Source organism: Symmachiella dynata (assembly GCF_007747995.1).
In the GTDB taxonomy this organism is placed as follows: domain Bacteria; phylum Planctomycetota; class Planctomycetia; order Planctomycetales; family Planctomycetaceae; genus Symmachiella; species Symmachiella dynata.
In genome coordinates, this window is sequence record NZ_CP036276.1 from 6,528,469 (window position 1) to 6,586,139 (window position 57,671).

Annotated in this window: 47 protein-coding genes (2 of these 47 only partly in view); 21 read left to right on the plus strand and 26 right to left on the minus strand. The window is 55.7% G+C overall.

What is annotated here, in order from left to right:
* Together Mal52_RS24850 and Mal52_RS24855 are read right to left on the minus strand one after the other, a co-directional pair.
* A protein-coding gene (locus tag Mal52_RS24850; RefSeq protein ID WP_231962437.1) for an ATP-binding protein crosses the window boundary here: on the minus strand, positions 1–1,647 show its 5' portion. Its footprint begins 801 nt before the window's first position; only the first 1,647 of its 2,448 coding nucleotides appear in the window; its start codon is at positions 1,645–1,647; the stop codon falls past the left edge of the window.
* Between the two features lie 41 nt (positions 1,648–1,688).
* Positions 1,689–2,042 (minus strand): hypothetical protein, encoded by a 354-nt coding sequence (locus tag Mal52_RS24855; RefSeq protein ID WP_145379212.1) that lies wholly within the window; start codon positions 2,040–2,042, stop codon positions 1,689–1,691.
* Positions 2,043–2,200: 158 nt separating this feature from the next.
* On the opposite strand from Mal52_RS24855, the gene Mal52_RS24860 reads away from it, so the two are divergent.
* Positions 2,201–2,512, plus strand: a complete 312-nt coding sequence (locus Mal52_RS24860; protein ID WP_145379213.1) for a DUF1330 domain-containing protein — start codon at positions 2,201–2,203, stop codon at positions 2,510–2,512.
* 22 nt (positions 2,513–2,534) lie between these two features.
* Here the strand turns inward: Mal52_RS24860 and Mal52_RS24865 are convergent, their stop codons facing one another.
* Positions 2,535–2,867 carry a hypothetical protein gene (locus Mal52_RS24865; RefSeq protein WP_145379214.1) on the minus strand — a complete coding sequence of 111 codons (333 nt, stop codon included), beginning with the start codon at positions 2,865–2,867 and terminating at the stop codon, positions 2,535–2,537.
* Positions 2,868–3,068: 201 nt separating this feature from the next.
* Here Mal52_RS24865 and Mal52_RS24870 point away from each other — a divergent pair, with 201 nt between their 5' ends.
* The gene (locus tag Mal52_RS24870; protein ID WP_145379215.1) at positions 3,069–3,779 is read left to right on the plus strand and encodes a hypothetical protein; all 711 of its coding nucleotides are present in this window, start codon (positions 3,069–3,071) and stop codon (positions 3,777–3,779) included.
* A 59-nt stretch (positions 3,780–3,838) separates the two neighbouring features.
* Here the strand turns inward: Mal52_RS24870 and Mal52_RS24875 are convergent, their stop codons facing one another.
* The 6 genes from Mal52_RS24875 to Mal52_RS24900 form a co-directional block, all read right to left on the minus strand.
* On the minus strand, positions 3,839–4,354 hold the full coding sequence (locus tag Mal52_RS24875; RefSeq protein WP_145379216.1) for an NUDIX hydrolase: 516 nt from the start codon (positions 4,352–4,354) through the stop codon (positions 3,839–3,841).
* A 40-nt stretch (positions 4,355–4,394) separates the two neighbouring features.
* A complete protein-coding gene (locus Mal52_RS24880; protein ID WP_145379217.1) occupies positions 4,395–5,069 on the minus strand; it encodes a class I SAM-dependent methyltransferase in 675 nt (224 codons plus the stop codon).
* Positions 5,070–5,187: 118 nt separating this feature from the next.
* Positions 5,188–6,108 carry an aminotransferase class IV gene (locus Mal52_RS24885; protein ID WP_145379218.1) on the minus strand — a complete coding sequence of 307 codons (921 nt, stop codon included), beginning with the start codon at positions 6,106–6,108 and terminating at the stop codon, positions 5,188–5,190.
* 204 nt (positions 6,109–6,312) lie between these two features.
* Positions 6,313–8,034, minus strand: coding sequence for a coiled-coil domain-containing protein (locus Mal52_RS24890; RefSeq protein WP_145379219.1), 1,722 nt, complete (start codon positions 8,032–8,034; stop codon positions 6,313–6,315).
* 155 nt (positions 8,035–8,189) lie between these two features.
* On the minus strand, positions 8,190–8,561 hold the full coding sequence (locus Mal52_RS24895; RefSeq protein WP_145379220.1) for a response regulator: 372 nt from the start codon (positions 8,559–8,561) through the stop codon (positions 8,190–8,192).
* 516 nt (positions 8,562–9,077) lie between these two features.
* On the minus strand, positions 9,078–10,199 hold the full coding sequence (locus tag Mal52_RS24900) for a M24 family metallopeptidase (protein WP_145379221.1): 1,122 nt from the start codon (positions 10,197–10,199) through the stop codon (positions 9,078–9,080).
* Between the two features lie 314 nt (positions 10,200–10,513).
* Here Mal52_RS24900 and Mal52_RS24905 point away from each other — a divergent pair, with 314 nt between their 5' ends.
* The 3 genes from Mal52_RS24905 (at position 10,514) to Mal52_RS24915 (ending at position 16,926) form a co-directional block, all read left to right on the plus strand.
* Positions 10,514–12,778 carry a two-component regulator propeller domain-containing protein gene (locus tag Mal52_RS24905; protein ID WP_145379222.1) on the plus strand — a complete coding sequence of 755 codons (2,265 nt, stop codon included), beginning with the start codon at positions 10,514–10,516 and terminating at the stop codon, positions 12,776–12,778.
* A gap of 126 nt (positions 12,779–12,904) precedes the next feature.
* On the plus strand, positions 12,905–15,301 hold the full coding sequence (locus tag Mal52_RS24910) for a CehA/McbA family metallohydrolase (RefSeq protein ID WP_197534453.1): 2,397 nt from the start codon (positions 12,905–12,907) through the stop codon (positions 15,299–15,301).
* Between the two features lie 167 nt (positions 15,302–15,468).
* A complete protein-coding gene (locus tag Mal52_RS24915) occupies positions 15,469–16,926 on the plus strand; it encodes a type I 3-dehydroquinate dehydratase (RefSeq protein WP_145379223.1) in 1,458 nt (485 codons plus the stop codon).
* Positions 16,927–16,957: 31 nt separating this feature from the next.
* On the opposite strand, the gene Mal52_RS24920 is transcribed toward Mal52_RS24915, so the two are convergent.
* The 3 genes from Mal52_RS24920 to Mal52_RS24930 all read right to left on the minus strand — a co-directional run bounded on the left by Mal52_RS24920 (position 16,958) and on the right by Mal52_RS24930 (position 20,871).
* A complete protein-coding gene (locus tag Mal52_RS24920) occupies positions 16,958–17,932 on the minus strand; it encodes a hypothetical protein (protein ID WP_145379224.1) in 975 nt (324 codons plus the stop codon).
* Positions 17,933–18,144: 212 nt separating this feature from the next.
* Positions 18,145–19,092, minus strand: a complete 948-nt coding sequence (locus Mal52_RS24925) for an alpha/beta hydrolase (RefSeq protein WP_145379225.1) — start codon at positions 19,090–19,092, stop codon at positions 18,145–18,147.
* Between the two features lie 111 nt (positions 19,093–19,203).
* Positions 19,204–20,871 carry a serine/threonine protein kinase gene (locus tag Mal52_RS24930; RefSeq protein WP_197534454.1) on the minus strand — a complete coding sequence of 556 codons (1,668 nt, stop codon included), beginning with the start codon at positions 20,869–20,871 and terminating at the stop codon, positions 19,204–19,206.
* Between the two features lie 644 nt (positions 20,872–21,515).
* Between Mal52_RS24930 and ilvB the strand changes: the two genes are divergently transcribed.
* A complete protein-coding gene (gene ilvB / locus Mal52_RS24935; RefSeq protein ID WP_145379227.1) occupies positions 21,516–23,300 on the plus strand; it encodes a biosynthetic-type acetolactate synthase large subunit in 1,785 nt (594 codons plus the stop codon).
* Between the two features lie 104 nt (positions 23,301–23,404).
* Here ilvB and Mal52_RS29975 read toward each other — a convergent pair whose 3' ends face one another.
* The 4 genes from Mal52_RS29975 to Mal52_RS24955 form a co-directional block, all read right to left on the minus strand.
* The gene (locus Mal52_RS29975; protein ID WP_197534455.1) at positions 23,405–23,884 is read right to left on the minus strand and encodes a hypothetical protein; all 480 of its coding nucleotides are present in this window, start codon (positions 23,882–23,884) and stop codon (positions 23,405–23,407) included.
* A 63-nt stretch (positions 23,885–23,947) separates the two neighbouring features.
* Entirely contained in the window at positions 23,948–24,607 is a 660-nt protein-coding gene (locus Mal52_RS24945) for a hypothetical protein (RefSeq protein ID WP_145379228.1), read from the minus strand.
* A 269-nt stretch (positions 24,608–24,876) separates the two neighbouring features.
* Positions 24,877–26,253 carry a Gfo/Idh/MocA family protein gene (locus Mal52_RS24950; protein WP_145379229.1) on the minus strand — a complete coding sequence of 459 codons (1,377 nt, stop codon included), beginning with the start codon at positions 26,251–26,253 and terminating at the stop codon, positions 24,877–24,879.
* Between the two features lie 388 nt (positions 26,254–26,641).
* Positions 26,642–27,922 (minus strand): PQQ-binding-like beta-propeller repeat protein, encoded by a 1,281-nt coding sequence (locus tag Mal52_RS24955; RefSeq protein WP_145379230.1) that lies wholly within the window; start codon positions 27,920–27,922, stop codon positions 26,642–26,644.
* Positions 27,923–28,153: 231 nt separating this feature from the next.
* On the opposite strand from Mal52_RS24955, the gene Mal52_RS24960 reads away from it, so the two are divergent.
* On the plus strand, positions 28,154–29,968 hold the full coding sequence (locus Mal52_RS24960; RefSeq protein ID WP_145379232.1) for an ATP-binding cassette domain-containing protein: 1,815 nt from the start codon (positions 28,154–28,156) through the stop codon (positions 29,966–29,968).
* Between the two features lie 54 nt (positions 29,969–30,022).
* On the opposite strand, the gene ggt is transcribed toward Mal52_RS24960, so the two are convergent.
* Both ggt and Mal52_RS24970 read right to left on the minus strand, forming a co-directional pair.
* Complete coding sequence (gene ggt / locus Mal52_RS24965; RefSeq protein ID WP_145379233.1) at positions 30,023–31,642, minus strand: gamma-glutamyltransferase; 1,620 nt, start codon at positions 31,640–31,642, stop codon at positions 30,023–30,025.
* A gap of 57 nt (positions 31,643–31,699) precedes the next feature.
* Positions 31,700–32,566, minus strand: coding sequence for a 3-keto-disaccharide hydrolase (locus Mal52_RS24970; protein WP_145379234.1), 867 nt, complete (start codon positions 32,564–32,566; stop codon positions 31,700–31,702).
* Between the two features lie 281 nt (positions 32,567–32,847).
* Here Mal52_RS24970 and Mal52_RS24975 point away from each other — a divergent pair, with 281 nt between their 5' ends.
* Both Mal52_RS24975 and Mal52_RS24980 read left to right on the plus strand, forming a co-directional pair.
* Positions 32,848–33,678 carry a hypothetical protein gene (locus Mal52_RS24975; protein ID WP_145379235.1) on the plus strand — a complete coding sequence of 277 codons (831 nt, stop codon included), beginning with the start codon at positions 32,848–32,850 and terminating at the stop codon, positions 33,676–33,678.
* Between the two features lie 47 nt (positions 33,679–33,725).
* Entirely contained in the window at positions 33,726–34,922 is a 1,197-nt protein-coding gene (locus tag Mal52_RS24980) for a sialidase family protein (protein ID WP_145379236.1), read from the plus strand.
* Between the two features lie 22 nt (positions 34,923–34,944).
* Here the strand turns inward: Mal52_RS24980 and Mal52_RS24985 are convergent, their stop codons facing one another.
* From Mal52_RS24985 to Mal52_RS25005, 5 genes are all read right to left on the minus strand, one after another.
* Positions 34,945–35,310 (minus strand): hypothetical protein, encoded by a 366-nt coding sequence (locus Mal52_RS24985; protein WP_145379238.1) that lies wholly within the window; start codon positions 35,308–35,310, stop codon positions 34,945–34,947.
* A gap of 24 nt (positions 35,311–35,334) precedes the next feature.
* Positions 35,335–36,174: a hypothetical protein gene (locus Mal52_RS24990; protein ID WP_145379240.1), complete on the minus strand. Its 840-nt coding sequence runs from the start codon at positions 36,172–36,174 to the stop codon at positions 35,335–35,337.
* Positions 36,175–36,592: 418 nt separating this feature from the next.
* Positions 36,593–37,399, minus strand: coding sequence for a DUF2314 domain-containing protein (locus tag Mal52_RS24995; RefSeq protein ID WP_145379241.1), 807 nt, complete (start codon positions 37,397–37,399; stop codon positions 36,593–36,595).
* 241 nt (positions 37,400–37,640) lie between these two features.
* Entirely contained in the window at positions 37,641–37,958 is a 318-nt protein-coding gene (locus Mal52_RS25000) for a hypothetical protein (protein ID WP_145379242.1), read from the minus strand.
* Positions 37,959–38,024: 66 nt separating this feature from the next.
* On the minus strand, positions 38,025–39,008 hold the full coding sequence (locus Mal52_RS25005; protein ID WP_145379244.1) for an alpha/beta hydrolase: 984 nt from the start codon (positions 39,006–39,008) through the stop codon (positions 38,025–38,027).
* 400 nt (positions 39,009–39,408) lie between these two features.
* Here Mal52_RS25005 and Mal52_RS25010 point away from each other — a divergent pair, with 400 nt between their 5' ends.
* From Mal52_RS25010 to Mal52_RS25035, 6 genes are all read left to right on the plus strand, one after another.
* A complete protein-coding gene (locus tag Mal52_RS25010) occupies positions 39,409–40,083 on the plus strand; it encodes an ABC transporter ATP-binding protein (RefSeq protein ID WP_145379246.1) in 675 nt (224 codons plus the stop codon).
* Positions 40,080–41,495 carry an ABC transporter permease gene (locus tag Mal52_RS25015; protein WP_145379248.1) on the plus strand — a complete coding sequence of 472 codons (1,416 nt, stop codon included), beginning with the start codon at positions 40,080–40,082 and terminating at the stop codon, positions 41,493–41,495. Before Mal52_RS25010 ends, Mal52_RS25015 begins: the two co-directional genes overlap by 4 nt.
* A 252-nt stretch (positions 41,496–41,747) precedes the next feature.
* Positions 41,748–42,491, plus strand: coding sequence for a DUF3299 domain-containing protein (locus Mal52_RS25020; RefSeq protein WP_145379250.1), 744 nt, complete (start codon positions 41,748–41,750; stop codon positions 42,489–42,491).
* A complete protein-coding gene (locus tag Mal52_RS25025; protein WP_145379252.1) occupies positions 42,488–43,375 on the plus strand; it encodes a hypothetical protein in 888 nt (295 codons plus the stop codon). The genes Mal52_RS25020 and Mal52_RS25025 overlap by 4 nt, the downstream gene beginning before the upstream one ends.
* A gap of 136 nt (positions 43,376–43,511) precedes the next feature.
* The gene (locus Mal52_RS25030; RefSeq protein WP_145379253.1) at positions 43,512–44,741 is read left to right on the plus strand and encodes a hypothetical protein; all 1,230 of its coding nucleotides are present in this window, start codon (positions 43,512–43,514) and stop codon (positions 44,739–44,741) included.
* A 50-nt stretch (positions 44,742–44,791) separates the two neighbouring features.
* Positions 44,792–46,033, plus strand: coding sequence for a hypothetical protein (locus Mal52_RS25035; RefSeq protein ID WP_145379255.1), 1,242 nt, complete (start codon positions 44,792–44,794; stop codon positions 46,031–46,033).
* 13 nt (positions 46,034–46,046) lie between these two features.
* On the opposite strand, the gene Mal52_RS25040 is transcribed toward Mal52_RS25035, so the two are convergent.
* The gene (locus Mal52_RS25040) at positions 46,047–47,357 is read right to left on the minus strand and encodes a neutral/alkaline non-lysosomal ceramidase N-terminal domain-containing protein (protein ID WP_145379257.1); all 1,311 of its coding nucleotides are present in this window, start codon (positions 47,355–47,357) and stop codon (positions 46,047–46,049) included.
* 469 nt (positions 47,358–47,826) lie between these two features.
* Here Mal52_RS25040 and Mal52_RS25045 point away from each other — a divergent pair, with 469 nt between their 5' ends.
* The 3 genes from Mal52_RS25045 (at position 47,827) to Mal52_RS25055 (ending at position 51,473) form a co-directional block, all read left to right on the plus strand.
* Positions 47,827–49,563, plus strand: coding sequence for a class I adenylate-forming enzyme family protein (locus Mal52_RS25045; RefSeq protein WP_145379259.1), 1,737 nt, complete (start codon positions 47,827–47,829; stop codon positions 49,561–49,563).
* Between the two features lie 62 nt (positions 49,564–49,625).
* Complete coding sequence (locus Mal52_RS25050) at positions 49,626–50,105, plus strand: MaoC family dehydratase (RefSeq protein ID WP_145379261.1); 480 nt, start codon at positions 49,626–49,628, stop codon at positions 50,103–50,105.
* Positions 50,106–50,399: 294 nt separating this feature from the next.
* Positions 50,400–51,473 carry a PP2C family protein-serine/threonine phosphatase gene (locus tag Mal52_RS25055; RefSeq protein ID WP_145379263.1) on the plus strand — a complete coding sequence of 358 codons (1,074 nt, stop codon included), beginning with the start codon at positions 50,400–50,402 and terminating at the stop codon, positions 51,471–51,473.
* 324 nt (positions 51,474–51,797) lie between these two features.
* Here Mal52_RS25055 and Mal52_RS25060 read toward each other — a convergent pair whose 3' ends face one another.
* Positions 51,798–52,004, minus strand: a complete 207-nt coding sequence (locus tag Mal52_RS25060) for a hypothetical protein (RefSeq protein ID WP_145379265.1) — start codon at positions 52,002–52,004, stop codon at positions 51,798–51,800.
* Between the two features lie 537 nt (positions 52,005–52,541).
* On the opposite strand from Mal52_RS25060, the gene Mal52_RS29980 reads away from it, so the two are divergent.
* Both Mal52_RS29980 and Mal52_RS25070 read left to right on the plus strand, forming a co-directional pair.
* On the plus strand, positions 52,542–53,024 hold the full coding sequence (locus Mal52_RS29980) for a hypothetical protein (protein WP_197533468.1): 483 nt from the start codon (positions 52,542–52,544) through the stop codon (positions 53,022–53,024).
* A gap of 444 nt (positions 53,025–53,468) precedes the next feature.
* Positions 53,469–54,494 (plus strand): prenyltransferase/squalene oxidase repeat-containing protein, encoded by a 1,026-nt coding sequence (locus Mal52_RS25070; protein WP_145379269.1) that lies wholly within the window; start codon positions 53,469–53,471, stop codon positions 54,492–54,494.
* 125 nt (positions 54,495–54,619) lie between these two features.
* Here the strand turns inward: Mal52_RS25070 and Mal52_RS25075 are convergent, their stop codons facing one another.
* On the minus strand, positions 54,620–56,053 hold the full coding sequence (locus tag Mal52_RS25075) for an oxidoreductase (RefSeq protein ID WP_145379271.1): 1,434 nt from the start codon (positions 56,051–56,053) through the stop codon (positions 54,620–54,622).
* A 226-nt stretch (positions 56,054–56,279) separates the two neighbouring features.
* Between Mal52_RS25075 and Mal52_RS25080 the strand changes: the two genes are divergently transcribed.
* Positions 56,280–57,671, plus strand: partial view of an AMP-binding protein gene (locus Mal52_RS25080; RefSeq protein WP_145379273.1) — the 5' portion only. The gene runs 285 nt beyond the window's last position; 1,392 of the gene's 1,677 nt are visible here — the first part of the coding sequence; the start codon lies at positions 56,280–56,282; its stop codon lies beyond the right edge, outside the window.

Consider the following 57,671-nt stretch of genomic DNA (forward strand, 5'->3'; position numbering starts at 1 on the left):
TGTAAAGTCTTCCCATTGATCAACCTTATAAGTCGATTTGACGAAATGCAGTCTCGCTTTGCAAAGCAGCGCTGGACGATACGTCAGTCGACTGTCGCGCGGTACGGCATGTGTGCGGACTAAAAAGAGTTCGTCGACCTTCGCCGGCAGATGCGGACGTTTCTCAGCAACGTCGCCGGTTTGTCCTGCCGTCGCCACATCCATCGACGCTGCGGCGGCTTCGGCCGCCAGTTGTTTCTTGTCGGCCATCAACCTTTCGATTTGTCCCCGCGTAAGCGGTCCCCGGAGGTAAGACAGTGCCCAACGGGTTTGGAACACCACCGGTTCGTCATCGTGCACGTTGTTCATCAAAAACACGCGGCTTCCCAAACCGGCGAGCGTCGCCTCCATTTTTTGGCGGTCAAACCCCGTGCCTGCTTGTGCCGACGCCCCTTCCAAGCCTTCCAACACGCGTGCCTTGTCCCGCTCGGTCTGCAGCCGCCCCAAAAACCAGGTGCCGGTGTTCGACAGGCCTTTATAGTCCAGGTCGACCGGGTTTTGTGTCGCCAGCACGACTCCCAATCCGTAGGCGCGTGCCTGTTTCAACAGCGTGAGCATGGGTGTTTTCGACGGCGGATTGGCCGTCGGCGGGAAGTATCCAAAGACTTCATCCATGTAGAGCAGCGCCCGCAGACTCGATGTCCCGGGTTGGGTGCGGACCCAGGCGAGTACTTCGTTGAGCAGGATCGTCACAAAGAACATTCGCTCCGCATCGGAGAGATGTGCGATAGAAATAATCGACAACCGCGGCTTTCCTTCGGCCGTGTACAACAGGTTGCGGATGTTGAGCGGTTCGCCTTCCATCCAACTTGCAAACGACGGCGACGCCAACAGGTTATTGAGGTTCATCGCCAATTCGTTGCGGTTCTTCGCAGGAAAAAACGTTTCCAGATCGACCACGCCGACGGTCTTAAAGGGTGGATTTTGCACGCCGCGAATCAGCGAAGCGACATCCAAATGACGTCCGTCGCGCCACGCTTGTTCAAAAATGTTGGACAGCAGAATATGTTCACGACTACGAATCGGATCGGCGTCAATCCCCAACAGTGCCAACAGACCAGACGTCGCCGAACTGATCCGCTCGCGCAGCGCATCACTATCGTCGATGAGTTCTTGCGGCGGCGCGTCAAACGATCGCAGGATCGTCAACGGTAAGCCGGCATTGCTCCCCGGGGTATAAATCCCGATATCGACCGCTTGGCGAAACTTGGCAATCCGCTCGGGCGTTTGCCCCCACTCGGCCAAACCGTCGCGCCATTGATCGGCGGTCTTGGCGGCAAATTCATCCGGCGTGAGACCAGCGCGCGTCGCGGCGCTCTCTTCGATCCAGGGACGAAAATCGTCGGGCGCCAAATCGGGAAACGTGAGCAACAGATTGCCCAGGTCCCCTTTGGGATCAATGGCGATTGCGGGAATGCCATCGATAGCGGCTTCTTCCAACAGCGACAAACACAGGCCGGTTTTCCCGCTGCCGGTCATCCCCACACAAACCGCGTGTGTGGTCAGATCTTTGGAGTCGTAAAGCAACAACTCATCGCGCAGTGCCGCGCGCGTCATGTCGAAGAGTTTGCCGAGATAAAACGCTCCCAGTTTCTCGAAATTCTGCACGACGTATTGCTCCGTGTCGCTGCGACTATGAATTCACGTTTTCAATGGTCCTTTGCGTAGCCGTCCCAGACCAACCCCTGCGAAATTTTTTCCTCTTTGCCCGCTTCCAGAGTCTTGAGCACCTCTTGCACGGTCGTCAATTTGGGCAGTTCGCGAATCATGGCTTTGACCACAGCGGTGTCAACGCTTTTACTTCCCGGACCGGGTGCCCCTTCAACGAACGCCCGTTTTTGGTCAAAGACTGCCCAATAAATCGTCCGCTGATGATTTTTCGCACCGTCCCGAATGACGTCCGCATGTTTCCCTTGCGCCCGATTTCCGTTGATACGAAAAAGATCGGGGCGCTCAAAGATGACTGCGATCACGTTCCAATCTTTTTTACTGAACAATCCCATACTACACTCCCGGCTCGACCGCGAAATCGGTACCCGCCCACTCTCTGCATAATCGTTTTATCAATTCCACCAGCTGTCAGCCAGGGAAACTTGATAGCCCCACAGCGACGCACGGTTTAGAATGCCGATCCTCCATCCCTATTGCAAGGTTCAATACAATGAGCGACACGCCGATCTATATGCTGAACGTCCTGTGGTTCCAACCCGATGGCGGTGCGGCGCGTTATCGTGAGTACCTGAAGGCCTCGTGGCCGGTCGCGAAGAAGTACGGCGGAGAAAAGTTGGAATCGTACATCCCCGAGGCGAACGTCATCGGTGAACTGGATGCTGACTTGATCTTTATGGTCCGCTGGCCCGATCAAAGCAGTTTTGACGGCTTCATCGCTGATCCGGAATTCCAGGCGGTCCAGCCGCTTCGCGAGGCAGCGATCACGAATTCGCTATTGATCCGTTGCCGCCGTGACGATTAAACAAAGACTCAACTGAGGCAAGTTAGGTCTTGTAGCGTTTGCGGAGGGTGTTCGCTTCGCGGATTTCCGTTAAGATATTGCGGCATTCTGCGCCGCGGCGGTAACGCTGCTCGTTCTGTTCGCTGAGCCGCTGGGCCAGTTTGGCGCGATTGGCTGAGTTTTGTGTTCTGGAGAGCTGCGAGGTTACCGGCGATGGGGCGGGGATGGGTTGATAATCGTAACGGGAGATAAAATACCGCAGCACCTTGGCATGTAGTTTGCTTACCCAACCGGTGTGCCGGGGATTGTTTTCCAATTCCTGTAGGTCTCGTAGCCGATAATGCCAATCTTCAAAAAATTGGGAAGTGCCGGACATGAAAACCTCCTAGGTCAAGAAACCAATTGCGAGCAAGAATGGGAGATGTGCCGTTAGCTGCTGATAGTCACCAGGACAGACAACCAAAAATAGTATACACTTAGACGGGTAAACCTTGCAAAACAATAGGCCGTTCCCAGGATCGGATTTTCCGAATTGTGGCGGTCGCAACGGCCTAAATGCGGAGACCACGGCAACACGATGACTGGTTTTAAGGTCGAACCGTTTCAGCGCCCGGAATTCATGGTGCGTCTGGGACTCAGGCCCCCCTATTCGCCGTCTGACATCAAACAGGCGTATCGCCAAAAGGCGAAGACTGCGCACCCCGATGCCGGGGGCAGCGCCGCTGAATATACCGCCCTGCACGATGCCTACGAGCAAGCGCTCGATTTTGCCAAATTCCATGCCGGACGCAGCCGATGGATTGGCGAAGAAATGGAACTCTATATCGCGCGACTGGCAATCGTTACCGCTGTCGAAAGCCGCGGCGGATATGTCACCATGCAACGGATCGAAGGGCTTCGCCCTTGGGTTGGGGAAGATTTCGGGCAGATCAAAGACAAGCTCATCGCCATTCAATGGCGCGGCAAAGAGGTCAATGATGAATCGTTGGCGAGCTTGATCGAAAATCAACAAGTTCTCTCCGACCTGCAACACTTGGATTTGGCACACAGCAGCGTGACCAGCGATGGCCTCTTGCAACTGCACGGAATGACGGGGCTGACCGCACTGGACCTGCATGACACGCCGATCGACAACCGGGGACTCGAAGCCATCAAACAATTCGACCGGTTGGAGTGGTTGCACATCGGGGGAACCAAGATCAATTGGCGAGGCCGAATGAAGCTCAAACTCGCCCGCCCGCAACTGCATGTCGCCACCGGAACATCGAAGCACAAGCATCGCCGCTAATCACGGGGACGCTTTCGTGCGACTGGGCTTGGGCGTGAGTGATGTGATTGATTCGCTATTCAGCGGGCAAAATGCAGCGCGGCGTACACCTTGGGATCCACCAAGGTCGTTGCGGGCGAGAACGATGTGAACCACTCATCAATCGTCGCTAGCGGAACCGTGTGGACAACAATATCCTCTGACTCGTCGCCGCCACCGGCATCAACTTGGCGCACTGGCCCTGCTCGGAAAAACGAAATCACTTCGTTTGTTAATCCGGCTGATGTCGGTCCGCGAAAGAGAAACTCAAACCCCTCAGCCTCATAGCCGGTTTCCTCACGCAATTCTCGCTTTGCGGCTCGTTCCAACGGTTCCAATTCTTCGCCGGCAATATCGCCGGCCAGTCCCGCCGGCAAATCGATCACGCGGCGCTGCACCGGGGGGCGGTATTGTTCCGTCAAAATCAACTGTCGGTCTTCGGTGACAGCGACGACCGCGACCACTCCGCGACAGTTGGTTCGTTCGGTGTATTCCCAACCATCGACCGATACGAGTCGCAGATGATTTCCCGCCGCCAGTATTTTTTGCTGAGGCATAATGCGTTCCGCTTGCTCGAGCATCCCGTTTTGCTTGCCATCACCCCGCGGTGCTATCGGCTGCTGCGACCGATTCCTGTCGCCGCAGATGTTGAACCCAGGCTGGGGGCGCGTTGACGAAAACCCAATCTCGCGCGATGCGGTGATTCTCTAAATGCGTGCCTAAAATTTTGTCCAAGTCGGTCAGACGTTGCTTTTCATCTGACTTGGAAACCAATCGCCGCACCGGCCGGACGTACATATATTCAAAATAGGAGAGCGTTCCCCCCGGAGCCAACAACCGCCAATAACTCTCGAAGATTTCCTCGACCAATGCAGCCGGAAAATTGTTCAGCGGCAAACCAGAAATGATAAAATCAAACGGCTCGGAAGCTTCAAATTCCTGCAGCGGGCAAAGATGCACTTCGGAAAACTCCGCGACGGCACGAAACAGATCCTCTTCGCTGAATAACCGATTCAGAGATTCGACAAAGTTTTCGTTGAGTTCCACAAGGTCGAATCGATCCCCCGGCTTGAGATGCTTAACGATTTGACGCGTCACCGCTCCGGTGCCCGGTCCGACCTCTAAGACCCGTACCGGGCCATCATGCTTCTTCAGCGGACCGCTCAGCGCCCCCGCCAAAAAACGGCCGCTGGGGGCGACGGCTCCTGTGGTTTCGAAGCGACTACGGAATTCGCGAAAGAACTCCCGGTACTCTTTGAACATACGTTTCATGATGTCGCCGACGTTTAATTATTGTGGCTAGTACTAGTTTCAACACACGGTTGCGCTTGTTCGCGAAACATTCAAGTCAGTGTCAGTGGGACGCGTCAGAGGGTTTTGAAACTACTTTTTATTGTGATTCGACTACAGATTGCTCAACGGCCTGAGCGGCAATATCCAGCCCGGCCATCATATTCCATGTTTCCAAAATGTGTTGATACACCGCGCCCGGTTGGCCGTCGCCAATGGGTTGTCCATCGATTTTCGTCACCGGCAGGACACAATACCCGGTGGACGAGGTGAATACCTCATCGGCGGACAGTGCCTCGGTCAGCGTGATATTTTGTTCTTCGTAACTGATACCTAAAAATTGAGCAATATCCCGCACGACCATCCGGCTGATTCCTCCGAGCGTGACCTCAGACCGTGGCGTCAGAATAGTTTTCTCGCGGACGATAAAAACATTACCCGCGCTCGTTTCGGTTAGATGCCCCTGTAAATCCAACAGCAACGCTGACGCATCGGCGTCGATTTCTCGAGCCTGCCGATCCGCGAGATACCAATGCAGACGGTTGCGGGATTTGATTCTCGGATTGAGACATTCGGTGGGGATTTGTCGCATTTCTGGAACGACCAAATGCTGGCCGTTTTGATATTTGGCCGCCCACCGCGAAAATTGTAGCGGAAATGTGCGCACGTAGATTGTTGGTCCACTGTGATTCGGTGCCGCATTCATCGAATTGAGCCCAGCGGAGATCACGTGGTTGACCATCAACTCGCCGGTTTTGCCCACAAGTGCCGCGTGGTGGTTGACGACGGTCTCTGTAATCTTATGCCAGTCGTCACGGAGCAAATCGACGGCGATCCCCAGTTGATCGGCCGAAGCATTCAAACGGTCCAGATGATCGTCCAAGCGAAAACAACGTTGGCCAAACGTCCGCGTCATTTCCGTCACCGCGACGCCATGCAGGCCCCAGTCCGCCAGCGATACACTCGCCTGCGACGCAGCGAGGTACTCTCCGTTGAGGTAGACAATCGGCTCGGCGGACATGAATGGATTTCGTTTTTATCGGGAAAAACAGCGGTCGCTTAGGATAATCCAAACAGTGACGCTGCACCAGTGGCCCGCTAGCAGATTGTTGAGGCAACCTACCGGGCGTACTGACGGTTCTTGAAGCCACCGCACACTCGCACTCGATGCTGAATGACCGCGGGCACATTTGCGTGTCGAGGAAAGCGGCCGGGACCTGGCCCATTAGCGGCGGAAAGTGACATCGATCAGATCTTGGAAACGACTCTGTTCGGTTTGGAAGGCCTGTTGTCGCGATTCCAATTCCGCCTTGAGTTTTTCCAACTCGGATTGCTGCATCGCGAACCGTCCCTGTTCCTCGGTGATGCGGACGAGTGCTTCTTTGAGGGCCGCTTCATTTTCCTGGAACGTTAATGCGCGTTGCTCCAGTTCGGCTTGCGTTTGCTGCAATTTTTGCCGCTCTGCTTCCAAGCGGCTGTCGGTCTCGTCGGCCGCCCGGGTCAATTCGGTGCGTAGTTTCTCGATTTCTGCTTGCAGTTGTGCATTGTCCTGACGCAATGACTCAACCGCCTCCGCCGACATGCCGACAGATCTCTCGCCCTGCGCCACGTCAGCAATGCTTTGTTGCAGGTCTTGCAATTCCGACTTGAGCGTCGCTTGCTCTTCGTCAATTTCCTGCAATTCCTGTTGCACGGGCTGCAGTTGCTGCCACAACGCCGAGCCATCCATGTCAGGCGAGGTGACGTGAGAGCGATGCTCCCTGAACTCTTGAAGTTTCAGCCTCAACCAGTTGCGATGCTTCTCGAGGCGGGCGCGCTCTTTGCGCGTCTCTTCACGCTGGGGCTCGAGTTTCTCCCGCTCGCGTTGTAACCGCCGTTCTTCCTGTTGGAATTTGGCGCGATCAATCTCAAACTGTTCCAACTCCTCGGTGAAGGCCGCTTGATCGTCTTCCAACACCTGACGTTCGGCATGAATCTGCCGGCGTTCTTTGGCCAACTGGCGAAGGTCGGTATCAATCCCTCCCTCGCCTCGATTGCTGGAAGTCTTTTTCAAACGGGACTCGAATGATTCGCGTTCCGTTTGTAGTTGAATGCGTTCTTCATCCAGCGCCGTCTTTGCGGCCAGCACGCGCTCCAATTCTTTTTGAAGCCGCTGTTGTAGTTGTGCAACCTCTTTATGATCCACCGCACCCGTTGCGGCGGCTTTTGAGGATTGACGTGGCTGACCCATCAGTCTTTTCTTGGCAGCAGCCTCGGGATCGTCTTCTTCGATCTCCATCCGCAACGCGTCAATGCGTTCCAGCGCCTGCATAGCGCGGTTCGGAGCCGCTGCCTTGTCCGACTCTGGCTTTGCCTTTGAAGCGGGAGCTTTCTTCTGTTTGAGGCGATGCTTGGGCGGGACCAGCGGGCCGAGTGGACCGTCCTCCATCGGGTCGACGGTTTCTCCCCACTCCGGAAATTCACCGAGCTCCAGTTCCGCCAAGGTCTCCAGGTCGAATGCCAACGCCCGCGACGCAGTTTCCTCATCCGCCATCGCGGCGATCATCGATTCGCCGGCAATCTCCACAGCCACCCAAACCTCTTTGTCCATGCCTTGCGAGGCTTTGACAGCAAAGCAAATATTGGCGGCCCCCACAGCCGCCAACGCAGCCTTGGCGGCGTGTACCGCCTCGGGTGAGGCGAATTCCGGATCTTGGGCGGCTGCGTATGCCTCTTCGGCATCTCGCGTCGCAGTGGCCGCTTTTTTCGCATCGACCGAGCCGCCCATGGCGAACTCTTCGGCGACGCGAATTGCCGCATTGATGGAATTTGTGCTCGTTTGTTTGGTGGGGTGGTCATTCTCCAAGACATACTGAGGCTGAATCCTCCGCGCGCAACGGGACGCAAATGCGACCAGCGCACGCAACGGCAATCGCCTCAGTTGCTCTCCGTTGGAAAAATCACCCATGACACCTGATTGTCCACAATCCGTCTATTGAGGGGAGTTAACGGCAAACTTCGTCCTCGGCAAACCCGCAGAACGGGTATTGGCAGCTCCCAGAAACAGGAGCCGTCGAGGGCGTTTCCCGATAGATTCAATCCGTTTGAGTCGCCACAAATCTTCTACACAGGCGCCGCGACCCATTTCTCCAATTTGGCCCGAAGGTCGTCCGGAGTGAAGGGCTTCACCAAATAATCGGTCACGCCGGCTTGAATGGCCGTGACCACCCGCGCCCGTTCGGCTTCGGTGGTGATCATGATAAACGGGACGTCCTTATTGGTCTCGCGGACCTTTTGCAGGAACGTCAGACCGTCCATGTTGGGCATATTCCAATCGCTCAACACGACATCGAAATTCGCGGATTCAAATTGTGTCAGCGCCTGTTGTCCATCTTCAGCTTCTGTGATATCCGTTTCAGCCAAACCCAATTTGAGCAGGCATCGCTTTTGAATCGTCCGCATTGTTCCCGAGTCGTCGGCCAGTAGTAATTTCATCTTTCAGGTCCCTTGCTCATTTCGCAGATCTGTAAAATTGTTTCAACGAACTGCCCGGCAACAAAGACAACACGACCAAATCGCCTCGCTGTCGAAATGTTTGGTTGCGATCTCCAAGTCGCACAACAGTCGTCTGTTATGGCAACCGTGTGATCGTCCCATTTGTCCAGGTCAGGAGCGCATCGTCTGACGAAATATAGCTCAAGAATTAAGCGGTGTTGGAGAATTATGTTTGCACCGCGCAGAACCTGACCGCCAATAACGATTAGGGCGCTTATGACGATTCGCGCATTGGCACTTGCCCTGAGAGCGCGCAGGGTTTCCGGATTCACGCCCACAGCCAGGCGCGGCACATCCTCTTACACTGCCAGCTAAGCCCCCGCTGAAGAAGTCTGTCACTGGCGGCTCGTTTGCCAGTGACAGACTGTGTGATAGGCAAAACAGTGCTGGATAAGCCAGCAGTAGCACTCGACTCGCGAATGTTTTTGGGTTTCAGGCGAGCGGCTAAGCATGCGCTCACAGCTCCAACGGATACCCCGTCAATCGCTCCACGCCGGTTTCCGTCACCACGTAATTCTCTTCCAGGCGAATCCCCGCGCGCAGTTCCGGTCCGTACAGTCCCGGCTCCGCAGTAAAAACATCACCAACGGCAAACGTGTCTTCCCAATGCGGGTTGAGATGTGGACCTTCATGGGGAAACAAACCGATGCCGTGCCCCAAGTGATGAAAGAACGCCCCCGTGCGGTATTCGTCCAGCATCTCTTGCGCACGATGGAACAACTTCTGCGCGCTCAAACCGGGACGGACCGTTTCCTCGACCATTTGCAGCACATCGACAATGGCTTGCCAGGCATGTTGCTGTTCGTCGTTAATCGTTGCGCCGACGCGCATCGAACGGCAATTGTCGGCATAGTACCCCCGGTACCCCGGTCCCAAGTCGAGCACGAATAACTCCCCCGCCTCGGCCGCGCGATTACGAGGCGGGCCGCCGGGGGAGTTGCATTGAAAATCATTCCCAAATCCGGTCAGCGGTTCCCCCGCCACTTCCACCGCAGCGGCATGCAGTTGGTTATAAACCTCGATTTCTGTCACGCCCGGTTCAATCACCTCACGAGCACGGGCGTACATGGCTTCGGTGCAAGCGACCGCACGTCGAATCATCGCCAATTCGTCCGGATCTTTTGCCCGCCGTAAGTCCCACAACTCTGGTTCGAGGTCGACAATGGCAATGTCCGCAAACAATGGATCTAAATGCCGCCCCGTATTCGCGAACTCCACTCCCACGCGACTCGCAGCCGACCGCCCGCTCCAGGCAGTGCGGAGAATCGCTGCAATCGCCTCGCGCTGATCCTGCCGCAATGTGCAATGCCATTGTGCCTCGAACGTTACCACCTCATCGACCGCCGCATGCTCCGGCGCGTTGTTGGGAGCAACCAACAGACAATGCCCGTCGGCATCCAAACTCACGGCGGCGTTCAACAAGCCACCCGGCCGAAAACCGGTGAAATACTGCACATGTTCCGGCTGAAACAACACCGCCCGCTGGATATCGAGACGTTCCATCACCGCCAACAAACGTTGTTGCCGCTGACGGCAATAGTCCAAATCGAGCGTTAGAGGTTCGTACAAATGACTCATCGACAGTATCCCTTGCATGGTTGGTTGTTTTTGCAGCCTTGTCCCCTAAAAGTCTACAAAAACAACGCCGCAAATGGCATGCGCCCGCTCAGTTCTTTGTGAGGCAGCGCGGCGCAACGAAAGCGTCCTCACTTGCGGGAAGAGTTGCGAACCGTTGAAAATCGGCCCCTCGACCGACAGGAATTCGTCGCCGTCCTTGCCAGTGCCGGTGCGAACGAAGATGATGAGAGTCCATCACGCATATATTTTTATAAACTTCAATCACGCCGCGCCCCTGCCGGCATGATTTCAGCGAATCCTTAAGGAAGTTCACGATGAAACGAATATTTGGGTCCCTCTGGGTCGTCCTGTTGGCAGCAACCTTCACTGCTGTCGCTCCCGCGATTACGAATGCCGCTGACAAAAAAATCGTCGACAAGCCGTTCTTGCAAGATTATCGCGGCCCGTTCATCAAAGCCGCCGTCCCCAAAGGTCAAGATGTTCGAAAGTCAGGGAACAATATCCGCGCCATTGCGGTCGATACCAACGATATAATCTGGGCAGCCACAGCCGACGGATTGATGCAAGTCCAGGAGGATCAATTGGTCTCTCCGGAGGGTGCGACCGTCGATGGCTCCACGTACGCGGTTTTGGCAAATCCCGACGGCTCATTGTGGGTCGGCGCATGGAATGGATTGTTTCGGATCGCAGACGGTCAGGTCACACAGGATACGGGGATCGAAGGGCCAGTCACGTTGCTCAGACGAACAGGCAAACGGCTCTTTGCTGCCACGCCCCGCGGACTGTTTGAAAAAACCGACGATGCCTGGAAGAAAGTGGAAGGGCCCTGGGCCACGAATATTTATGACGTCGTGGTGGCCGGCGACGATCTGTATATTGCTGCCTGGTCCGGATTGTATCGCCAATCGGCCGGCGAAACGCAGTGGTTGCAAGGCAAAGAACAGGCGCTGAGTCGCCGCGTCAATTCTCTGGCAGCGGATCGCAACGGTCATGTCTGGATCGGTTCGGCAGCGGGAATCGACATCTATCGCGACGGCCGCCGCGTTGCTGCCATCACCCCCGAACAAGGACTCCCCTCGACAAGCATCCAGTGTCTGAACTTGGGGCATGACGGACGACTGTGGGTGGGCACGGCCATTGGTGCCGCTCGATTTGACGGCAAAAGTTGGTCGTTCCGGCACAGCCTGCGTTGGCTGCCCAATGACAACGTGCGCGACATTGAATTTTTGAAAGACGGCTCAGCAGTCATCGCCACTGCGGACGGAATCAGCATCATTAGGCAACGGGAGATGACACTCGAATCGAAAGCAGATTTTTTTGAAAAACTCGTCCGCGCACGACACGTCCGTCCCCCCGGCCTGATGGAACGTTGCCGGCTGGCGGTTGCTGGTGATATCTCAACCTTCGAACCGATGGATACCGACAACGACGGCATGTACACCGGCCTGTATATGGCGGCCGAATCCTATCGTTATGCTGTTACCAAAGCAGCTGATGCCAAGGCGAACGCCACCGAAGCGTTTCGCGCCATGGAGTTTCTACAAACCGTGACCGGCACCCCCGGATTCGTGGCCCGCACGGTGATTCCCGTCGAATGGGACCGCATGGCGGACGGCAACCGGACTTATACCGACGAAGACGCCGCCGATCACTTTGCTCGCGAAGCACGTTGGAAGAAAGTGGAGAATCGTTGGCGAAAAAGCGCCGACGGAAAATGGCTGTGGAAAGGGGACACCAGTTCCGACGAAATCACCGGCCATTTCTTCAGCTATCCAATCTACTACGACCTGGTCGCCGACGATGCTGAGAAAAAACGTGTCGCCGCTTTGGTCGGACGGATTATGGATCACATCATCGAAGGCGGTTACGTTCTCCGCGACATCGATGGCCAAGCAACACGTTGGGGCGTTTGGTCGCCCGAAAAATTGAACAACGATCCCAACTGGTGGTTGGAACGGGGCGTCAATTCAGTCGAGGCGCTGACCTATCTGACGATCGCGAAGCATGTCACAGGCGACGAGAAATATGATCGCGAAATTGATCGACTGCTTTACAAAGAGCACTACGCGGAAAACATCCTCAAGCCGCTCAGAACCGGCAACGACTATTTTACCTATATCGGATATCAGTTGTTGGCGTTTTGTTATCCGGCGCTGCTGACCTATGAACAAGACCCCGCGCGTCGCGTGCTCTATCGCGAAAGCATGGAAGCTTGGTTCGCCCCAGTGCGGCGGGATGACAGCCCGTTGTTTGGTTTTGTCTATGCGGCCTTCTCCGGCGGGGACGCAAAGCTCGGCGCGTGTGCTGAACTTCTGCGGGACGTGCCGTTGGATCAGATTCAATACACCATTCACAACTCACAGCGAGAGGATGTTGAGGTCGTGGGAATCCCCGTTGAGGGACGAAGGCAAACCCGCCGTCTGCTTCCTCCCAGTGAACGGGCGGTGTTTCGTTGGGATCGCAATGTCTATTTCGTTGACCATGGGGCCGGCGGACGCTGGGAGGGCAGCACCGCGTTTTGGTTGATGCCCTACTGGATGGGGCGATACTACGACCTCATCACCCCGCCGGAAAAATAGATTCCTGCACGGCGGCGCCGCTATAGTCCATTTCCAGCTTGAAACTCGCGGCCGAGAGGCTGACAATGGCGAGCGGCGTTCTTCGTGCGGCGATCCATCGTGTCTTCCAGGCAAGGAACTTCGATCATGCTTCAAGTCAAACGGTTCTCCCAGGCAGCGGTTTTCGTAGCAGTTTTACTTACTGGAATCGCAACGAACAATGCCGCCACAGCGGCTGAGGGAAATTTTCCCGAATTCATCGCCGTAGAAAAACAACCCTTTGTCGCCGCCACCGACCGCTTGCTAGAGGGCCTCGAATACGTCGGCGACCCGTTGAGCGACGCCGATTTGCAGGCCATCGAAGCGGCAAAGAAACTCCCCAATGATCGCGACTGCGTGGCGGAGATTCAAAAAGTCCTCGACAAACGCGCGCTGGCAGCCGTGCGTATTAACGCCGAAAGCCGCGTCTCGGTGGGCGAAGGGCCGGCGCCTAAGGAATTGATCGAACAAGGTTGGCGGACGTTTCTCATCAAAGTGCACAACGAAGCCGGCATTACCGCCAAACTGGTTGCGGACAGCCCCAATGCCCAACCGGTCTATATGCGCGGCAAGGGTTCGCGACAACGACCGCAGACCGAGCAGAAACTTGTCCCCGCCGGTGCCGGTGAGTCACGATTCCTCGACATCAACATGTTCGACAAACAACCGCTCAAGCCGACCCTCTCAGGACTGGAAGCTGAGTATCGGATCATCCAACTTTACAGCCGTGATGTCGGCAAACGAGAAGCCAAGTTGGCATTCAACGTAGGGCAGGGGACCCAGGACCTCGGGTTTCGTAATGCCGTGCCAATCCTGTTCGATTGCCTACCGGCGGTCGAGGTGACGTTGGGGATCAAGGACTTCGATGGCGAACCGACCACGGCGTCGCTCATCATTCGCGATGAAAAAGGACGCGTCTATCCCAATCCCGCACGCCGCATGGCGCCGGACTTTTTCTTTCACGATCAAATCTATCGCGCTGACGGCGAGTCGGTCCATCTGCCGCCGGGCGAGTATACCGTCGTCATCAACCGCGGCCCGGAATACTATGTCGACACCTTCCCCTTGACCGTCCAATCAGACGTCAAGAGTCAACAGGCTGACTTCACTTTGCGACGTTGGACACATCCGGCCATACAACGCTGGTTCTCCGGCGACCATCATGTCCACGCCGCTGGTTGCGCGCATTACGACAGCCCCACCGAAGGCGTCACGCCGGCCGATATGATGCGGCACATTCTCGGCGAAGACCTCAACGTCGGCTGCGTTCTCAGTTGGGGGCCTTGCTGGTACACACAAAAGCAATATTTCGAAGGCAAAACCTCTGCCTTGTCGCGGCCCAACTACTTGATGCGGTATGACGTGGAGGTCAGTGGATTCCCCTCATCCCACGCCGGGCATCTCTGCTTGTTGCGGCTCAACGAAGACGACTACGAAGGGACTGAACTCATCGAAGAATGGCCGAGTTGGACGTTGCCCGTTTTGGCCTGGGGGAAAAAACAAGGAGGCGTCGTCGGCTACAGCCATAGCGGTTGGGGCTTGGAACTGCCCGATTACGACGATCGTGGCAACCGGGTGCCGAACAAAAAAGGCAAAGCAGCGGATAAGCTTCCCGACTATGCCATGCCTCCCTTTGACGGCATCGGCGCCAACGAATACATCGTGACTGTCACCCACGACGTCTGCGACTTTATCTCCGCTGTCGACACCCCATCGATTTGGGAATTGAACATCTGGTACCACACGCTCAACTGTGGGTACCGCGCCCGCATCAGCGGCGAAACCGATTTCCCCTGCATCTACGGCGACAAAGTTGGACTGGGCCGCATTTACGTCAAACTCCCCGAAGACCAGGAGCTGAATTACGACAACTGGGTCGCCGGTTTGAAGGATGGACGCAGCTATTGTGGCGACGGGTTGAGCCACATTGTTGATTTCAAAGCCAACGACGTCGGCGTCGGCGAGCCGGGCAGCGGCGGCGAAATCAGCCAGTTGGATATTCCCGAAGCGGGCACGGTCAAAGTTGAGTTCGACGTCTCGGCCTTACTAGCTGAAGCACCGACGCCTGAGACCGAACGCATTCGCAATCGACGCCTCGACGAAAAACCGTATTGGCATCTCGAACGCGCACGGGTCGGCGAGACACGGACCGTGCCGGTGGAAGTCATCGTCAACGGCTATCCCGTTGCAACGAAACACATCGTGGCTGACGGAGAAATGCAGCATTTGAGCTTTGGCGTCAAAATCGACAAATCGAGTTGGATCGCCGTGCGGATTTTGCCGTCGGTGCACACCAACCCGGTGTTCGTGCAAGTCGGCGACAAACCGATTCGCGCCAGTCGCCGCAGCGCACAATGGTGCCTAGATGCGGTCGACGTCTGCTGGGACCGCAAAGAAGGCCGCATTGGTGTTCGCCGCCCGGAAGAAAAACAACAAGCCGCCGCCGCCTACCAAAAAGCGAGAGAAAGTTACACAAAAATCCTAGAAGAATCAGTCGCCGACTAATCGCGTTTTCCGTCGTAGGGTGTGTCTCCTGGCGTGGATTGCCGTGTGCGACGGCAAGCCGTCGGTTTGGGATTTACGTTCCGACGCCCGCCAATCTGTGTTTAATCTGTGGCTAAGAATTCGACCAACGGGAAATCAACCGGGCCTTTGTAATTCGAGTACGAATCATGATCTGTATTCCCATTGCGCCGGAATCGCACACGTTGGCTCGGGCCGACTTGTACAATGCCGAGCCACAGTGTGACGTTGTTGAAATCCGGCTGGACTGCCTGCACAAGACGCCCAACGTGGCCAAGCTGATCGAAGGCCGCCGTAAACCGGTGATGATTTCCTGTCGCCGCCAAGAGGATGGTGGTTCCTGGAACCGCGATGAGGCCGAACGCGTGACGGTTCTGCGGCAGGCGATTGCCGATGGACCAGAATTCGTTGATATCGACGTCGACATCGCCGGCAAGATTCCTCGCTACGGACCGACGATGCGGATCGTCAGTTTTACGCATTCACAAGGCTCGTTGCCCGATCTCAAGACAATCTACCAACGCGCGTGTGATGCCGATGCAGATATGGTGCGATTCACCGCGCCCACGCCGACCTTAGAGGCTGCTTGGCCGTTGCTGTTAGCGCTGAACTTCCAAGGCAAAGCACCGGTCATCGTCAGCGGCACGGGGGACGCCGGGTTGACGTTGGCACTGACGAGTTGCAAATTGGGATCGCCATTTATTTATGCAGCGCTCGAACAGGGCATGGAGGTTCAAGAGGGACAAGTCAGCGTCCGCATTCTCGAAGAGACATACCGCTGGCGAGACATTTCGCAGCAAACCCACCTTGTGGCCGTGATGGGATTTGAAGCGCCGCAAACAAAGACCGTACGGGCCTTAAACGCGGCCTTTGCCTATTCACATCTCAACATCCGCTGCCTACCGGTCGAAACACAATTGCTGGAACGGATGATGCAGATGCTGGAAAAGCTGCACATCAAAGCAGCACTGCTTGACCCTAAGAACCGCGAAACCATGTTGCGTCTCGCCGACCACATTGAAAAATCGGCAGAGATCTCACAGCAAGCCGATATGCTGCTGAAGTCCGACAAGGGTTGGACGGCTTACAGCACGCTGTGGCGGTCCGCACTCAAGGCCTTAGAAACGACGCTCGGTCCCGCCCGCGGCGATCAAAAACCACTCGACCACCGCAACGTACTGGTCGTCGGCGCCAATTCCACAGCCCGCGCAGCCATCTACGCCAGCAAGCGCCGCGACACAATCCTCAGCATCACAGCCGGAGACGACAAACGCGCACAGTTATTGTCGCAATTGTTCAACCTCCGCTACGTCCCCACAGCCAACGTGTTCTCCACGCTGTGCGATGTGATCATCTCCACCGAAAGCGAGTTTGAACAAGGGAAAAAAACCAAACTGCCCGCTAGTTTTCTGCGAGACTCGATGGCGGTGATGGACCTCGACGGTATGCCGCAAGACACACCGTTTATCAAAGAAGCACGCTCACGGTTCTGCAAAGTCGTCGAACCGGTCAAAATTTCAGTCGAACAACTCGCCTCACAATTCACCGCCATCTCCGGCCAACCCGCACCGCTAGAAGTTCTCGAAACGGCATTGAAGGCGGAGTGATTTGTGGGGATAAGCCTATCGCGTCCGCCAATTATTTCTTCGTCTTGCGAACCTTCGCAGCGATGCGCGCGAGCACCTGCTGTGCCCGGCGTTCCCCATCGCTGACCGCACTGGCGTGGGCCCCGTTCATGTTGACGAACAAAGTCTGCACCATCTTGCGATAGCCTTCGAACTCGCGCTGTGCGTGTTGTATGCCGTCGAAGACTTGTTTGGGAACAATATATTGCTCGTACGTCTGTTTCATCCAGTCCCGTTTGGGCGCCGACGTTGTGTCTCCCACATCACAATCCTTCAAATATCGTGACACCCGCGAAGCGGTTTCGCGCAACCACCGCCGCGCATCCATCCACGCCGCCTTGTCCGCCGTATCGGCGGACAGTTGCTCTTCATGGTTTAAGTCGCGATTCAGCGAGCCCAAGCGGGTCAGGGTATCGACCAATTTTTTGCGGCAGAGCGCCAAGTCCCGCTCGGCTTTGACGATCGCTTTCCAATCGGTGTCGATATTTTCAAACAGATCGCCGATATCCGTCGGCACTGGGCCACCGGGCAGCGGCGCGAATGGCGGAGCTGAAGACGGTGCGGCGGGTGGCGCGATCGGAGGTGCAACTGGCATGGCCGGAGCGAGTAACGAAATCGCGACTCCTGAATCCACTCCAGGGACCGGATCGGTCAACGGTTGATCGAAATACGCTGACGCCCCCTGCTGAGCATCATAGGTCACCCCATATTGTGTCCATTGCCAAACGCACCCCGGCTCCAGTCCCAACCAACTCAGGACCGTCCGCAACGTCAACTGCTGGCGCTGTCGATAGCTGCGGAAGGTCTCGTCAGGGATATTCACCACCACTCCGCAGGGCAAATGGGACGGCTTGTACCAGACCCAGAGGAACTGCTGCGGCGAATCCCCGCAAGGGACCCGTTCCCAACTCTGCGAAGCAGGCCGGGCCGAAAAATTTGCAATGACGGATGAGAGACGAGCGCTTCCCTCGAAATCAATTTGGCTCATCGGCTTATTCGCCCTTGCTCCTCGACATCTGAAACTTGGTAGCCAGCTCAAATATAGGTGCCACTGGCGGCTTGTCCGCCGGTGCAAACCGTGCGGCTGTCAAAACACGGCTGGGCAAGCCAGCAATGGCATCCAATGACCGGGTGTTTTTCGATACTGCAACGGGCTTCTGGTAACGGAATTCATTCCGCCGCCCAAGTCATAGATCCACCCTACGGCGATATTTGTTTCAAAAAATCGGATAGGGCGCGGCCATATTCTGAAAATTCGGAGCGGTCGATGTTGTTGTGCCCGATATTTGGAAGTTCCACGAATTGCTTAGGCACTCCGCTGTGCGAGGCTCGCGGCGCTCGCGCAAACAGCTGTTGTCCCAACTCAAAAGGAACGACCTCATCGGCCGTTCCGTGCAAATGCAACAGCGGACAATTGACCTCGGGAACCACCGCCTGCGAATCGAAACGATCCAACAGCAACCAGCGCACCGGCAACCAGGGATAGTGGTATCCAGCCGCATCCACCAATGACGAAAACGTCGCCTGCAACACCAGCGCCCGCGGCGTCTCGCCACTGCGACAGGCATGGGCGGCCAATTGCGTCGCAACGCCCCCACCCAACGATTCGCCGAAAATAATCATCCGCTCCGGCGCGACTTGTTGCTCATCGGTTACATGCCGCCAGATCGCACGGGAATCGGCCAAGATCGCCGATTCACTCGGCAAACCCTCGTTGTCACCGTAGCCTCGATAATCGAAGATCAGCGTATCGACGTCCAACGCCGAAAACAGCCGCAGCACATCGTCACGATGCCCGCGATGCCCTGCGTTTCCGCAAAACACAATCACCACCGGCCGATCGCTTTGTAGGTGCTCGGAATATTCGGCGTCGTTGACGCAACTCCGAGCGCCGGCGGGATGGTACCAGCCATGCAGTGCCGTTCCGTCATCGGCCGTGACGGTGACTTCATGCACTTGCGAGTCAGCAAACCCGCCGTCGATGGGTCGAACGGCTTCCACTTGGTGAGGATGGTAGATCAGCGATCGTTGAAATACGGCTAACATGACAAGGAGCACCAGATAGATTCGGACCGGCATCAGCCAGTGGGACCGCCACCAGGGACGCCGCCGCGGCGGCTTAACCGGCGTTGTGTCGTTGTTGGTCATCGCCTCTCCACGCGAGCATTGTTTCGTTGCGATTACTTACAGCGCGGGTTGCTCTGCACTGTTGGCAGAAATCTGTTAGCAGAAATCTGTACGCGAAGTTCATGGCCAAATTTATTGAGTCGAGGCTGCGTCATTCTCGCCCGGTCGACTCGGCACTCCGCCGCCATCGACTTCCAATTGGCGATCTCGGGCCCGTTGTACTAATGGGGCCAGTTCTCGATTGTCTTGATACAGGGCGATGACGGACTTCCAGACCCCCTGGGCCTTGATGGTTTCGCCGTTGAGATAAAGGTTGTCCGCCCGGTCCAATGCGTCGCGGACCAACTCCGCACGGTTGTCGTTCGTGTCGCCGCTTTCAATCTTGGCGATTTGCCGGCGCGACAAATTCACAAAGGGGCGCGCCGTTTTATCGTTCTCATCCAGTACTTTGACGATGCTTTGGTATTTCTCCAAGGCAGAAATTCGGTCGCCGAATTGTTCGAATTCGTAGGCCCTTACATACAGTCGTTCTGCTTCACTCTTCGGTTCGGTGAGTCCAACCTTTGACCGTGTTAGAATACTTTCTTCAGCTTTGCGCATCTCGACTTCATCAATATACACCTGGACTTGGGGCGCAAATTCCGCATCGGGATAATCCTCAGCCAACGGAAGCAAGTAATCTTTGAGCGCCTTGCGCTGGTCAACACTTTCGCCGGTCTTCATTAACGCTTCGGCTTTGGCAAATTTTTGCGCCGGGCTATCGGGCCAAACCGCATAGATCACGACCAACAACAGCAGGGCCAATGCGCCGACTAAGAACCACGTTTTTTCAAAAATCGGTGTGTCTAGTTGCGGTTTGCGTTTTTTCTTCTTCTTTCGCCGCAATAAGTCCTTGGCCACCGCCGTGTCGACATCGCCGCCGGCGACAGTCGCTTTTTCCGTCGCCTGATTTTCTAAAATACTGGTTTGCTTAGCGACCTTTTCTCGGACCATTTCCAGTTGCGTTGCTACGGCCAGTGCGTCAAGCGGACGATTGTCGACCGGCTTGGCCAACAAGTCTTGCACGACCGACTCCAACCAGATTGGACAGTCCATATTTTCCGCCCGCACTCGCGGGGGTTGTTCACTCAGATGCATGTGGAATAGCGTCGCCGGGTTGTCGGACATGAACGGCGGCTTGCCGGTCAGCATCTCAAACATCACGCAGCCCATCGCATACAAGTCGGTCTTGTGCGAGATCGGTGGCTTGCCGCAAATCTGCTCAGGCGACATATAGGCGAATGTCCCCATCGTCTTGCCGGCAGCGGTCAGTTGGGTGGCATCGTTGGTTCGTGCCAAACCAAAATCGCCCAGTTTCAGCGTCCCTTTTTTGGTAAGAAACAAATTCGCCGGTTTCAAATCGCGATGAACCACACCATGGTCATGCGCGTGCTCCAGGGCAGCGCACAGCTGCAGTGAATAGTCGATCGTCTCTTCCCAGGTCAACCGGCCTTTTTTGCGGATCAAGTCTGCCATCGATCCGCCGTCGACGTATTCCATGGCATAGAATTTTTGCGCCCCTTTGCGGCCGCCGCCGTAGCAGAGCACAATGTTCTTGTGCCGCATTTTCTGCAGCACCTTCAATTCCCGCTCGAACCGCTTCACCAAGCGGATATCTTCGTTCAAATCCGCTGGTAATAGCTTCAGCGCGACTTTCTTGCCGTTTTTGGTGTAGATGGCGCTATAGACAACGCCCATTCCGCCGGCGCCAATCTGTTTTTTCAGCTCAAACGGACCAAGCCGTGTCGGGACGCCTGCCATAGAAATCTGTTTCCCTAAAACTCTCATCCACAGCGTGCCGACATGAAATGCCGCCGCTTGTGCTCAGAAGCACACGGGAGCGGAATCGTGAAACGCCTCTGCACTAACATCTTGTGCCAAAAGCGTTTATGGATGTGCCACCAGGAATGTTGTCCGCAAAAACACCCTGGTGTTTCTTCACCAAACATTATGCTAACCGTGCAAACAAACTCTCGCTACTCCAATCAACAGAGATCGAACATTCCCGCTCGCTTTTTTCCACGGAAATTAACCAGCAAACCCGTCTGGGCGAACCTATCTGTTACCGGAAATGTCCCCTAAATCATCAGTCGGCTCGTGACCGCCATTTTCGATTCCCAGCAGTATTCTTGGCCGGAAACGGCCTAACAATCAGTTCTGCATCTCGCCATTGGTGACGAAACCGGTTAGAATGGGACTGCTGAGGATTGGAGGGGCGATGCGCGTCGAACCATGATGTTTCCTATTCCGTCTCGACGTGCGCCAACTTTGCCGGCAACGGAACACCTCCTGTTCCTGCATGGCCAGGGGAATTCGTTCTCCGTTTCGCACGTCCGGTCCAATCTCGCCCATTTGTCGTTTTTTGAATTACACACACGCCTTTTTTAGTGAGTTGAGGAATTCCAGTGTCCCTCGCAGAAGAACGCCCCCAGACCCGTAATACTCCCATCAATGGAGCGGACATTCTTGTCGACGCGTTGATTCGCCAGGGAGTAGAAGTGGTCTTCGCGTATCCCGGCGGGGCCAGCATGCCGATTCACCAAGCACTCACCACACGGGCCGATGAACTGCGGACAATCTTACCCCGACACGAACAAGGGGGAGCATTCGCAGCCGAAGGGTATGCCCGCAGCACCGGACAGGTGGGGGTTTGCGTCGCCACCAGCGGTCCCGGAGCCACGAATCTGGTCACCGGACTGGCCGATGCCAAACTCGATAGCTGTCCGATCATCGCCATCACGGGACAGGTCCCCTGGTCGGTGATCGGTACCGATGCATTTCAAGAAACCCCCATCGTCGAAGTCTGCCGCGCGATTACCAAACACCACTACTTGGTGACCGATATCGCCGATCTGCCGCGGGTCGTCAAAGAGGCGTTTCATGTCGCCACGACTGGTCGGCCGGGGCCGGTGTTGATCGACATTCCCAAGAATGTCCAAAACACCACGCTGGACGAAGAGCCTGATTACGATCCGCCGATGCATCTGCCCGGTTATCGTCCGGAAATCCGCAATATCGCTCCGGAGCAAATCAAGCAGGTTCTCGCCGCCATTCGACGATCTAAAAAACCGATTCTGTATGTCGGCGGCGGCGCCATTCATTCGGGCGCTTCTGAACAACTCAAAATCTTCGCCGATCGGACCGGTATTCCAGTCACGATGACCCTCATGGGACTCAGCGCGTTTCCCGGCACACACGATCAATCGATGCACATGCTGGGGATGCACGGTACCGAATACGCCAACTATGCCGTTGCCGATGCCGACCTGTTGTTGGCATTCGGTGTTCGTTTCGACGACCGCGTGACGGGCAAACTGGAAGAGTTTGCCAAACACGGAAAAATCGTTCATGTCGAAATCGATCCGTCAGAAATCCACAAGAACAAAGAAGCGCACATTCCGATCAATGCGGACCTCAACGCCACGTTGATCGCCCTGAATGATGCGATGACTGATGACGATATTCCCGACATCTCCGTCTGGCAAAAACAGTGCGCGGATTGGAAGAAAAACCACCCGTTGCGTTACAAAGACGCCGGCGACTTCATCTTGCCGCAATACGCCATCGAAGAACTGTGGCGACAGACGCACGAAGAAGACACCTTCATTGCTGTCGGCGTTGGACAGCACCAGATGTGGTCGGCACAATACTACAAGTTCGATCGTCCACGGCGCTGGCTGAGTAGCTCGGGACTGGGGTCGATGGGATTTGGTTTGCCGGCAGCAATGGGCGTGCAAGCAGCACATCCCGGCAAGACCGTCGTCGACATTGATGGCGACGGCTCGTTCCAAATGAATATCCAGGAACTGGCAACGCTGCACTGTGAGAACCTGCCGGTGAAAATCCTATTGCTCAACAACCAGCACCTGGGAATGGTGATGCAGTGGGAGGACCGGTTCCATGCCGGCAACCGCGCCCACACGTATCTCGGCCCGGTGCATCATCCTGAAGCGACCGGCAAAGGCGAAACCGAACGGGTCGACGACTCGTATCCTAACTTCGTCAAAATCGCTGAAGGTTACGGCATCGCCAGCCGCCAAGTCCGCAGCAAAAAAGAATTCCCCGAAGCACTGGCCGAAATGCTGGCTGCCGAAGGCCCCTATTTGCTCGACGTGCTGTGCCCCTACCAGGAACACGTGCTGCCGATGATCCCCACAGGCCATTCTGTGGATGGCATGATCACCGAATGATCATAGCAGATGGCATGATCACCGAATGATCAGCGTCAATAGCATGTTCGTCCCATGTGCGACTTAATGCGCCCGTCACAAGCCCCGGCTCCGCCGGGGCATTTTTATTTAGCCATGCGCTGCTGTTTGCGTTGCACTGCATAATCCAGGTCCCCTGCTAGATGCCGGTTATGATCCGCTAGTCGTTTGCGGATTTGCTGCACGGTTTGCACCAGCGGCGCCGATAGCCGGTCGACGATTTCTTCGGGGCCGAATTTTTCGAGTTCTTTCAGAGACGAGACGCCCAGAAACGTAAAGATTTGCCGGGCGTGGTAGTCCTCCTTGAAGACCTGATCCAGCGCCGCTTCGCCCGTAAACTTCGGCCGGCCGAGCGAGGCAGCGCGTTTGGCCTTCTTCTTAGCTGCTTTGCGTTTGCCAACCTTCTTTTTCTTGACCTTCCGGGCGGCCGTCTTTTTCTTCAAAGGTTTATTCAAAGGTTTTTTAGCGACACTTTTGCGTTTCGCCGCGGGCTTCCGTCCGGCGGCCTTTTTCTTTGTCGCCTTACGTTTGGCCGCCTTTTTCCGCGTCTGCTTCTTTTTGGCCATGACAATCTCTCCGAAGAAGAATGCCCGACGCGCCCGGTGAAACCTTGCTCAACAACGGCAAGATTACTGAATCGATTCGATCATCTTGACGATCTCTTCTTCGTTGTAATCCTCATCCGGCATTTGGATCATCAGAATGACCAAGCCCTCACCGCTAGGAAATGCGCCGCTGATCTGGTGGATCGTCGTTTCGCCATCTTCTCCCATACCCGTGGTGAATTGAAAATCGACCGGCTGGCCGCGAACTGTCAACGACTTCGTTTCAGTTTCAGCGTCTTTAAGCTCTTGTTGATCAAACTCACCACTTTGCCCCTGCTGCTCCATCTGCCTTTTGATCTCTTCCATCTGTTCTTCGGACGACACTGCGCCCGGCTGCGTGGTCTGGATGATCATCAGTTGCGAGTCACTGCTGACACCCTCGTAGACCGCCATCTCCATGGTGAACACGATGAAGTTAAATTTCATACCCATTTTGCCGGTGAACTGTTCGGGTATATCAATCTGAATGATCTCTTTTGTCAGCTCGTCAACTTCCGCCGGCGTTTCCACAACTTTGAATCCGTCGGCCGCCTGTTTCCCCAAGTAGATTAATCCACCGCAACACAGGAGACCCAAGATCCCACCGCCAACCAAAACGCCGATCAACACCTTGACCCCGGTGCTCATTCCCGGTTTCGCTGCGCGGCCGTCGTCAAAATCATCGTTGAAGCTATCGTTGGACATTGGCTATGTCTCTCTGTACTAAAATTGGCGTTAAGTCAAATAAGCGGCTGTGCGGCCGGACAAGACGTATGAGTCTACAAAAAAACCCGGCCTGTGTATTCGCAAACAGAAAAAAATGGCGATTGGATCAAAAAAAATCTCGCCATGCACTGTTCGCTCAAATCTCGCAAATCTTGAATGACACGCACGCAGAGCGGCTCATCAACAAAAAAAGCCACGAGTGAACGAGTCACTCGTGGCTTGGTCGGTACTGATTAGTAGGCTACGTCCTAGTACTCGCGGCGGAGTAGTCCCGGCAACGGGATGGGGTATTTGCCGTTGCTGTCTGCGACCAGCGGGGCATCGCCTCCCAGAGCCAATTGATCGACCACCGGGGCGAATTCGTGATCGCTATTGAGGATTTGGTCGCGGGTAATCACTTTTCCCGTGTGCGCCGCCATACGGCCCATGGAGGTGACCAGCGATGCCTCGACACCCCGCTGCACTTCGTTGTAGGGCTTATCGTTGCGAATCGCATCGATCAAATGATCCCATTCGAGTTGGTAGGGGCTTTTCTCCGGCTGCGGATAGGCCCAGACAAGGTTTTTCTCGTCCAGATTCCAACCCTTGTAGATGCGGCATTTCGCCGGCGAGTGGGAAGCTGTCGAAATCACCGCGGCCCCTTTGGTTCCGTGGGCATAGCTGGCGAATTCGTGATGGCAACCGGGGATCGTCCGGCCATTGAGCATCAACTTCGTCCCGTCTTCGAAGGTATATTCCACCGAATAACTGTCGAAGTTTTGATCGACGTCATTGCCGCGATATTGCCGCCCACCCGAAGCTTTGGCTTCGATCGGGAACGCGTTTTTCATCCAACAACATTCATCAATGTTGTGAATCAAGAAGTCGCTGAAGGCACCGCCGCTGGCCCACAGAAACGCGTGGAAGTTGCGGATCTGGTATTCCAGCTCATTCGTGTCGGCCGGTTTGGGACCGACAGCGGCCGATCCGGTGGGGCCCGCCATCCGGTAGGCTCGCAGTTCCAGGATATCACCGATTTGTCCCTGCTCGATGCGCTCGTGCAATTCGGCGCGAGCATCGCAGTGACGGCACATCAGACCGACACCCACTTTTAGGTTTCGCTTCGCCGATTCTTCGCCCAAGGCGAACATCTTGCGAGAAGTGGGGCCGTCGACCGTGACCGGCTTCTCCATAAAGACGTTCAGGCCCTTTTCGATGGCATAGGTAAATTGCACCCAACGAAATGCGGGAGGCGTAGCGAGAATCACCACGTCACCCGGCTTCAAACAATCCATCGCCTCTTTGTACGCTTCAAACCCGATGAAACGCCGTTCTTCCGGCACGTCGACTTTATCCGGATGATCAGCAAACTTGGCTGCGAGGCCGTTGTAGCTATCCGACTGCCGGTCCTCGAACACATCGGCCATGGCGACCAACTTGATCGGTCCGTTTTGCACGGAAAGGGCATTGGCAGCCGCTCCCGTTCCCCGTCCGCCGCAACCGACCAATGCGACTTGAATCGTGTTGTCTTCCGAGGCGAACGCCCGTGGCGACATTCCGGCGACCAATGTCGACGCAGCTGCAACGCGGCCTGTGTTTTTCAAAAAGTTTCGCCGCGAAGTCTCGGCGGTATTGGCATCGGTCATCGACAGGCCCTTTGCAAAAAGGAATTAGCGGTTATATCAACGGGTTCCGTTACGTTCAGCATACGCGGTTATTACGTATTGTTGCAAGAGTTGTGTTGGAAAATAGGCTGTAGTCAGTCGGCGATAAACCGCCTTAAAACCGGCAATATCGTTACGGTATAAGCTGACAGACGGCGAGATTCCACACAACAGGTTGAGAATCCACTCACCCCGGGGTGGCCGTGATGGCGCAGACATCGGGGCGGGCGCAGCCCGCAAGAAGCCGCAATTCTCTCGCTCTGAAACGAGCAGAGACTCGCTGGCAGGGACAGCTGAAACTGCTGCTTCTTGTGCCTACAGCACACCGATAACGGCCCCTCCCTCAAGCCTGTCCCCTCAAGCCTCACGCCTACTTCGCGTCGATGCGGTAAAGCTGGCTGCGTGAACGCAGGAACAAGGAATCACCTGAAACCGCCGGGGAGGCCATAAAACCGTCCCCCAGTTTATTGACCGCCAATTGGCGAAATTCGCGGGCCGCTTCGATGACCGTGGCTTTGCCGTCTTCATCGAAGAAATAAACTTTTCCATCCGCATAAATCGGCGAAGCGGAGAAGTTTCCGCCCAATCGTTTTCGCCAGATCCCCTCGCCCGTTTTTGCATCGATGCAGGCAGCAATGCCCCCGTCGTCGACGACGAATAACAAATCATCGACCAACAACGGCGAGGCGCGTCGGGGGACCACTTGTTTGTATTCCCAGGCGATATGATCCTGCGAAAGTTCCCCGCTGCCATTGGGATTGACGGCCCACAGTTTTCCGCCAGAGCCCATCGGCATGTACACCAAGCCGTGCCCCAACGCCGGACGGCACGACCCCGAATGCACGCCGGGAGCATTCAGCCGCCAAAGTTCTTCTCCCGTTTCCGGATCGTAGGCATAGAGCGCCTTGGACCCCAAACTGATCAACATCGGCCGGCCATCGACGTCGGCGATCATCGGAGTCGAAAACGCTTTGCGGAAATCCCCGTCACGGATCGGTTTGCCGGTCTTTTCTACGATGTCGTCGAAATCAACAGTCCGCTCGGTTTCCCAAACCGTGTCGCCGGTCTGCTTGTCGAGCGCTACGACATATTGGCGGTCACTGCCATCAAAGTGCAAAATGAGCAGATTTTTATACAGAAACGGTGACGAGCCGGGACCGCGAAAATGATTGCAGACAAAATCATCCCGTTCCCAAATCACTTCACCCGTTTTCGTGTCGAGACACGCGTTGTACGGCGAACCGAAACTGACGTAAACGCGTCCTTCTTCAATGACCGGCGAGGGGGATGCGTATGAATTAAACGGATGGCAATACTGCGGTCCAGCGACTGCATACAGCATCTTATCGTGCACGATTTTGCCGGTATTTTTATCAACACAAATCGCTCGCAGTCGATTTCCCTCCAACGGAGCGGAGGTCAACCAGATCTGATCCCCCCAAATCACCGGTGTCGACCAGGCTTTGCCTTCGATCGGCGTTTGCCAAGTGATGTTTTTATCTTCCCCCCAGGTCAACGGCAGGTTTTTGGCATCGGTCAAACCTTGTTCGGAGGGGCCGCGATAATTGGGCCAATTTTCGCCAGCCCAACTCGTGACACAGCACGCTAACGTCAGGCAGGCACACACAAGGACGCGTTTTAATGAAACCATACTCAAACTCCGCGGGTGGGGGATTCAGGAGAGGGCGCGTTGCGTAGGGTCAACATCACTGCATTCCATGTTGGCGACAGCGGGTGATTTTCGCAAGCGCGGCGGACCGTTGATCGTCTGTATTATAGGGCGCGGGTATTGCACGGCGGTCGTGGGAGTGTTACACAGTGACCGGAACGCCGGACACGATTCGGCACATTTTTCACCTTGGAATGAACTTCACGAAGCCGTATGTCATTATTGAGCTTAAACCGCGTCTCCTTTGCCTTTGGCGGGCCGTTATTGCTGGACGAAGTCAACCTCGAGATCGAGCCGGGGGAGCGGATTGGTCTGTTGGGACGCAACGGCGCTGGCAAATCCACGCTAATGAAACTGCTGGCCGGTGAACTTGCCCCCGAAGATGGCGAACTGAACCGCGCCGGTGGGTTGAAGATCGCGCGGCTCATCCAAGAAGTCCCGCAGGGAGAGCAGGGTACCGTGACCGAAGTGGTCGCTGACGGATTCAATGACGACGTGGAGGAGTCGGGTGCGGCGAATCATCCGCCGGTCGAAGAATGGCAAATCGAACATTCCGTCGAAACCGTGCTCTCGCGGATGAAACTCAACGGCGAAGACCGGTTCGCGTCGCTCTCGTCCGGAATGAAACGCCGTGTGCTGTTGGCACGGGCCTTGGTCCGGGAGCCAAACATTTTGTTGCTCGACGAACCGACAAACCACCTCGACATCGAAGCCATCTCCTGGCTAGAGGGCTTTCTCAAGAACTACAACGGCACGTTGATTGTCGTCACGCATGACCGGGTCTTCTTGCAAGCGATCGCTACGCGGATCATTGAGATCGACCGCGGGCAACTCTTCGACTGGACTTGCGACTACGCCACTTTCCTGGACCGAAAACAAGCAGCACTGGAAGCCGAGGAAAAACAAAACGCCGCCTTTGATCGTAAGTTGGCTCAAGAGGAAGTCTGGATTCGGCAAGGAATCAAAGCCCGTCGGACACGCAACGAAGGGCGCGTGCGAGCGCTGAAGAAACTGCGTGAAGAACGCAGTCAGCGTCGCAATCAAGTCGGCAACGTCCGCATGGAAGTCTCCGAAGCCGAGAAATCGGGACGGATGGTGATCGAGGCTAAAAACATCTCGTTCTCCTATGGCGACACACCGATCGTCGACGATTTCTCAACGCTGATCACGCGCGGCGACCGCATCGGCATCATCGGCCCCAACGGCGCCGGCAAGACCACGCTGCTGAAACTTCTGCTGGGCGATTTGCAGCCCTCGCAAGGCAGCCTGCGGCATGGCACGCGGTTGGAAGTCGCCTATTTCGATCAGTTGCGGGAAACGATCGAAGAAGACAAGACCGTCGCTGAAAATGTGGGCGAAGGTCAGGACAAACTGATGATCAACGGCCGCGAAAAACACATTTACGGATATTTGCAGGACTTCTTATTCACCCCCGAACGCGCCCGCCGCCCGGCCCGATATCTCTCGGGCGGCGAACGCAATCGGCTGATGTTGGCCAAACTCTTCAAGCGAGCCGCCAACGTGCTGGTGTTGGATGAACCGACCAATGACCTCGACACCGAAACATTGGAACTCCTCGAAGAGTTGATCGACAACTTCGGCGGCACACTGTTGATCGTTAGCCATGACCGCGCGTTTCTCAACAACGTCGTCACCGGCACATTTGTCTTCGAAGGGGAAGGGCAAATCAAAGAGTACGCGGGAGGCTACGACGACTACATCCGCCAACGCGACTTGAACCTTGCCGCGGCACAGCCCGAAAAGCCGGCGAAAAAATCGCCCAAGAAAACCGAACGGACGCCGCAAAAGAAACTGACATTCAAAGAACAACGCGAACTGGCCGACTTGCCCGAGGAACTCGGCCGACTGGAAAAACAAATCGCCGACCTGCACGATGCAATGGCCGATCCCGCATTTTTCAAACAAGACGGCGCAGCAATCGCCCAAGCCACATCCGAGTTGGAATCCCTAGAAAAGCAACTCGCCGAGACCTACGAACGCTGGGAATCGCTCGAAGCCCGCGCTTAAATCCCCCCGCTTGGGGTGCCACTGCTGGCTTGCCCAGCAGTGCCATCAATACGGTTAGTACGCCAGCGCATACCCGTCGCGGCGAGGGTCGGCGGCGGCCATTCGCGCGCCGGACTCCGGGTCGATCATGACCCCTTGCCCGCCACCGACCAGTGGGGAGAAATCTCCGACCGGTTCCAATGCGTGGTGCCGTCGCGTGAGTTGATCGCGAACGGCGCGGGGAATCCGCGTTTCAATTTGCATCCGCGTCCGTTCCCACACGCGAAACCGTGGCGCTTCGATCGCTGCTTGCAGATCGGCACCAAATTCGGCGACGTTTAAGAACATTTGCATCGTCGTCTGCAAAATCCCCCAGCTTCCCGGTGTCGCCACCGAAAACCAAAACCGCCCGTCGCGAAACGCATGCAGCGGCGCCATGCAACTTGACCAGCGTTTGCCGGGAGCAATCAAATTCGGGGTGGGACAAGTCGGATCGATTTCGCACCACCAGACAAAATTATTCAGCACAATTCCTGTACCGGGAATCATCACCCCGCTGCCAAAACCGTTCCCCAACGACTGCGTGATACTGGCCACATTGCCCGCTTCGTCGACCGCCGCCATGTGCGTGGTCATGCCGTTGATCCGTCCGGGACTAACCATCGTCTCATCGCGGGGACCAAACCAACGTTCGCCTTCGCTGTGCGAGGCCCACGTACGATTGACCAGGCTCCGACGCTCGGCGATGTAATCATCGCTCAACAACCGCTCAAGCGGAATTTCACACAACTTGGGATCGCCGTTGTATGCAATACGATCCGCGACAGCCAATTTGATTGCTTCGCTGACCAGTTGAATGTAATCGGCTGAGTTGTGCCCCATTTCGCCCAGGTCGAACGACTCCAACATGCGCAGTTGCTGCAGGATCTGAAAGCCTTCATTATTCGGCGGACAGGTCTTCACCTGCGTGCCGCGATAATCGACCCCAATTGGTATTTCCCACTCCGGGCGATAGTTGGCCAGATCCTCACGGCTGAGCAGGCCGTCTTGCGATTGAATATGCTCGGCGATCTTGCCAGCCAATTCGCCTCGATAAAAAGTCTCCGCTCCTTCGTCGACGATCTGCCGATAGCTGTTCGCCAAATCGGGTTGTTTGAGAACCGCGCCAATGCGATGCGGGACCGAAGAAAAAACTCGTTGCCCCGCGTCGTTGAGCCGTGGTGTGCAAATCTTCAAAAAGTGCACGTTTGTCGGATGCAGTGGAAACCCATCCTCAGCATGACGAATCGCCGCGGCAAAGATGTCGCTGCGTTTCAAAGTCCCTTCACGTTCGACCGCTTCCAGCCAACCAGCAAGGTTGCCGGGAATCAAACAGGCGCGAGGACCGCACTCCTGTGTTTCCGCAGTGAATTGATCGGGCGTGCCGGCGGCTGGTGTATTGCCGCTGAAATTCAACACCCGCGTCGTGCCGTCCGCTTTATGTAGCAGCAAAAACCCAACGCCGCCCGGTCCGCTCATATACGGTTCGACGACAGCCAGCGTCGCAGCTGTCGCGGCAATCGCATCGACCGCGTTTCCGCCGCTGCGAAGAACATCCAACCCCGCTTGCGAGGCCAAGGGGTGCGCCGAAGCGACGGCGCCGTGTAATCCGCTGATCGTGGGACGCGTGCGCGCCCATTTGTCGGCATGGGACATCTGGATGCGTATTTCGTCAAGAGCGAATCAAAACAAAACAGCGCTGTGCGGCGCAGCTTATTCTTTTTTCAGCGGATGCAATTCGATTTTGCGAAAGAAGATCTCGGCACCTTCGGATTGGAACATCAGCTTGCCGGATTCCGGCTCCGCCATTTCGCCATAGTTGACGACCGTTCCGTTCACAATATTGGTGATCTTCCCACCGTCGCAAATGCACTCCAGCCGAGTCCATTCATGGCCCGGGCTATCTTTATCTTGCTCAAAACGAATCCCCAGTTCGTCTTTCCAATCGGGGTCGCGACCGTACCAATTGATACGTCCACTGGTGAAAGCCTTCTTCTCGCCACCTTTTTTCCAAACGGCTTCGCCGTCACGGTCCTTGATGAACTCGCAGGTTAGTTTGGGGACACGTTTGGTGCCGTCGTTGTCGGTTCCTCCCAACACTAGAAAATCGCCGACGCCCCCTTCGATGATCTGGCACTCGATACCCGCCATCCAAGGTGAGTTTCCGCCACCCTCGTTGTAATTGCCATCGTCGCCGTTGCAGTGCAACAGGACGCCGCTGTCCTTTGCTGCCATTTTCCGTTGGCCCCAGGTCAGATCACCCCAGCGGTACTCGACCACCAAGTGGTAATTGGTATATTTATCCTTCGTCACAATCCCGCCGAACCCGTCTCCCGACGCGCGAATCACCGGCGTCCCATCCGGTTCCTTCGTGACGGTGAAAACCTTGCGAGGATCTTCACGTTTCGTATCCTGCAACCACGTATAAAAATTCGTCAGATCCTTGCCGTTAAATAGCACGATGGGAGCATCCGTCGGCGTGATGACCTTTTCGGCCTCATCTGCGCCGGCGGCAATTCGCACTGAGAAGCAAAGTGCGAGTAACGTACAAATCCAACAAGCCAATGTGTGTTTTTTCATGGTGATCGTTCTTTAGCGGGCCTTTAGCGGGCGCTGTGTCTTGATATCTTCCACAGAGCGTTTCACAGAAAAACCGTCAACAACTCATTCAGCGTAACAAGTCGCAACTTCCGATGCCAGATACCAAGCACTCCCGGTCATGGTTTCTCGGCTCCGACTGCGGTATATGTAGAGCCTGCGACAAGTCAACATCCTCGCGTACCGTGACCGGGGAGGCAACCGAAATCAGCGGGGAATTTGCGAAACGTTCGTTCCGCTTTCGCAGACAAAGGGTGAAACAAATGGCTCGCCACTTAATCCAATCGCCGGTTTCAACCACCGCACAAATCGTTGTCCTCACCGTTACTTTCCTCGCATGCTCGCAACAGGTCGCCATGACTGAAGAACAAAAAATCCCCGTCGACAAAGCGCTGCTGAACCAAATCGTCACCGCCGTCAAACAAGGCGGCGACACCTATGCCGCCATGGCCGAACTGGAAGCCACCGGTGAACCAGCAGTGGTGGCCGAGCATTACTCGCAACTGCTCCGCCAATTCTATTTTCAGGAGAAGAACGTCCCGCAAATGGTCATGTTCGGCCGCGGTGGGATTGGATATGCGCTCGCGCAAGCGAAGCAACTCGAAACCACCGATCCGAAATCCGCGGAACAACTCCGCAGCACGGCCAAGACGATCGCTTATAACCTTGGCGTGAATTGCTGGCCCGGTTGGCGGGACGAGGGAATTACGATCACCGCATCGGATCGGGCGGCAGGCTACGATGCTGCGTTATTGAACCTTCGCTTGGCCCGTGAATTAAAACGCGACGCCGAAGTCCTGGGCAATGCCCATTGGCTTGTCGGCGCGCATCATCTGGCAGCCCATCGACATGCCGACGCGATTGCAGAATTCAACAAATCTTCCGTAGAATTTACGAAGGCGGACAAGACCGATTATCAATTGATGGCCGCCGGATACTCCGCGCTTGCAGATCAACTATCACCAAACGCAACAGCCAACGCCAAACAAAAATACGAAGCCGCCCTCGCCGCCCTAAAATCCCGCAACACGGAGGACGCGAAATTCTTCGCCGAACAAATCAAAACAGCGGCCGAGGTATTTGCGGAGCCATAGTCTCTCCTCTCAATCAAACTTTCTGCACCCCCTGCCGAAGGGAACTCATGCACTTACGAATCCCACTCGCCACGCTCCTATTCTTGATCGCGTTTTGCACCGCCCCCGAAATGTCGCGCACCACGCTGCGGGCTGCTGATAGCGAAACGGCACAAAACGCCACCACGCTCTTCGAACTGGGCGAGGGGAAAGAGAGCAAATATGGTTTTCGTATCCCCGCGCTGGCGCGGACCAACTCGGGCACTTTGCTGGCGTTTGCCGAACGGCGTCTTGGTCTGCACGACCATGCTGAAAACGATATTGTGCTGCGCCGCAGTCTCGATGGCGGTCGCAGTTGGCAGCCGTTGCAAATCGTCGCCGAAGCGGGAGGTGATTCGCTGAATGATCCCTGCGTTGTTGTGCTGGACAGTGGACGCATTCTCCTGCGGTACACACATTTCCCCAAGGGCGTGCATGCCCGCACGACCAAACACACCGTCATCGCCGAACCGGGTTACGGCGGGCCGAAAAATGTGCGTCTGTTTTTGACACACTCCGATGATGACGGCAAGACTTGGTCGAAACCGCGCGACGTCACGCGAGACATGCGGCGTAAAACGGCGATCTCTGTCGGCAGCCCTGGCGCTGCTTTGCAATTGACCCGCGGTCCGCATCAGGGGCGCATCGTGTTCCCCAATTACGAAGTCTATCACCTGGGCGGCGACAAACGAAAATCGGTGAATAGCGTTTCGTATAGCGACGATGGCGGCGCCACTTGGAAACTCTCAGAGACGATTGCCGAACCGGGGCCAAAGGGTTTCGGAAACGAAGCCCAGTTGGCCGAACTGGCCGGCGGCGGCATCCTCCTGTCGGCCCGTGACCAAGAAGGCGGGACCTTTCGGAAACTTTCGGTCAGCAGCGACGGCGGAGAAACTTGGTCACCGCACCGACTGGCCACTGATCTGCTCACCCCGCAATGCATGTCCAGCGTCATGCGCTATTCCTGGCCCAACGACCAGCAAGCGGGCGTGCTCTTGCACACCTTGCCGCACACCAAGGACAAACGCGCCAACGGCACGATCATGATCAGTCGCGACGAAGGGAAATCCTGGAAACCGGCCCGCGTAATCGTCCCGGCCGGTTTCGAATACAGCTGCCTAATCCGCTTTCCAGACGGCGACATCGGCTGCCTGTACGAGACAGACCACTGCCGCTCAATCGATTTCCAACGCCTGAACGCACAGACAATCCTCGGCGATCAATAACTCAATTGGGGGGGCGGCGAATTCACCAGACCTCAGGGCTGGTTAAATCGATTTCATCCTCGCTCGGGATTCGCCAACCAGAGCGTTCCATGTGCCGAACGAATTCATCCGAGATTTGTAGATGGTGCTCAGCAACGTAGAAAGACAACGCATCCGGCCAAACGTACACCCCATCCGTATATAACCCCGTGACGTTGTGAACGATGCTAGGATCGGATTGCTCGCCCCGCCCACCGGGGGAAAACGCCACCAAATGCCCCTCAGTCAGGTACCGAACAATTTTCTCTTCGTCCTGGACGGCGTGGCTGCGGAACAGACTCTCCATGGGAATGCCATCATTGATTCCCAATCCAAACTCTCGAAAGAAGCCCTCTTTACGTAGTTTCATGAGGCACCCTTTGGCAACGGCCTGCTACACAGTGTCGTTGTCTTGCAAAGCAGATTCAAAGGCGGTCCAGAAACTGTGGTCGCGGGCGTATTGATCGGGTGGCGTTTGATTTTTGAAAGACTCAAGCGATTCGAGCGCCTTGCGGGCTTTATTCAAATAGGAATAGTCAGAACTGGCCATCGGATTGACGAAGTCCGCATCCCCCGGTTCGGAGCGACCGAGAAATCGGCCGTTGTCATCAACTCGTATGTTGGCCAGCAGAATCTCCGATGTCATTTGCAGTTCGCGCGTCATCCGCTCGGAGAAACTCAAACCAGCAGTCGCCTCTTCCCAGGCATCAGCAACCGCGCGCGGAGTGTGGCTGTCGGGAAAACGCAGCGAATACCCGATGCCCGACTGGGTCAGACCGTCGTGGTTCAAGTCGACTTGGGCCGGCGGAGGCAACAGAAGATTCAAAGCTCCTTCGTCCGACAACGCGTCTACGTTGATCGGCTGTGCCAAATGGTGAACGTGTTGAATCGTTTCCAATTGGTCGTCGCTGAGACTACTGAGAAACGCTTGCGGCGCCGCATAAGCGCCGGCATCGTGAGCCTCGACCATTAACTCGCTAAAATCCTCCAAGGTCGACTCGGCCGCATCCAAGGTGGTGTACCGCGTGTGCCCCGAGACATTCAACCACTCGTGCCAACTGTCGGTAATTTCGTCGGCAGTCACTGCGGAACCGTCGCTCGCCTCAGCGGAGGCATAGCCGCTGCGGCCCACGGACGACAAAATATCCGTGAAGACTTGTTGCACGCCCCGCTCGGCGGCAACGCGTTGCGTGTTGGCCGTGACGAGCACCGATTCGTTGGCCTGAACTCTCATGACTCCGGCTTCCTTGCGCATGAAACTGGGCGAGCGGAATGACACTAAGCCCATTTTCGACGCCCCACCACCCCCCACTTGAGGTCCCCCAGCAACTCAAAAGTGCCGATCGTGCACAACCTACGGGTTCGACCTGTCAGGAAGCCTGTTAAACATAGGCAAGATTTGCGGGCCACACTGGGGAATCAACAGCACGGGTGGCCGCGATAGCGCCAGCTATCGGGGCGGGCAAAGCCCGCAAGAAGCCGCAATTATACCGCTGCCAACCGAACAGCTAGCGACTACCAAGTCTCGCGTTTGATTCACCCTGGTTCCCAAACTGGAGCTTGGGAACCAGGGTCATAGCAGCGTGGCAATTGCGACTTCTTGTGCCAAACAGTACACCGATTGCGTTGTAATCGTTGCCACTGACGGGCCGTTACACGTTGGATTGCGTATCGAGATAATCCGCTATTTCAGACCAGCCGATTCCTCGCGCCAGGTTCGAGGCTGTTCGCCCGGAGGGAGTCCTTGCGGCAATATCAGCTCCATATTTGACGAGCAGCTTCACAACTCCAAAGTTTCCTGCCAACGCGTCACAATGCAGCAGCGTAAAGCCCTCGTCGTTAACCGTACGCACAGTCTCTCGATCGGCCTGCAGTTGCTCTTCAATTACTTCCATCATGTTGACGCACATCGGATGGTCGCTAAAGCCGACCGGCTGGCTGTTTTGCTTTGACCGACCCCCAAATAAACTGGAAACAAATCCGCCGAAAGACTTCTTCCCTCGTTCAATTTCTATTTGAGTCTCCGTCGGGTCGCCAAAATCAAGGCCCCAAGCTTTGTCATGTTGCTTGCGTTCATTGCGGCCCATCTTGGCCCGCATCGCATTGACCGTAAATCCGCCATAGGCTCGGCCATCGACTGTCATCATCCAATCGGTAAGTTGAGCGAACGGCACCTGCACCGAATCGCCTTGCCGAACCGAAGTCAGCCAGTTTGGGGAGTTGAGGAGTTCACCGGTTAGCGTCTCCCCGTCAAAACCCACCTCGCCGATCCACATTTGCTCGAAATCTGAGTGGCCATCAGTTCGTGGACCGTCGGTGAACGGCAACTTCACCATAGCCATGTCCAAACCTGGAATGATCCGTCGCCGTTCCCACGACAACTCTCTCCAGAAATACTTGAATGATCCCTGCGCAGCCTCATTCGCCTTCCGCATTGCCGGATCATCATCATCAAACATGAAAATTGGTTCGCTCACGGTTAATGCTCGCTATTGATCAAATTCGGTTATGCGAAAGTCTCACCTTCTTGTGCCGAACGGCACACCGATTACGTTACAATTGCTGCCACCCTTCACCCGATTTCTCGAAGCTCCGCTTCGAGTGATCATCTCGATAGCAAACCTTACAGTCATTCCAATCAGCGAAGCAGAGCTTCGCGAAATGGCGTTCCAAGTCGGAGCTTAAGAACCAAAAGCAACTTCATTTGTTACGCGAACTCAAGTAACTAAGCACTTGATACACAAATCCCCAAAGTATTCCAAAAGACAATCCCAGAGCTATCCAAAAAGCCCCGTCGTTGCTCGAACCATCGATGGATCCTATCGGTGTCATCATCAACAGAAGTTCCATCAGTGCCCCAATTGCCAGCCCAATCATGCCGCAGACCAAACAAAACACCCCGCGCCCGATCCGGTCACTCAATGAATGTTCAGCTCCTTTGGTAGGAAGCATTAAAACCACTGTCAGAGCAAAAAAGACGATTGCTAATGGAATTGAATATTGGAAGACGCTAGACATTGGGTAAGACTCCTCAATTCTAGTCGGGCCCCCCGGTGATTCCGTGGTTCGCTCGACGCGCAAAAATCACTCCATCAACCCGCGCTCCTGCAACCACTCCACAAACGCCGTCGGCCATTGGTTGATCGGATTGCCGCGGTCCTTGATGCCGTAACCGTGGCCCCCCTTTTCGCGAACAAAGGTGGTGCAGGGGACGCCCGCGTCTTTGCAGGCAGCGGCGAATTGGTGGGTGTTTTTGACCGGGACGGCGGTGTCATCTTCTGTATGCACTAAGAACGACGGTGGCGTGTTCTTTGAAACATGCAGTTCGTTGGAGTATTGGCGAATCTGCTGCGGCGTCGGGTTTTCGCCAAAGGCCGTTTTTTGATAACGGCCGCCGGTGAGTTCGTTTCGTAGTGAAACCAATGGATAGCCCAATCCAACAAAATCGGGACGGCAACTTTGCCGCTCGACTGGGTCCAAGGAGCTGCGTTGTCCCGGATCGAAATGCGTGGCCGCATACGAAGCGATTGATCCGCCGGCGGAAAAACCAAACACGCCGATCATCTGCGGATCAATGTTCCACTGCGCCGCTCGCGCCCGCGTGAGCCGAATCGCGCGCTGCACGTCAGCCGTCGCCGCGCTGATCCCATAAAAATGAGCTTTCGATTCCGCTGTCCGGTACTTGAGCACAATGCCGGCGACGCCGTGCTGGTTCAGAAACTTCGCAAAATCAATTCCTTCCTTGTCGATCACCACCCGCGAGAATCCACCGCCGGGGCAAATCACGATCGCCGCGGTCGGTTGCTTGGCTTTCGGCAAATACACTGTGATCGTTGGCCGGTGCACCTGGGAGATGCTGCGATCGCGATACCCCTTGTCTGCGCCTCGATCGACCACAATTTCCGCTTCGTCAATGTTCTCCGACCCGGGTGCATCCCCCGTCCACAACGGTAGCTCGATCGGTTCCGCCGCAAAAGCAGACAGCGGACCGGAAAGCACCACAAGCTGGAGCAAAAACGCTGCATACCGGCGGAATGAAAGAGTCGTTGTGGAATCGATAGGAATCATGATCTTGGATGTCTGTGAGAGCAGGATGGTGGATTATCCACTTCGTGAGGAGCGGTTCTTAGGCCCATCATGGGACGAAAACAGGTACCGGATCAAGGGGGAGTCGGAATTTCGGATTTTTTCTCGTTGTTAAAAAAATCGCTTCCAACATTCCTCAGATCTATCGCGTAGTTATTGCAATTGAGTTGCGGATAGAGTATTTCCGTAGCAACCCGGCAATTGCCTGCTTCGACTGCTTGACTCGAACGGGATATCCGCAAAGATGAAGGCCACAGCCAACAGCGCACAGCTGCGACGGTTGTTGCAAACAACTGAAATGAAATCACTTACGAAATGCGCCCTCCGCTAAAAACTGGCCGAGATCGTGTCCGCAGTCACTCCCGGATGATATGGAGCCGGAATGTCGTTAGAACTTAAAGGGGTCCGCAAAAGCTACACCGAGCCGGACGGCACGAAACTGCCGATTTTGGACGTGGAGCATTTCGCGCTGGAAAAAGGAGAGCAGGTCGTCCTGGTCGGCGAAAGCGGCGGTGGAAAAACGACCTTGCTCAACGTGATCTCGGGCATCACCCAAGCCGATGCGGGAACCATCGCCGTCGATGGCTACGACTTGACCGGCATGATGGAGGTCAAACGCGATCGGTTTCGCGCGGAGCGGATTGGGTTTGTCTTCCAAACGTTCAATCTGTTGGACGCCTTCACCGCTTTAGAAAACGTGATGCTGGGCATGAGCTTCGCCGGCAACACAGGCGGCAAAAAAGTCGCTCAGGAACTGTTGGAACGGGTCGGTTTGGGACATCGCCTCCATCACCGTCCCGGTACGCTTTCGGTCGGTGAACAACAACGCGTGGCCGTCGCCCGCTCGTTGGCCAACCAACCCTCGTTGTTACTGGCTGACGAACCGACCGCCAACGTCGACGTCAAAAACCAGGAGTTGGTCTTAAAGCTGATTCGCGATGCCTGCAGCGAACGAAACGTTTCGTTGTTGTTGGTCACGCACTCGCTGGACGTTGCCGGTCAATTCGAGCGGACGGAACGACTGGGAGATTTCAATAAACCGGGAGGGTCGAAATGAACCTAGTCACGATCGCATGGAAAAGCATTCGGCAACGGGCCTTGGCATCGTCGCTCACGGCGCTGAGCGTTGCACTGGGCGTTACGTTGATGGTCACGGTGTTGGTCATGCACGGTGTCATTTTTAAAACATTCAATCAGCCCGCCACGGGGTACGACCTAATCGTCGGCGCCAAAGGCAGCTCGTTGCAATTGGTACTCAACACGATTTTCCACCTCGGCAAACCGGTCGAGAACATTCCCTACCTGTATTACAAAGACCTCAAAGCCAACCCGCGTATCGAAGCAGCCATTCCCCTCGCGCTGGGCGATACCACCCAACAGGGGGGCTTTCGCATCATGGGCACGATTCCGGAGTTCTTCGGCGTCGAATACATGCCGGGCAAAAAGTACGGCGTCTATAAAGGCGGCCGGTACATCTCCAAGCCGTTCGACGCTGTCATCGGTGCTTCGGTCGCCCGTGAGAACAATTGGGACATCGGCAGCACCTTCAAACCGGTCCACGGGGTCGACGACGGCTTGGGCGATGCACACGTGCATGATGAAGAATTCACCGTCGTCGGGGTCCTAGGTCGCACCGGTACACCAAACGACAAAGGGGTCTTCGTGCACCTCGATGGGTTTTACATGATCGAAGGACATGAAAAACCGGCCGACGAAGCCGCCGCAAAGGCAGCTGCGCTGGCCAAAATGAAAGGCGAAGCCGTACCTGCCGCAACAGGCCACGATGAGTCAGAACATGGCGACGACGGGCACGGTGATGATGCACACGACGATCACGGGCACGGTGCCGACGCGCATAGCGATGAGCCGCACGACGCACATGCCGGCCACCATCACCACAATCATGGCCCAATCCCCGATGAACAAAAAGAAGTCACGGCAGTTTTGATTCGCACCAAATCGCCGATCGTCACGCCGCAGTTGCAGGGCTTCATCAACGACCAACCTGAGGCTCAGGCGGTCAGTCCGATTCAACAGATCAGCATGTTGTTCTCGACATTCATCGACAACGTGCAGTTGATGCTGTTGGTGTTGATCACCATGATCATCTTGGTGTCGGGTGTGGGGATTTTTGTGAGCATTTACAATTCCATGTCGGATCGCAAACGCGAGATCGCCATCATGCGAGCTCTCGGAGCGCGACGGGGAAGCGTGTTTGCCATCATTCTGGCCGAATCAATTTTGCTCTGTGTGGGCGGCGGAATTCTGGGCGTCCTGCTTGGACATGGATTGGTTTTCGCCGCAGCCCCATATGTCGAAGCCAAAAGCGGCATCGTCATGAATCCGTGGGCGTTTGAATGGTTTGAACTGATTTTGATCCCCGCACTGGTTGTACTGGCTTCCCTAGTGGGAATGGTGCCTGGGATGACAGCTTATCGCACCGATGTGGCCAAAGCACTGTCCAACTAACGGTTGACTCTGTCGGCGATACGTATCGCGCAAAATCCAGCGGCACGCAGGAAAAGACCTCGGCGTCAGTCAACGTTTTGACGGACGAGGGGTAGTCCTGCGCTAGTTTGATGATATGATAGTACCTGATGCGTTTCCTTGCGTTTCTTCCCTGATGCGTGAGGCCGCTCACGGTCCAGAACTGTCAAACTGTTTTATCTTGTTATTTCATTGCGTTAATCTAGGACCTGAACTGACGACAGGGTGGCGATTATGTCGACGATCGAAGCTCCGCAACATCATGAGATGGAAGAATCCACGGAAACGGCCGTTGAGACTTCAACAGCGACGCCGATATCTCCTGAAGTAGACAAGGAATTTGACTACCGACCCGTAACGCCCTTGGCGCCGATTGCGCTGTTTTTTGGGCTTTGCTCGGCCGCCGGTTTCTTGGCATGGGAAGCCTTGGCGATCGGGGCGATGGGTTTTCTGATGGGCGCAGCCGCGCTTTGGAAAATCCGCAGCTCCGGGGGTGAGCTGGGCGGCAGCATGCTGGCAAAGATCGGCTTAACGCTTTCGTTGATTGGCGTGGTCGGTGGATCGACCTTGTTGACCTACCAATACATTGCCGAACTCCCCGAAGGTCATGAGCGAATTAGCTTCAAGTGGTTTGCCCGTCAGGCCCCCAAAGTGGCCAACGGTCAGTACCAATTGGATGAAGATATCCTGGCGTTGGACAACAAGGATATCTTCATCAAAGGCTATATGTTTCCAGGACGCAAGACGACGGATATTGACACGTTTGTGCTCGTTAAGGATTCGGGCGATTGCTGTTTTGGGGGGCAACCGAAAATCGAAGATATGATTTTGGTTGAACTGCAAAACGACATGAAAATCGATTTGCGTTCACAAACAACGCCGGTTGGAATCGGCGGAAAACTGAGGCTGGATAATCGCGTCCGTATTTCCGATGGCCTCAGACCCGTTTATACGTTGGAAGGATACCACGTGAGATGAAAAGCAAACGTTGCGCTGCGCTGTCCATTGGGTTATGTATGATGTTGGTCTCTGGTGCCGGCCTGCTCTCCGGCTGCGGCGAAAGTCACCCCGACAAACCGCTGCTCACAATCGATTCCTCGGAAATGCAATCGACGTTGGCTGAAGTCGAAGCAGAAAAACAAGCCGCCGCTGAAGCAACCTCGCCGACGGAAACCACAGCCACCGCCCCAGCCGAAGATCAAGCCGCACCCGTTGAGCGGCCCCCGGCGATCTTTGCCTCCACAAACCCTCCCACTGATCCCTCTCTGCAACTGGCTGCCGCATCCACCGCGCCGGATGCCCCTGTGGCCAACCCGACCAACGTTCGTCCCACAGCAGCGGACACGCTGCCCAACGGCATGCGGCCCGAAGAAATCACCGGTGAGGATCCGTCAACGTTGATTCCCACCGAACCGCGCGAAGTCAAACTGCTTGTCCCGGAAAAGTCCTTCCCAAAAGTGGAACCGGACGGGGCACTGCGGGTCTCTTACGATGATGTTGATCTATTGAAAATCCTTAACATGGATCCGGTCTCGCTGGATGCTCCGGAGTTGATGCCAAAGTGGCTGAAGGACCTCGACGGCAAACGCATCCGCTTGCGGGGGTTTATGTACCCGCCATTTTCAGATACCGAAAATTCGTCGTTTATTTTAGCTCGCGACAACGAAATCTGCTGCTTCGGCCGTAATCCCAAACCTTATGACGTGATACAAATCGTGATGCGCAAAGGCGTCACCACGAAATACATTCAAAACCGTCCCTTTGATGTTGTCGGCACGTTTCATATTGAAATGCTGACATACGATGACAAAAAAGTCGACGGGCTGTATTTGATCGATGACGCGATTGTCATGGATCGTTAATCCCACTTTCAAAACCCAACAGTGACTGACTGCGAGGCTGACAGACCATTGCCCGCGGAATGCGACTGAGGGTTTTGCAACGAAATTTCACAGAATTCACAGCTGGATCGGCCTGTACGGCCAAGGAGTACTTCACATGCGAATCGCCCGTCAGATGGTACTGTTATTGGCTTTGGGCATCGCAACGTTCGTAACGACGGCCCAGGCGACGCTGCTCGCTTGTCCGTTTTGCAGCGCCCCTTCGTTGACCTTCAGCGAACAACTCGCCACCGCCGACGCTGCGGTCCTGGTGCAATGGGTCTCCGCTAAAAAAGGGAACGCGTTCGACGACGATGGCCTGGCGCTTGAGGACACCACCAAGCTCATTCCTGATCGCACCACCTACAAGATCACCCAAGTGCTGCGGAACACCAAAGACAAGACCCTCGAAAAAGGGCAAAAAATCGAACTGGCCCGCTTTCGTTCCGGCAAAAAGGGAGATCTGTTTCTGATCCTGGGCACGCAGGGGAACGAGCTGGAATGGGGCAGCCCGATCGAAGTCACCGAAACCAGCTTCAACTACATTGCGCAAGCGCCGTCGCCGGAATCAGATCAACAAAAACGGTTGGCGTACTTCCTGAAGTTTCTAGAGTTCCCGGACGAGATGATTGCCAACGACGCCTATGCGGAATTCGCCAATGCTCCCTACAAAGACATCGCGCAACTGGCCGATCAACTTCCTCGCGAAAAACTCGCCGGATGGATTACCAACGACGACACCCCAGCCACGCGGCTTGGCCTGTATGGTTTATTGCTCGGCCTGTGTGGCAAAGAGTCCGACGCGGAATTGATGCAGAATAAAATCACCGAAGAGACCGAACAATTCCGGTTGGGGATGGACGGCATCATCGGCGGTTATCTACTGCTCTCCGGCGAAGAGGGTTTGAAAGTGATCGAGCAGACCAAGTTCGTCAAAAACCCCGACAAGAAAGTCCCGTTTAGCGAAACCTACGCCGCCATGCAGGCGTTGCGATTCGTCTGGAAGTATGCGGATGACCGCTTCGAGCCGGAACGTTTGCGGCAGTCGATGCGAATTCTCCTGGAGCGCCCGGAACTGGCCGATTTGGTGATCGCCGACTTGGCGCGGTGGAAAGATTGGTCGGTGCTCGAACAATTGATGGCGCTTTACGACTCCGAGGAATACAACGTCCCCTCAGTGAAACGGGCCATCGTCCGCTACTTACTGACCTGCTCGAAAGACGATCGCCAAGGCGAAGACATCCAACCGCCACCCCGCGCCGCCGATGCCGAAAAGGCCTTAGCCGTATTGCGGCAAAAGGACCCCCGCACCGTGAAGGAAGCGGAACGGTTCTTCATTATCAATTAAGCAAACCGCAGCAACCGAATCAGCTTGCGCTGTCGGAAATGGATCGACCTATGCAATCGCCAGATCCCGTTGTCTCTCGAATTCACCGGGCTGGATTTGTCTTCTGCTTGGCTGTGCTTGGTGTGTTGCTCTGCGCTGCGACCACGGTCGCTTGCCCGTTTTGTGCCCCGACCGACACACTCGCCAATCAGATTTTTCTGGTCGATGCCACTGTGGTGGTGAAACGGGTTGCTGGCGAAGAAGGCCAAGACGGACTGCCGGGGACGACGACCGTCCGTATCGAGCGGGTGCTGCATATCTCGACGGCTTTGGCCAAGTCCTTTGTAGTTGATCAATCAGCCGACGCCAAACCGGGCGCCATGCCGCCGGTCGTTGGTGATGAGATTGTGATCCGCCGCTACTATCCCCCCAAAGAGGGAGCCCAGTACCTGCTCCGCGGCGCCGATCCGGAAAACCTGGTCTGGGGTGACAACATGATCGAGGTGGATGATGAAGTCATCAAGTATGTGATGGACGCCCCTCCCGTCGATGCACCCGCTACGAAACGGGGAGATTACTATTTGGCGCTGCTGGAAAACAAAAACCAGGAAATCGCCCAAGACGCTTACGCCGAATTTGCTTCGATGCCCTACGAAGACGTGGCTTCGTTTCGGGATCGTATGCCGCGGGAAAAACTGCGCAAGTGGATTTTTGACGAACAAATCCCCGGCACGCGACTCGGACTGTACGGTTTGATGCTGGGGCTGTGCGGCGACGATACGGATGCAGCGCTGCTGGAAAAGAAAATCCGCGAACGCTCCTCCGATTTTCGCTTGGGGATCGATGGCGTGATGGGGGGCTATCTGCTGCTCACCGGTGAACGTGGACTTGATTTTCTGGAAACCGAGGTCCTCAAAAACAAAGACATCCCCAACGGCGAATTGCTGGCCGCCATGCAAGCCATGCGGTTCATGTGGACTTACGGCAACGGACGTGTGAGCAAGCAGCGATTGCGTGCGGCGATGCGACTGCTGATTGACCATCCGCAGCATATCGACATGGCGATACGCGACTTGGCCCGCTGGGACGATTGGGACGACATGGACCGCGTCGTCGGCCTGTATGGCACCAAAGACTACGACGATCTCGCCGCCCGCGTGGCGATCGTCAAATACGTCCTCGCCGCCATCAATCGCAAACCCACAGACGACGAGACCGGCCTGCAAGAAAAAGCCCGCCGACATTTAGCTGACTTGCGCAAAAAAGATCCCAAGATCGTGCAACGTGCCGAACGTTTCTTCGACATCCGTTAGTTCTAGGTTGTGGTTACTGCAATCGCCGCACCCCTTGCAGTGCGGCTTCGACGACCTGCCGGCCTAAATCACGTCCATAAAAACTGACGCTCGCCTCATATCCGCCACGGTCGTATTCCTCAGCTGAGAGAATGTAGCTGACCCATTCATCCGCCAACCCGCCGATGACGGGATGTTTGGCCCCGGTGATCAACTCCGTATCCTTCTTGATTTCCAGTCCCAACCCCACCGCCAATTCACCCGGGACACCCACGATCACCAAATCCCCGAGACGCACAGCAACGCTGGCCGACGTGGTAGGAAACATCTTTGGCAACATCTCTTTCAAAACCTCTTCGGTTAAACCGTACTCTTTGCCACCTGTTTCTTTGAAATTAGGATGCCATGATCGTTGCGGCAAGGTAATTGTCTGCCGCACCGTTTGAAAGATGACATTCGGACGCGGGTTGATTGTCCTCCATTGCCGAAAAGCGATGACCGCGAGATCGCGACCATAAGCCTCGGCCCGCTCCCAATGACTCTCGCCGCTGCCCGACCGAGCGATCGGTGATTGGTCCCCTTCGGCGCCGTTGTAGTACATGACCGTCACATCTTGTCGGATCAACGATTCCAACGTCCGTTGCAAGTGCCCCGGCCAACCGGCGGAGAACCACATATCCTCGCCCGACATAAACGTCGGATGCGCCGTGAAATTCACCAACACCGCCAACGCGCGGCCGTCCGTTTGGTCGATGCGCGTTAGCGTCAATTCCGGGTCGATCTTCCCGCGTTGCTCGCGTCGATTTCGATTGAAGCCCTGCGTCCGGGTGCTCGTCGTTCCAATCGTCACGGGGACCAATTTTGCTTCTGCTGCTTGAATTGCTCGCGCAAAGTTGGCCACGGTGAATTCGAACAGTTCCGGATTGTGAATGCCGATCTGCGGAATTTGATACACGTTCAACGGGTTGATGGCGTTCATTTCGATGCTGGTATGCGAATGGCTGGGCAACAGCATCAAGCGTTCGTGCGTCCAACTGGGATCGTTTAGTTGATCCAACACCGCTTGCTTGAACGGTGGCGGGAACCCCAACATGTCGGCCGTCACGATCGCAAATTTTTTGCGACCGTCGGAGACCACCAACGCTTTGGCAAAAATACGATCGTGCACTCCCGTAGCCGGCCGATTGAGCCGCTCTCCATAACCGCCCAGCGGCGCTTTCATCGCCAACGGCGGAGTGAGGTCAACCCGCGCCACGCCTGCATGAAGTTCCGCAGCATGAACCACAGCGGAGGACATCAGCAACATCGCGGACGTGGCGATCAGCAAACAAATATTGCGCATCATGAATGGACCCTATCGGAAGGAGTGAAAGACCGAATCGACATCACACCATAGCATAAAGAGGATTTTTTTATGACGCCAAACACCCGCCCGGTAAAGACGATGCCCCGAATCTCCTCCATTCACAAAATCCAAACGCAGAAATCGTAGGAAAATTCCTTAGGATTCACCATCGAAACTCGATAATGAATAGACTGAAATAGAGAATACAACGGTGTCCTCGTTCCGTGTGCGACATTCGTTATCAAGCAATAGCACGCTCGTAATACGTTAACTTCACGGCTGCATAGTATGCTGCCCACTTTCAGGCACGCAACTGGAAAACTGTCGTGAGTCATTTTCAATTCCACCGCCGTTCGTCCTATAATCCTGCCAGCATCCCAATGGGCAGGGTTGGGCGAGGACAGTGGATGAAGGCATAGCTCACCGCCATTCACATTTCATCGAAAACTGTTTCATCTCGCAGGCTATAATGACTGAACTCACTTACCGCGAGGGTGTCCCGCAATACACGCTCGAACATTATGAAACCGACTACGCCGACCGGCATTTACTACATGGGGTGATCCGCAAATGGGCCGTCGAAACGCCCGAGCAAATCGCGATCATCGATGCCGAGACGGGCAATCAATATACCTACCGGGAATTTGATGAAGCCATCACCGCGCTGGCCCTGCGATTATTGAATCTCGGTTTCGGTCCGGGTGACTTTCTGGCAACGTCATTGCCGTTGTACGTCGAACACATTTTCTTAGAGTACGCCTGCTTTCAATTGGGTGTCATCCACGCGCCGCTCGACTTGCGACTCAAGGAAGAGGAAATCGTACGCTCACTGGAAATGATCCAGGCCAAGGGTTACGTCTTTCCCGGCGACACGGGTGTCGTCGACCTATCGCACCTAGGCCGCATTGTGCAGGACCAATGCCCATTCGTCGAGCATTTCATTCAGATGTCGCCGGACGGCGAAACCATCCCCGGCGCGCTGGCCTACGAAACCTTTGCCGCTCAATCCATTCCCGCCGACTCCGACGTGCATGCTCGCTATGCCGAAATCACAGCTGCGGTCAAACCGACCGACGGCGCACAGGTGATTTATACGACCGGCTCGACCGGCCTACCCAAGCCCGCACTGCTCACGCACCGCAACATCACTTGCCAAAACATGTGTTTAGGCGGTGGTTTTAATATGTCCCAGGCGAAGCGGCAACTCGTCAATCTGCCCCCTTCGCACGTTGGGTGCCAGGCCGAACAATTGATGACCAGCTTCTTTTGCGGCATCACAGCTGTAATTCTGTATGTGTTCGACGCCGAAAAAACACTGCGCGCCATTCAGGAATATCAGGTCGACTTGTTCGGACAGATTCCGGCGATGTTCAACATGCAGCGTTTGCTGCCCAACTACGACAGCTACGATTTGTCGTCTGTTCAAGCGGTGATGTTTGGCGGACAACAAGTTCCCACGCAATTCGTCGAACAGGTGTTGGCCGAGTTCCCGAGTTCCGCGACCGGTTTGGGACTTTCTGAAATGGCTGGGTTTGTCACGTATACACCGGTGACCCGCGACGTGCGTCAATTGACTGAAACGCTGGGGTGGTGGATGCCCGTGACGCCGCTGACGATTCGCGCGCCGATGAATGAAGATGGAACGGCCGGTCCGGAATTGCCTGATGGCGAAATCGGCGAAATTTGTTTCTCTGGGCCGCAGGTCTTCCGGGAATACGTCGGCAACCCCGAAGCCTATGAACGGACCGTCACCCGCGATGGCGTCTGCTACACGGGTGATCTGGGCGCAAAGAGCGAGCACGGGCTCAAATTTTCGGGACGCTCAAAATTAGTGATCAAACCCAAGGGATACCAGATTCATCCCGCGCAGATCGAAGAACATTTCTCCCGCATGAAGGAACACGTGGCCACCTGTGGTGCGGTAGGCGCGGATCATGCGATTTTCAGCGAAGGTGTCGTGCTGTTCATCGAGCTGAAACCGGACGCCACCTTGAGCCGCGACACTTTAGAAGAACACGCGCGCGAAATCGCATCCTACATGCGACCCTCGCACTATGTGCTGATGTCGCCCGGTTCGTTTCCACTCAACCGTGTCGCCAAAAGCGATTACGTGCGATTGCGGGAAATGGCCACCGCTGAAGTCGAAAATCTACGTGCTGAGGGGGGGTGGGATTGCGTGAAACCCGAAGCATCCCACAGCACCTAAACGCCGTCCCGCCCCAAATTGGATCGGGGGAAGTTCAAAGTTCTATCAATCGAGCAACGCCAATGAGCCAGCAACAACGCGTGGAAGAGATCCGCCAATTCTATGAATCCGGGTTGGTTTCTGATTGGCATACCGCAGAGCAAGAGAACATCAACCAATTCGGACGCGCCACGGGTGACGAGGATTGGCTACACACTGACCCGGAGCGGGCGGCCCGTGAGAGCCCGTTTAGTGGAACGATTGCTTTTGGTTTTTGGACAATCGCAATGCTGACTCACTTGTCACGGCAAGCGGCCGGTCAGGATTATCCCGAAGGCGCACAATTCGGCATCAACTACGGATTCGACCGTCTGCGGATGATGGCTCCGGTCCGTGTCGGCAAACGCATTCGCTGCCACATCCGGCTCTTGGATGTCACGCCCCGCGGCGATTCACGCATCCTGGTCAAAACGGAAAACACCATCGAGATCGAGGGAGAGGAAAAACCCGCACTGGTCGCCGAATGGCTCGTTATGATGTTTTATCCAGAGCAGACCGGTTGATTCGACACAGCCAGTTCTCCCCGTCGGGGCCTTGCCGGTCGCGATGAACGCCGCCGTTAATAAGTCGTTATCGCTGATGTCTCCCCAAGAAAATCGGCTCAAAAATCAGACGACGGTCAACTGTTCATCGCCCTAGGCACTCGCTATGATGCGCTCTCAAATGACCAATTTCTAGGCGAGTTGGGGACTGAATGACGTGTGTCCGGCCGCTCGCAAGCACGTGAATCGCGTGAACATGCTCGCCAGAGTTTCTCGTGATCGACACGATGTTGTTGAGCATGAAAGCGTCGCTCCATGGCCGTAAAATTTGTCTTGATCCTTAGTGTGATTGCCCAATTGACGGCCGCCGGTCTGGCGTTGCGGCTGAATCAATTGTACCGCCGCCGATCCGCTTGGATTTTCATCTCCGCCGCTGCCATCGTCATGACCATCGGCCGTGCCACGAGCCTGGTTAGCACATGGGGTGAGCGACTCGCTGATGCAGAGGCCGATGCCGCATTTTGGACCGAAAGCCTAATCGGTCTCTTGGTGTCGATTTTACTCGTGGCTGGAATCGCCCTCATTGAACCGCTGTTTGTGGAGCTCCATAAAGCCGAAGCGTTGCTCAGACGCGATAAGAAACGGCTGGAGCAGGTTGTCCGGCGAAACGAAGACGAGTTGCGCATCGCCCGGCAAATTCAGGAAAACCTATTTCCCGAGGAACCGCCCGACATCAAAGACTACGATGTCGCTGGGGCATCCAAACCGGCCGAGTGGGCCAGCGGTGATTATTTCGATTACATCCCTATGCACGACGGCAGCCACATCGTTGTCGTAGCCGACGTCAGCGGACATGGCATTGGCCCGGCGTTGTTGATGTCCGAAACGCGGGCTTTTCTCCGGTCCCTGGCTCAGACGCGCAACGACATTGGCGAAATCCTGACACTGGCCAATCATGCTGTCGCCCAGGATGTCGAAGAGGGACGCTTCGTGACCATTTTCATGGCGCGACTGGAATCGGAATCCTCATCCACGACATACACCAGTGCCGGGCATAACGCTTATCTGCTGCGAGCCAACGGCGAAGGGCAGGTCCTGAGCCCAACCGGCATCGCCTTGGGCATTGATGAAAACGCTGTGATGAACAACTCCCAGCCCATCCAACTGGAACGCGGCGATCTCATGCTACTGGTGACCGACGGGATTTTGGAGACAACCGATGCTGAGGGCACGCTGTTCGGCGAAGAGCGTCTGTTCGAAGTAGCGCGACAAAGTCGTGACGGCTCAGCGTTTGAGGTGGTTGAATCCATCTTCAAAGCTGCTGATGACTTTTCCGCCAGCAGCACTCAAAAGGATGACAATACCGCCGTGGTTGTCAAATACCGCTGAGGCACTGCGACTCCCGAGTCAGCGTCTGATCCGGCGCAACGAGTCGCTGAGTGCTTTGCAAAAACCTGAAATTTGGGATGCGACTGGCTTTGCCAGTGCTTGGTAACCACTTCAAACACTTAAAACTGGCGCTGGTAAAGCCAGTGGCAGACACCTCTAGGGTTTCCTCCCTGACAACGCGCTGCATCCGCGAGTTTTATTGCGTTTTTTTACATCAAACCACGGGCTGCATCTTAGATGGCTCGCTGAATGTAAAATCGCCAAAATCCCTGGTCGTGCAGCGCGTCGTTTTTACAAACTCTCGATGCGCAGTCAACGCGGCGACTAGAGAAAGATCGTGTCATTTAAGCAGTCGTGACGATCGTCGTTCCCCGTGGATTGCGCATCCTCATTGCGCAGATTGTCGACCGCTTCTATGACTTTCAAACGGTCGACTTCGGCGATAAGTGCCGAAACATGTTTGCGCCACAAGGGGTTGCAATACGCAGTCTCAAGGAGATGTTTGATTTCCGCCAATTCGGCGTCGGTCATGGGAGAGGTCATCGTGATCCGGCCCGCTGGAATTTTGAGAGAGATTTGTCAGGCTCAGAGCATTGCTGCGCTCCACCTGTACAATTGAGAGGCGGGATGACCTGTGCAGTTTTTGTGCCAGGATCAATTGAGATTGATCGCTTGCAGACGCAAGCAGCGCGTCGGGAGAGGTGAAGTGAATTTGACGGGAGCCTGTGGGAAAGGGACTGCGATTTATTCCCACCGCGCAGCAAGAAACGCCCGACAATGCGGGCGTTTCTCGACAATACGATTCCTCTGCGAAAACTCAATCTCTGTCGATCATCGGCGTCAATTGTGTTGCGGTTTTCGCGATCAGTTGGCTTGGCGGAGTTGGCGATGAGTTCCTGGGAAGGAAGGCACGATTTCCTTCCTCCCCAGGCATTCTACTCACGTTCGCAAAGCAGCCGATTTGGTTTGCAGCACTCAGGATGTTCATCCCAGCCAGCAGCTTTGTATCCGATAAACCAATCAGTCAACTAGGGAGCACAGCAGCCAGCAGCAGCCGGAGCACAGCAGTTGGCCGGAGCCGGGGCACAGCAGCTAGGAGCGGCTGGGGCACAGCAGGTGGCCGGTGCCGGAGCACAAGCGGCGGGGGCACAGCAAGTTGCCGGAGCCGGGGCACAGCAGGCCGGGGCACAGCAAGCGGGGGCACAGCAGCTGTTGCAGCACTTTTTCTTCTTGAACTTACGGCACATCTTTTTGAACCAACCGCACTTTTTCTTTTTGCAGCAGCAGGTGTTGCAGCATTCAACTGGAGCACAGCAGGTCGTCGGGGCGCAGCAAGTTGTGGGAGCCGGAGCACAGCAGGCGGCCGCGGGGGCACAGCATGAAGGCGCAGGCGCACAGCACGAAGGTTCGGGGGCACAGCAACCACGTTTGTGCTTACCGAACAAGCCGGCGTCGGCTTGGCTCGTGATGGCACAACAGATCATCAATGCCGCAGTAAAGGTCATCCACTTCATATCAGAGCATCTCCTAATTTTGCTAATGCGAACGTGAGCGACACCCTCGGTTCACAGGAGGCGAATCACGCCGTTGGTTCGAGGATTCTTGTCGCCCATCAAGTCATTTTGGGTAAGACACTATTTTTTTCGGCGATCTCACGAATCCAGGCACATCGAATATTGAGATCGGACCGTAATCGGGCGAATCCCGCTAGCGATGGGACGATTATTTCGATTGGCGCGATCTCTCCATGCACGGATATCCTCCGGAATACGTGCAATCGGCGTGACCCTATCTCATTGAACCGCGAGCCGATTCGCTAAGCCATTCCGAGCGATTTTCGCAGCACACAATTCGCTCCCTTTTGAGCCGATTCCCACCCCACAGGTCAAACAGGCCTTGAGAGAATCAAGCTTCTAGCTACCATTAACTAGGGAGAGTGTCCGCACGAGGACAAAACTCGCCCGCTGTTTTGTATTCCTCATCGAGGTCCCTTGGATGAACCGCGTACTTGCACTCACCCTGGCTTGGCTCGTTTTGGCATCTGGAGCCGAACTCCAGGCAGCACGCAAAACCGACCCCAAAGTCGCCGGTGCTGTCCAACGTGCCTTGGATTATCTCGCCCGCGAACAACGGCCCCAGGGTTACTGGGAAGCCCAACACTCCCAATACCGCGTCGCCATGACCGCCCTGGCGGGAAATGCGTTGCTGTGCGAAGGCTCAACCACCACCCGGGGAAAATACTCCCGGCAGATTCAGCTAGCCGTCGACTACTTGATCGAACGCTCCCGCAAGAACGGCCTGATCGGCTACCAAAACGATTACCACTACATGTACGGTCACGGATTCTCCATGCTGTTTTTGTCGCAGGTGTTCGGCGAAGAAGAGAAAGAACAGCGCCGCGAAGAACTCAAATACGTCCTCACCAAAGCTGTCGATTTTTGCGGCAAAGCACAAACCAAATCGGGCGGTTGGGGTTACGTCTCCGCAAAAGACGGTAACGATTTTGACGAAGGCTCAACCTGTATCACGCAGGTACAGGGATTACGGGCCTGTCGCAATGCCGGGATTCCCGTCCCCAAGGAGATCATCGATAAAGCGGTGACCTACATCGAAAAATGCACAACCAAAGAAGGGGGCGTGCAATACTCCATTCGCGGCGGCGGAGCCCGTCCTCCGATCACTGCAGCGGCGTTGGCCTGCATGTTCAATTCCGGCGAGTACGAGTCGGAATACACGAAGCGGCTGCTGGCCTACTGCAAAAAGAACCTCACCGTCACCGGCGGCTCCTCCCGCTCCTTCGGCCATTGGCATTACGCGCACTACTATTACGCACAGGTGATGTATCGGCTGGATGGCAACGAATGGGACAAATACATCCGCGACCTCAGCAACACCATTCTCCGCCGCCAATCGGCCGACGGCAGCTGGAAAGAGGGGCACGTGGGACCGGTCTACACCACAGCAATCAACGCCACAATCCTACAACTCGAAAACGGCTTCCTGCCGATTTACCAGCGCTAAGACTTCCAAAAAACTTAGCCACGGATTCACACGGATGAAACACGGATAAATGTCGTTGTCTCGCGTTTCACAAACGTGTCCTTCACTCTCCGTGCCTCCGTGGTGAACTATTGGCGACCACACAGCTAGTCATCTTGCGACTCAGCCGACTGCTTGACTTCGTCCCAAAGCGGCCCGTACACCTCCTTATCAAACGGCGGGCAACCGGTCGCATACTGGCCCAGTTCGTTGTGCTTGGCGCGCATCAAATTCGTGCAATACGAAAACGTGCGGCAGACCTTCTTGCGGTTGAGACTGCCGGTCTCCTGAAGCGTTTTGACGAAATCGGGATGCGACAACGTCGCTCGGCCAAAACCCACCAAGGCGATGCTGCCGTTGGCCACGTTGGCGGCGCCGACGTGCGGGGCGAAATCTTGCAACCAACTGTATCCGCTCCCCACAACCGGGACCTCCCCGACCGCTTGTTGGATGCGCCGCGAAATGCGAAAATGCCGCGCAATGCCGTCCAGCGGATGTTCGGGTGAGTGATAACCATCCACCGGCGGAAACTCCGCCGGACGGACGATGTGCGGATTCGCGTAAGGGTTGCCCATCGAAACACTGAGCAGTTGCATTCCCCATTGCTTCAGATTCTCCACCAACTGCACCGGTTCGTCGAGCCATTCCTCGCGATGATTCTCTGGGTTGGTTCCAAAAGCGACCTGCAGCGGTAACTCGTGCGGATACGGCTCGCCGATTTTGTCCTCGGCCCGGGAACGATAGGGAATCCCGTCGTACGCGTTGAACCGCGTCGCCAAAATCAGCTCCGGCACTTCCGCCGCAATCCGCTGGGTGATATTGCGAATCAACCGCGTCCGATTCTCAAAGCTCCCGCCATACTCGCCCGGACGATGCTTGGCCCCCAACAATTCCGACAGCAAATAGCGGTGGCATTGTTTGAGGTCGATGAAATCACAACCCACCTTGGCCGCCAACCTCGCCGCTGCCAAATATTGATCCTCGATGCGTTTCAAATCGTCATCGGTCAGCACCGGATACGACGCATCGATGAATTTCCCCGTCGATTTATCCAGCGTGATCGGATCGAGGATCGGATCGTGGCACACAATCTTTGGTTTGCGAAAACTAAATCGTCCCGAATGTGTCAGTTGCAAACCGAGTAACAAATCGGCATCGTCACCAACCGACTCACGATGCGCTGCCCGGCAATCAGCCAGCATTTTTTCCAACCCGGCGGCGTTGTCGTCATTGATCAACAACTGCCGCGAATTCATCCGCCCGTCGTCGGCGATCGCGGTCGCCTCGCCCCAGATCAATTTCGCGCCGCCGGCACCGAATCGCAGGTACCGTCGATAGGTCAGTTCATCGGGATGCCCATCCAACGTGCCGTCACAACCCTCCATCGGATGAATCGCAAACCGATTACCCACGCTGCGGTCACCAACCGCTACCGGCTGAAACAATGGCGCAAGGTCTTCGGTGGCGGGAATGTCATACCCCAACGTCGCCGCATCGGCGGTCACATCGCTGGGGGTCTTGTACTTAAAGAAGCGAGCCATAGAGGGATATCAATGCTAGGGAGAATGAACCGTCAGTTTTCAAACCAGTCGCTATAATACTCGCGCAACAACACATCGGCCATCCTATGCGAGCTGTTGCCCCTTTTTTCACATTGCATATTGAGTCTGTTCTACACGTTTGCAATCACAACCGATAGAATACAATTCGCACCGTGCAGACGATTCCACGGCTTTTCGACGCGACTTGTCCAACAGGAGGCAATCCATGACGGCCGCCGCTTCTCCCCCCTGGGTCGACGGACTGACGATTGGTGAGATGCTCCGCGAAACCGCGCGGCAATCTCCTGATGCCGACGCGCTCGTCTTTCCACAACTCGACCGTCGCTGGAGTTACGCCCAACTCGACGCCGACGTCGATCGCGTCGCCCGTGGTTTGCTGGCGCTGGGTGTCGATCTGGGAAGCCATGTCGCCGTCTGGGCGACCAATTGGCCACAATGGGTTTTACTGCAATTCGCCACCGCACGGATCGGCGCCGTATTGGTCACGATCAACCCCGCCTACCGCGCCTTTGAACTGCAGTACGTCCTCAAACAGGCCGACATCGATACGCTGTTTTTATTAGACAAATTTCGAGGTTCCGATTACCGCGCCATGCTGAATGAAGCGGCACCCGAACTGGCTGGCTGCGATCCGCAAAACGTGCAACTCAAAGACTTCCCCAAACTGCGGCACGTCATTGCCATCCAGGGCGAGCCAACTGTCGGCATGTCGAGTTGGGAGTCATTTCTCAAAGGGGCCGACGCGGTCTCAGACACCGAACTTTCCCAGCGAGAAAGCCATCTAAACCACGCAGACGCAATCAATATCCAATACACCTCCGGCACGACCGGTTTCCCCAAAGGGGCGACACTCACCCACCGCAATTTGTTGCTCAATGCCTACTACATCGGCCAGTGCCAACAACTAACTGCTGCCGACCGCATTTGTATTCCTGTACCCTTTTATCACTGCTTTGGCTGCGTGCTGGGCGTGCTGGGCGCCGCTGTGCGGGGAGCGGCGATGATCATCCCGGCCGAGCATTTTGATGCCGAAGCAACGCTCGCCGCAATTGCCACCGAACGGGCGACGTCAATCTATGGCGTGCCGACGATGTTCATTGCCCAATTGGATCACCCCACACGTTCGACACTCGATTTCAGTTCCCTACGGACCGGGATCATGGCGGGCAGTCCTTGCCCGATTGAGGTGATGCAGCGGGTTGTCGACGACTTGGGAGCCCGCGAAATTACGATCGCCTATGGACTGACCGAAGCCTCGCCGGTGATCACGCAAACCCGCACGGATGACCCCTTGGAATTACGCGTCAAAACCGTCGGCCGGCCGCTGCCTGATGTGGAGGTCAAAATCGTCGACCCGGCCACCGGCGAGGAATTGGGCGACGAACAACAGGGAGAACTCTGCGCACGCGGACACCTCGTCATGCTCGGCTATTATCAAATGCCCGATGCAACTGCGGCCGCCATCGACGATGATGGTTGGCTACACAGCGGCGACCTCGCCGTGCGGTTACCCAACGGCTATTACCGCATCACCGGCCGCATCAAGGACATGGTTTGTCGCGGCGGCGAGAATATCTATCCCCGCGAAATCGAGGAG

Excerpts from the sequence above, each read along its gene's own strand:
- Mal52_RS25015 (WP_145379248.1), top strand. The coding sequence starts at position 40,080 with ATGAACCTAGTCACGATCGCATGGAAAAGCATTCGGCAACGGGCCTTG.
- Mal52_RS24955 (WP_145379230.1), bottom strand. The coding sequence starts at position 27,922 with ATGGTTTCATTAAAACGCGTCCTTGTGTGTGCCTGCCTGACGTTAGCG.
- Mal52_RS24930 (WP_197534454.1), bottom strand. The coding sequence starts at position 20,871 with ATGGCAGGCGTCCCGACACGGCTTGGTCCGTTTGAGCTGAAAAAACAG.
- Mal52_RS24985 (WP_145379238.1), bottom strand. The coding sequence starts at position 35,310 with ATGAAACTACGTAAAGAGGGCTTCTTTCGAGAGTTTGGATTGGGAATC.
- Mal52_RS24865 (WP_145379214.1), bottom strand. The coding sequence starts at position 2,867 with ATGTCCGGCACTTCCCAATTTTTTGAAGATTGGCATTATCGGCTACGA.
- Mal52_RS25040 (WP_145379257.1), bottom strand. The coding sequence starts at position 47,357 with ATGATGCGCAATATTTGTTTGCTGATCGCCACGTCCGCGATGTTGCTG.
- Mal52_RS24905 (WP_145379222.1), top strand. The coding sequence starts at position 10,514 with ATGAAACGAATATTTGGGTCCCTCTGGGTCGTCCTGTTGGCAGCAACC.
- Mal52_RS24920 (WP_145379224.1), bottom strand. The coding sequence starts at position 17,932 with ATGAGCCAAATTGATTTCGAGGGAAGCGCTCGTCTCTCATCCGTCATT.
- Mal52_RS24885 (WP_145379218.1), bottom strand. The coding sequence starts at position 6,108 with ATGTCCGCCGAGCCGATTGTCTACCTCAACGGAGAGTACCTCGCTGCG.
- ggt (WP_145379233.1), bottom strand. The coding sequence starts at position 31,642 with ATGTCCCATGCCGACAAATGGGCGCGCACGCGTCCCACGATCAGCGGA.
- Mal52_RS24875 (WP_145379216.1), bottom strand. The coding sequence starts at position 4,354 with ATGCCTCAGCAAAAAATACTGGCGGCGGGAAATCATCTGCGACTCGTA.
- Mal52_RS24995 (WP_145379241.1), bottom strand. The coding sequence starts at position 37,399 with ATGTTTGATGATGATGATCCGGCAATGCGGAAGGCGAATGAGGCTGCG.
- Mal52_RS25060 (WP_145379265.1), bottom strand. The coding sequence starts at position 52,004 with ATGACCGACGCCGAATTGGCGGAAATCAAACATCTCCTTGAGACTGCG.
- Mal52_RS24990 (WP_145379240.1), bottom strand. The coding sequence starts at position 36,174 with ATGAGAGTTCAGGCCAACGAATCGGTGCTCGTCACGGCCAACACGCAA.
- Mal52_RS25010 (WP_145379246.1), top strand. The coding sequence starts at position 39,409 with ATGTCGTTAGAACTTAAAGGGGTCCGCAAAAGCTACACCGAGCCGGAC.
- Mal52_RS24945 (WP_145379228.1), bottom strand. The coding sequence starts at position 24,607 with ATGTCCAACGATAGCTTCAACGATGATTTTGACGACGGCCGCGCAGCG.
- Mal52_RS25070 (WP_145379269.1), top strand. The coding sequence starts at position 53,469 with ATGAACCGCGTACTTGCACTCACCCTGGCTTGGCTCGTTTTGGCATCT.
- Mal52_RS25030 (WP_145379253.1), top strand. The coding sequence starts at position 43,512 with ATGCGAATCGCCCGTCAGATGGTACTGTTATTGGCTTTGGGCATCGCA.
- Mal52_RS24925 (WP_145379225.1), bottom strand. The coding sequence starts at position 19,092 with ATGACCAACAACGACACAACGCCGGTTAAGCCGCCGCGGCGGCGTCCC.
- Mal52_RS24910 (WP_197534453.1), top strand. The coding sequence starts at position 12,905 with ATGCTTCAAGTCAAACGGTTCTCCCAGGCAGCGGTTTTCGTAGCAGTT.
- Mal52_RS25045 (WP_145379259.1), top strand. The coding sequence starts at position 47,827 with ATGACTGAACTCACTTACCGCGAGGGTGTCCCGCAATACACGCTCGAA.
- Mal52_RS25020 (WP_145379250.1), top strand. The coding sequence starts at position 41,748 with ATGTCGACGATCGAAGCTCCGCAACATCATGAGATGGAAGAATCCACG.
- Mal52_RS24895 (WP_145379220.1), bottom strand. The coding sequence starts at position 8,561 with ATGAAATTACTACTGGCCGACGACTCGGGAACAATGCGGACGATTCAA.
- Mal52_RS24860 (WP_145379213.1), top strand. The coding sequence starts at position 2,201 with ATGAGCGACACGCCGATCTATATGCTGAACGTCCTGTGGTTCCAACCC.
- Mal52_RS25025 (WP_145379252.1), top strand. The coding sequence starts at position 42,488 with ATGAAAAGCAAACGTTGCGCTGCGCTGTCCATTGGGTTATGTATGATG.
- Mal52_RS24870 (WP_145379215.1), top strand. The coding sequence starts at position 3,069 with ATGACTGGTTTTAAGGTCGAACCGTTTCAGCGCCCGGAATTCATGGTG.
- Mal52_RS24915 (WP_145379223.1), top strand. The coding sequence starts at position 15,469 with ATGATCTGTATTCCCATTGCGCCGGAATCGCACACGTTGGCTCGGGCC.
- Mal52_RS24975 (WP_145379235.1), top strand. The coding sequence starts at position 32,848 with ATGGCTCGCCACTTAATCCAATCGCCGGTTTCAACCACCGCACAAATC.
- Mal52_RS25050 (WP_145379261.1), top strand. The coding sequence starts at position 49,626 with ATGAGCCAGCAACAACGCGTGGAAGAGATCCGCCAATTCTATGAATCC.
- Mal52_RS25055 (WP_145379263.1), top strand. The coding sequence starts at position 50,400 with ATGGCCGTAAAATTTGTCTTGATCCTTAGTGTGATTGCCCAATTGACG.
- Mal52_RS25075 (WP_145379271.1), bottom strand. The coding sequence starts at position 56,053 with ATGGCTCGCTTCTTTAAGTACAAGACCCCCAGCGATGTGACCGCCGAT.
- Mal52_RS24980 (WP_145379236.1), top strand. The coding sequence starts at position 33,726 with ATGCACTTACGAATCCCACTCGCCACGCTCCTATTCTTGATCGCGTTT.
- Mal52_RS24880 (WP_145379217.1), bottom strand. The coding sequence starts at position 5,069 with ATGAAACGTATGTTCAAAGAGTACCGGGAGTTCTTTCGCGAATTCCGT.
- Mal52_RS24900 (WP_145379221.1), bottom strand. The coding sequence starts at position 10,199 with ATGAGTCATTTGTACGAACCTCTAACGCTCGATTTGGACTATTGCCGT.
- Mal52_RS29975 (WP_197534455.1), bottom strand. The coding sequence starts at position 23,884 with ATGGCCAAAAAGAAGCAGACGCGGAAAAAGGCGGCCAAACGTAAGGCG.
- Mal52_RS25005 (WP_145379244.1), bottom strand. The coding sequence starts at position 39,008 with ATGATTCCTATCGATTCCACAACGACTCTTTCATTCCGCCGGTATGCA.
- Mal52_RS24950 (WP_145379229.1), bottom strand. The coding sequence starts at position 26,253 with ATGACCGATGCCAATACCGCCGAGACTTCGCGGCGAAACTTTTTGAAA.
- Mal52_RS25000 (WP_145379242.1), bottom strand. The coding sequence starts at position 37,958 with ATGTCTAGCGTCTTCCAATATTCAATTCCATTAGCAATCGTCTTTTTT.
- Mal52_RS24970 (WP_145379234.1), bottom strand. The coding sequence starts at position 32,566 with ATGAAAAAACACACATTGGCTTGTTGGATTTGTACGTTACTCGCACTT.
- Mal52_RS24890 (WP_145379219.1), bottom strand. The coding sequence starts at position 8,034 with ATGGGTGATTTTTCCAACGGAGAGCAACTGAGGCGATTGCCGTTGCGT.
- Mal52_RS24855 (WP_145379212.1), bottom strand. The coding sequence starts at position 2,042 with ATGGGATTGTTCAGTAAAAAAGATTGGAACGTGATCGCAGTCATCTTT.
- Mal52_RS24960 (WP_145379232.1), top strand. The coding sequence starts at position 28,154 with ATGTCATTATTGAGCTTAAACCGCGTCTCCTTTGCCTTTGGCGGGCCG.
- Mal52_RS25035 (WP_145379255.1), top strand. The coding sequence starts at position 44,792 with ATGCAATCGCCAGATCCCGTTGTCTCTCGAATTCACCGGGCTGGATTT.